Genomic DNA, 57,671 nt, shown 5'->3' with positions numbered 1-57,671 from the left:
TCATTGCGGCTTAACATCTGAAGTACAACATAACCATCCAGGATAGGAACCGACAAATCACATAGGATCAGGTCAGGACGCCAGGTCTCAGCCATTAACAAACCTTTTTTTCCATCTTCAGCGACAATGACATTATACCCTGCCAACTCAAGAATTTCAACTAAATTGCCTCTGACAGGTAAATCATCGTCAATTACAAGTATTGTAGACATACAAAAAGATATTATTGAGATTGATTAGTTACTTAATAATCATTAAATAGATTTCAATAGAAACATAAAAGCCTAACACAATCCCTGGGCTAAACACATTGAATTATCCTTTTTATAGGCACAAGCCTTTCCTATGTCATCCAATCGCTGTACGTGGATAGCAAATACGAATATGGGTTCCCATAGTCGAAACGGAGCGTTCTTATGTACGAAGAACGCTACCTACAATTGTTGGAAAAGGTTATGAATGATTATAAAACAATGTTATGTCATCACTAATTAAATAGTAGTAATTCGCAATTTACTTTTGTTTCATTAGAAATAAACTTTCTATTATCAAATGCAAGTAAGCGAATTGCATTTTTTACTGATTTGATGGGAGAAATCGCACATTTTTTCTATGAGAAGCAACATCGTTGGTCTTAATCTAATATATTGTTGCATTCATGACGTGGTACTAAATGTTGTGCTTCTTATTTGTGAAGACAAATATAACAAAAGCTGATGTAAAAATCCTCATTATATTACTAAAAAAATTAAATAACAAGCCTGATCATACCTCATCTTCCCCTGCCTTTATGACTAAAGCAGAACCAAATCCGGATAATACATTGACATGGGTACACCGCTAAAAGTGGATGGAATAATCCACCCGCATGTATTTTTCAAGTCGCTGTATATTATGGTCTTCCTGTACCTTTGCTTTCGCTGCTATATATTTATTTACTTCCTCCGAAGATCATGCCTGTCTGAATGATGTTTATTAACATTTCAGCTGATCCTTTCATTTATAAACAACCTGTATCATCATTTTTAAAAATTTGCCGGAATAATATCTTTAAGTGAGGTTATACCTAACAACAAACAATTCCCCAATAACAATTCAATTTAACACCATGAAACAGTTAATAAAAAGAAATGCCACAGGGAAAAAGAATCCTTATCCCTTCCTTCTACTGGTAGGTGTGATTCTCTTTATCATATTTATTATTTTCTATTTCATTTTAAGGAACTGGGCATATTAATAACAACTTTAATCGATATTTATCAAATTAAAATGCTTGTTGGTTTACGTCCGGAAAAAGAGATAAAGACGAAGAAATTAACGCTGTAAATTTCTGTATAATATTAGTCCTATAGGTATTGGCAACCAGAAAGTAAAAAATCTGTAGAGTAATGTAATTATAAGCGCTGCATGAACCTGCACCCCGAATAAAGTGTAAAAGTAGGTAAGTGAACTTTCGTAGGCAATAAGAGAACCTGGAGATATGGGAAGTGAACCAATTACCTGTGCCAGCAGTAACCCGGGTATAATACTGCTAAAGCCCAGACTAATATTGCTGTAATAGTGATAATGTCGCATAACAGAATGACCATTTGCAATAAAACTACCTGAAAAATGGCTATTCGGTTCGAAATAAGGCGTGAATAAGAGAATGGTTGTTTTTTCCACCCGCCATGTTAAATCTTTAATTACGCAATCTTCTCTTCCCCCATACCCAATTTTTTAAGCCTGTGGATATGTGAACGAAGCGCTGCAAAAAAAGATGGTTTTAAATTGTAAAATAAATTGAATTCATGGGCCGTCCACTCCACGATTGGCGCTATCTTTCTGTAATGTACATGACTGATATTTGGAAAAAGATGATGTTCGATTTGAAAATTCAATCCCCCAATATACCAATTCAGAAAAAGATTGTTCCTTGCAAAATCCGCTGTTGTCCGTAGTTCATGAACAGCCCAATCATGATGAATAATCCCATTCTCATCGGCGATGAACTGCTGGGCACCTTCAACCACATGCGCCATTTGAAAAACAGTACTAAGTATGGCTCCCGCAGTCCAGTGCATTATAAAAAATCCAAGAAGTACCTGCCACCAGGTATATCCGGTAAATAGGATAGGAACACCAATAAAAATAAACAGGTAAAGGACTTTTACTATAACCATCTTAATATACTCTCTCACCGGATTAATGTGGAATTTTTCGGTTATTCCTTCTTTGTTGTACCTGGAAAGCTGCGTAAAATCATTAAACAATTTCGCGATAGTCATAAGTCCATAAAAGAAAAATGCATGAATGTACTGATAACGATGAATTCTCTTTAATGGGGAATATTGAGAAAGTCTGATAGGACCTTTTTTCGCGATATCTTCATCGTACCCTTCAATATTAGTATATGCATGATGCATCATATTATGCTGCACTTTCCAGTTAAACACATTGCTACCCAGCAAATACATGGTACCTCCCATTATTTTATTAATCCATTCCTTCTCAGAGAATGAACCATGTACCGCATCATGCATTACACACATACCTATCCCTGCCATTCCTACCCCCATGGTGATCACCAGCAATAATGAGATCCAAATATTTATTGAAACGGTCAGCAATAGCACATATGGAGCGATATATAAAAACAACATGGCGATAGTCTGTGTCACCAATGTAAAATTTCCTTTGGTGGAAATACCTTTTTCTTTAAAATAACTGTTTACATTACTTCTAACAGTCGAAGAAAACTGTTTTTCCCATGCGTCGCTACTTATATACTTTATCGTTTTCATATCACGGGATTTCTAAGATGAGGGAGTTTACAATTGCTTTCAAGATAACTAATGTACAAATCCCTTCCGATCACAATGGTCAGGTAAAATACTGACCAAAATCACATTACATGAATGATGACAATCAATTATACTTTTCCGGGTTTCATCAAAAGAAAAATATATCCCAAAATCTTTAAATAGGAAGTATGCCCTTTGCCCCAAAGTAAAGGCTCACAAATGGGCGATAAATATGGGGAACCTGAATAAGGACATTGCCTTGCTGGCAAAGCTGGATCTGAATGCAGAAGATATACCGGAACGGCCAAATCCACCGGTTATCAGTATTGGAGAAGGAACCTTCATTATGTAATCTTCAAAAAGCGGCATCGTTTCCATTACAAGCTCCTGGAAGTTGGGATAATGCGCACGCAATAATAACTGAATAGCAGAAGAAGACGGCATAGACCTATTACTATTTACATGCAAAAGAATCGTAGGTTTCTTACATAATTCCGGGAACAGATAACAGAACATTTTAATGGCAAATACAGATGACGCAGTACCATCATAAGCCAGTACTATATTTTCAGGCTCGTTTTTATATTCGGGCACCACTATTACAGGGCATTCCGTATCATGAAGGGCATCACGCAAATTTTCTGCAGGTATGTTCAATGCCAGTTGTCCTAAAAACTCCTGCGACCCAATCAAGAGAAGATCAGCAAATCTACTCTCCTTCTTAAATATAGGATAGGCATCCAAAGATAAGTCTTTGTGTACCCTGTACTCGATATGATGATGTATACAATAATTTGTGAAGCGCTCAATATTCTGGTCCACTACTTCTTCGTCTGCCCGTATATGAACAGGAATATCCAGCGCACCAAAACCATACATTTCAGACATACCTGTAAAATCAATTCCGGGAAGAAAGCTCCCTACCAACAAGATGGGCTGGTTGTCATTTATATGCTGAGACAGCTCCATCACACCATTAGAATATTGTCCACCATCAAAAATCGCCAATACCTTTTTCATGATTAAAATAGTTTAGGTATAAAATTAACAACCCGTCATTTCCGGAAAGTCAGCAAGCAAATTTGTAGTTTCGGGAGGAGCAGTAAAAAGGGTAACAGCCGGAAAACAATAGACATTATCTGATAGTAACCGTTTCATAATACGCTACTTCAAGGTCATTGATAACAGCTGAAACTCCAGGTGTAGACCAGACTACATGTTCCACCTGTTCCAGCTCCCGCCAGGAGCGCACTGTTCCATTGAGGATGATCGTATTATCCAGGGTTAAAACCTGGATATTATGAGCGTCAATATTTGCCATCCGGTGCAATGCGTTCAAAATATTGTTCTTTACCAGGAAAGAAGATGGGATTGGTTTTACAACAATCAAATTAGCAATGCCTTTCACCCCCTGCAGGTCTTTAACAACATCTTTTGCAGCATTCCGCTGATATTGCCATTCCACTTCCCCTTCCAAAGTGATATATCCATTTTCTACTTCGATGCGGATGTGATCTTTTGGAACCAGGCTATTCCATGCCAATGCATCTAGAGCAGCCTTTGCAATCTCAGCGTCTGTTTTCCTGCTATTGCTGGGATAAACTACTTCTATAGCCATTGCTACGGCCTTAACATCCTTAATTCTTTTCACCGCACGTTCTGCTGAGTTCTTTTTACTAATACTATCCACTGTACCGCTTAAGGTTACAATTCCATTTTTAACTGACACCCCTATTTCTGCAGCTTCCAGGGATGGTTCCCACAAAAATTCATCCAGGACATTTTGTTGCAATATATAATCACTTCTCACTATCCGTTTTTTTTAGGGTTAAAGAATATCCAACTTTCATATTAAAGTTAAAATATGTGTGGCCCCCAAATATTAAGAAATATCATGCTGAATAATGACATCCATCACCCGAAAAACACCCGGTATGAGCAATGTGTGAAAAAACTATAGGAAGCATCATTTCCATCCACATAAATTGATATTACTTTAGCCATCTAAAACAGGAGATTGTCTGCTTAATTGCATTTATTTCCCTGAAACAAAGAAGGAAATGATATTTAAATTACCTTTCAATCGGATTACAAAAATTATTCAGTATGGTAATCATCGTCACAGGATTGCCCGGATCAGGAAAAAGCTACCTGGCAGTACGTTTGGCTGATGAACTGCAGGCTGTCTATGCCAGTAGCGACCGTATCAGGAAAAAGATGATACCTAACCGCAATTACTCTGCCAAAGAGAAAGAAAGCGTATATGACGAAATGTATAATAGAATGGTGGCAGCCATCCGGGCAAAAAAAGACATAGTGCTGGACGCTACATTTTACAGGGATAGCCTCCGGCAAAAGTTCATCCTGGAAGCCGGTCCGGGCAGCCAGATCCGCATTATCGAAGTAACTGCAGCAGAATCACTTATAAAAGAGAGACTGGGGCAAAAAAGAGCCGACAGTGAGGCCGACTTTCATGTGTATCAACAATTAAAAGCGCAATATGAACCCATACATGACCCTCACCTGACCCTCGTTTCGACAAACAATAATATAAGTGAACTGCTCGGTACAGCATTAAAATATATAAGATCAAACCATGACCAGGGAGCAGATCAATAAATTACTAGCTGATATAAGTATGCATGCACAAGAGCAGCCAAAACTGATAGAAACCCATATTTCATGGGTGATCGTAGCAGCTACTAATGTCTATAAAATCAAGAAACCCGTTCACTTTTCCTTCCTTGATTTTTCGACGTGTGAAAAAAGGAAATATTATTGTGAGCAGGAAATCACGCTCAATAATCGACTCACCGAAAATATATATCTTGATGTACAACCCATCCGCGTCAAATCCGGCTGCTATTATTGGGGCGGGGATGAAGGAGAAATAATTGATTATGCTGTAAAAATGATGAAGCTGGATGGAGATCTTCAAATGGATATTTTACTATCTAAAAATAAAGTTACTTCGGAACACATTCACAAACTGGCAGAGAAAATAGCATATTTCCATAAAAATACGACTAAGGTATATGGAATAGATCCCTTTGAATTGCAGGAACAATTTAATGATCTTAAAAATGAAAAGGAATTCTTAAGTGAAAACCTCGGGAAGACCGATTCCCTTATTATTGATAAAGCGATACAATTTTCTGATCTCTTTATCAGGGAAAATGCCTCCTATCTGACTGAAAGAATTAAGAATGGTTATTTCCGGGACTGCCATGGTGACCTCCATACAAGAAACATTTTTTTGTTGCCGGATCCACAGCCTTTTGATTGCATAGAATTTAATGATAGCTTCAGGCAGATAGATATACTAAATGAAATTGCATTTCTATGTATGGACCTGGATGCAGCTGGAAGACAGGATCTCTCTGAGCTGTTTGTCAGTAATTATAACGAATTCTTTCCCGCTGTTAAATCTGCTAAAGAACTAAAACTATTTAGATATTATAAAGGTTACCGTGCAAATGTAAGGGCAAAGGTGAACAGCCTCAGGGCGGGCAGTGCGGAAAATGAAACAACCAAAAATGATTATTTATCACAAACTGTCAGATATCTCAGGTTAATGGATAATTACTTTAAGGGTGATATTATGTAAACAAAACCGGATAATGAACAGCAGACTGGAATATTAAATTCATCTTCCGGCTCAGGGAAGAAGAAAGAATACGCTGCCAAAGCCTACCTGCAAATCATCGTCCATTCGCCTGTTCACAGAAAGCTTGAATAAGAAAGACTGAACATGGATATAGAAAACTTAAGAAATTATTAGAATCTGAAAATATCAACTTAAGCCGAATTTCAATTATAACAATATAACCTCCTTCCAGAACGCCGGAGGAATTTCCGCTTTCGTCATCATCAAATTCTTTGCAACCTGCTCTGGCCGGCTTGTATTCAATGCTATGCTCTTCACTCCGGGAGCAGACAAACCAAAACGGATGCAAGCTGTCGCAGGACTAAGCTCGTACTTTGAACAAACAGCAAAAAAACGTGCACGCCAGGTAAGCAATGCCTGCCCGTACTCATCCTCCTTATCTACGGGTTTATAATTGTAATAATCTCCTCCTGTCAAAAATCCTCCATTAAACACAGCAGAATTAATTACAAATATCCCACGGCTTTGAAGATCATGCATGAAAAGGGCCAGTTCAACAGGATGATCATATATCGTATAACTGTTTGCAAACATCACCCAATCCAATTGCACATCACCTGATAAACGCTTTATAAACCGCCAGTCCTTTGCCCCAACACCTACCGCCCTTACCTGGCCGCTCTTTTTCAAATCATTCAATGCTTTATAGGCTAATAAAATATCGTCATAAAGATTTTCTTCATGTGATTTGTCGATAGCTTTAGCCAAATACTCATCAGGATCATGAACGGAAACAAAATTGGCATTGTAATTTCCCAACAGTTGGTTGCCCTGCTCATAACACTCCATTATACCTTCATAACCTATCCGCTGTATGGCATCATATTGAAGGTTTTTCCATATACCTGGTTCAAAGGTAGGTTCAGCATGTTCCAATGGCACCCTTAACCACCCCAGTTTGTTGCTGATAATGACATCATCTGGCGAAACCGCTAATTCATGAAGTGCCTGACCAAGACATTCAAGTGCAAGCCCGGCACCATATTTCCCGGCAGAATCAAATGCAGGTGGAGCTGCTGAATGTGTGATAAATTCCTTTACAATTGCAGTCTTGGTTGGTTGGGACAATTCCTGGTATAAATTTCCAAGGCCACTGGTACCCATGATGACTTCTGAAAGTTGAAGCATGTACGGTTGATTTTAAATGTCTGATTTACATCCATTCAAATATGAATACATTCAGGCAAATTTCTGTTATACAAAAACGACATTTGTATATACAATTCCGGCCTGTTTAATAAATGTAATTAAAGAAATTTTATGTAGTTTTCCAATTCAAACCAACTTACAAATTGCTGCCGTTATGAGGAACCGATTTACATTCTCATTACTGAATACAGACTATGTACAATTGAATGAGAGTTGGAACTATCTCAATGTAATCAGTCCGTTTTACCGTTTATACCTGATTGATGATGGTGTTGGACATCTTTCAAATCCTGAAAAACAAATTACACTGGAAAAAGGGCACCTCTATCTCATACCGAGCTTTACTATGTTCAACCAGACCTGCCTTTCCAATCTCAGCCAATATTACATTCATTTTATAGAGGAATCGTCGGATGGAAGTTCCCTTTTTGCAGCAAGTAGAAAACTATTACAAACAGAAGCGACTGTTGCTGATATAGATCTATTCAAAAGGCTCATTACCATAAATCCGGGCAGAGATCTCCGGAAATCTGACAACCCTAAAGTCTATGAAAAAAGTAATATACTGAAAGGCTTCCAGGATGCCAATTCCCGGTTGAACTTATCGACTATACTGGAAACGCAGGGATTAATACAAATATTATTATCCAGGTTTCTAAACTGTACGGATTTTGCCAATGAAAACAAAAAACCGATTCCTTCCAGGATCATGGAAGCGATCAATCATATACAAACTAATTTATCCGGAAATATTTCTGTAGAAGAGCTGGCAGCCCGGGCCAACCTAAGCACAGATCACTTTTCCAGATCTTTTTATCAGCATACCGGCCAGCGTCCGCTTCAGTTTATTCAGCAAAAACGTATAGAACGTGCCCAGTTCTTAATGCTAACATCCAATTTTTCATTTGCGGAAATCGCTGAACAAACAGGATTTGAAACCTTAAGCTATTTTGCCCGGGTGTTTAAATGCACAACGGGGCAAACACCCGGGGTTTACAGGGATAGCCATGCTTATAACATATAATAAAAAATCCTGCCAGCTTTCGAAAAGCTTAGCAGGATGTACTTCCACTTAAACGTATCAGTTTATTTTCAGCGGCAGGGCATAAGACAGTAACCCAGATCGTGCTGGCAATTCTACTTCCAATCCGTTCGAACTGCGGCTGAATTTTAAAGGTGAACTATTTCCGGGTAATGATACTCTGCTGATGGTACCGGGGTAATGGGCACTGCCTGTAGCAAGCGCTTTAATCATTACCCTGCCATTTTCCGGCCATTCCATCACCGTTGCATACAGGGTATCACCCTTAGATACAAACCTGATATCCTTATCCGTATAGGGTCGCCCCTTCCCTTCATTAAAACCCTGCGCACTTAACGGTGCCACATTTTCTAATGCCGGTCCTTCGCCAAATACTTTCCAGGGTCTGGTGCCATAAATACTTTCACCATTTGCAGACATCCACTCTCCAATTTCCTCCACGATCTTCCGTTCCTCTTCATCGATGGTACCATTTCCCCTTACCGGAATATTCAATAACAGGTTCCCGTTTTTACTGACTATGTCAACCAACATCTGGATAACCATTTTGGAGCTTTTATAGCCCTTCCTTTCGAAGATCTCCTTGTCATAATGCCAATCCCCTATACAAGTGTCTGTTTGCCACGGTAAAGGTTCTATATTGTTACTTTGCCCCCGTTCAATATCCCACACCATACATTTGCGCTGCTGTTCATCCAGGATTTTCCCGTTTATAACCACTTCGAGTGACTTCCGCGTTTTCAGACTCCGGTTGTAAAAATGAGCTGCTATACGTAATCCAGCATCGCTCGCCGGCCATAGCGGCAGTGCTGTATCATCAAAATAAATCAGATCAGGATCATACTTGTCAATAAGATCCACAGTCCGGTTATAAAATTTTTCACAATATGCCGGTGAGGGAGGGCAAACCCCATTCCCCCAGCCCCACTGGCGATGAATCATGCCATTGTCGTAACTATTTTCACTCAAAGGATGATTCTGGGCATAGAGGTCCTGCGGATCCAATCCTTCCCACCAGGTGCCTTTCCCTTCCTTTTTACTGAGCTTCCCGTCATAAGGGATACCGGCATATGCCCCTTGTTTATCTGCCCTTTGTGCAGTTTCCATCCAGCTCCAGGTATGCGCAGCGTGTACGCTTACCCCAAAATGTAATCCCTGGTTTTTTGCTGCTTTTACCCATCCGCCAACCAGGTCCTTTTTAGGTCCAACCTTCAGACTGTTCCAGACCGGCTGATACTTACTGTCGTATAGGTCCAGGTTATCGTGATGGTTGGCGAGTGCAATAAAATATTTAGCTCCGGCCTTTTTATAAAGCGCAACAAGCGCATCGGGATTCCAGCTTTCGGCTTTCCATTCGTTGATTACATCCTTGAAACCAAATTTGGAAGGATGTCCGTATTTTTTCAAATGAATATTATACTGCCTGTGTCCTTCTATGTACATATGACGTGCATACCAATCTCCACTCTCAGCCTGGCATTGCGGTCCCCAATGTGCCCATATACCAAACTTTGCATCGCGAAACCACTCGGGCGTGCGGAACTTTTCCAGCGAGGACCATGTAGGCTGAAAAGGACCTTTTATCATCCCTTCTCTACTTTCAGAAAAAGCCTGTAACCTTCCGGGCAACAGCATAGCAGCGCCTGCTATGCCAATTTGTTTGATTAAATTTCTTCTATTCATTGGCTGATATTATTTAGATCATAAATTTTTTCCATCAACACCCACTTTGTTCCGGGAGTAGTTCCCGGTAATAACTGTTGATACTTATCCATTATTTCTTCCCATTTCCGCACTTTTTCATTTGCATGATCCATTTCTTTTTTACGCTCAAAACTAAAAGTATGATCTACTTCCATAATCATGAATAAGCGATTAAACACCCGATATATCTGCATACTGACGACACCTGCATCCATTATACTATCGGTAATTTCACGCCAGGAATTTGACGGCTTATGCCAGTCCTCATATTCACTCATCATTTGCGGATCGTCTTTCAGATCCAATGCAAGACAATATCTTTTAAATTGTGTCATGATTCTTTGAAATAAAACTAGGTAAATTTTGAGGATTTATATTACTGACATGACTTTCTTTTGCAGTTTCCGGTCTAATGTCAGCTTCACTCCATTTCTTCTCCGCCATCTGCAACCTACCTAAAATTGCCAGGGCCGCCCCTGCTGTCATAAGTCCATTTTCAGTAGGCCGGGGCGCAGATAGCACCGGATACGCCGCTTTCAGCTCAGTCTCCACAAAATTCCATACCTCCTCCTTTGTACCCTTTTCTTTAATAGTTTCCCCTGGCACAGGGCGATTTTCAGAAGTTAAAACTTTACCGATAATTGAATACAAATTTTGTCCGAATTCCACAAAATTCAGGAAGGTAAGGAATAGAAACAAAAAGGCAGGCCATGTAGTGGATGACAATCCACACATCAGTGTTTTTTTCATAACAGAAAATTCATTTAATACAGGTGATAAGAATTCCTGGATTATAAAGGAATATTAAGCTTTAGTACTTCGTAACAATCACTATAAATTCACGCTGTATCAAATTTGAGATTTTCTTTAATAACCAGTATTGTACAAAACTAGTTTTGTTTTATACTTTTCCGACATTCAGTAATAACCAGGATGGTATAACATATAAGGATGGACAATTTTGGAAACTATAGCCTATTTAAAAAATATTGAGGTCAAATATAGGTAATGAGATATGGCTGTTTAAGCCTTCTTAGGTGCAATAAGTATCTATTCGAGGTTTAATAATTTAAATACTTCGCGTGAAATATAGTGGCTATTCTCCTTCAATTCGGCCAATGTGCAGAACTGCGTGGCAAGTGTAACCGTTTTTATGCTGCTTTGCCATATTAAATTTATCTGGAAAGGGGCATCTCCATTAGCATTGACCGGAGCTCCTTTCATACATGCAAAGATTCTTTCTGCATCGTTGGGAATACTCCCTAATTGGTAATGGCAGAATGCGGTATAACCCCTAATGGTTTTTATACTTACCTCTATGATATAGGATGCTTTCATAATTGTCACGAAAATCGTTGGCACCCGCTTTTTAAGCAGGTGCCAACATGGGAAAAACAATTACCGGTTATTGAATTTCTATTAAACGAGGCGTTTTTTTCCTGGCCGATTCCGTTTTAGGAACAACGAGTTTTAGGAGCCCATTTTCATACTTTGCCTCAATGTGATTTTGATCCACCACATCTTTAGGTAGTTCAAAGTTGCGTTGAAACATCTGGTAGCTAAACTCCCTGTGGGTATAAGAATCATTCTCATGGGAATATTGATTTTCCCTGGAAGCTGAAATGGTAAGGGTATTACCCTCCAGCGTAATTTTGAAATCCTTTTTTTCCATACCGGGAGCAGCCACTTCAACTTCAAAACTGTGATCATTTTCCCGAATGTTCACTGCTGGAACTGTCATACTGGTAGAAGAAAAATTACTGTTGCTCCAGTTAAAAAGTTCCCGGCTAAAGAAATCATCAAAGAATGGTAATAAACTTCCATTGGATCTTTTAACGAGTGCCATAAAATCTTCTTTTTAATTGTTAAACAATAATATAAAGAGCTTATATAAAAGACGGCATCAAAGGCCGTACCAGCCAAAAAAATTCATCTTCATTCATTACAATTTGTCATTCAACAGGAAAAAATGACAGCATTCCGTGTCACTTTTTTCTTAGCATATTCAAGCCCACACAAATCACTTGTGGTAAATCGCATGACTCATATTATTTAAAATCGCCCGATAGATTAGTTTAGTTTAATTTGCATCATTTTTTCATGCTTTACATGTTAGGCCCGTCTCCGCCAGTAACTGACCATTCGTCTTAAACCCAATGAATTCTGTATTTGCAAATTGTAAGTACAGCATAATAAAATGGATGCAAATTAAGATCGAAGCCTTCTCATTTGTAGCTATTTCTACTGATAACAACAATTGGTTATATACTATAAATTTTTTGACAATCAAATTGCAATAACAGCCTTGCTGCAACACCGTATATTTCAGTCTTACACCAGCTTTTACATCCATTAATTCAGAATGGAGCTGTGAAGAATGATAAGCAGCCCAGTTGTGCTGGCTATACCTAAACCCGGCATTGTCTTTAGTATCATAGGTTGCATGGCCAATCTGGCCTATACATTTAATGCCTGACTCCATCAGCCAGTTCTTAAGAGGATGGGAATAATCTGCCTGCAGTGTGTATGCTCCTCCATCAGACTGTTATTGTACTGTGTATTAGCCGTCAGTTATTCATGGATATGGTGATATTGACACCCGATGGCAAACAGCTGCTTTTTGTGCCTCTTAAATCCTTTTTCCACACTGGCATTCAATCCATACGCGCCGGAATAAAGGTATCTCCTGTTATAAGTATATGTTGTAGTACAATCCTCAATATTCTTTTATAAGGTGCTCCTATCACTGGTATAATGATCTTTGATACTACAGCTAATCTCCTAACAGGAATTATGGCGTCTACAATATGTAAATAATCATCAATATAAAACTATCTGCACAGATATAATACCATTTACCGGTCAACCCGTTAATAAACCACCCATAATGCAACACGGTTGCATGCTTAATCTTGTACTATATTTGCAACATTATTGCAAAACCAACAATAATTAGAGGTGTCTCATGAAACAAAAGACATGGCTGGTAATCAAGATCCTGCTTTTAATGGTTACCAGCCGCACATCAGGACAAGTATGCAATTTTCATATTACTGGAAATATTCTGAACAACAACCAAAAACCCGTTGTTCATGCAAGCATTACGCTCAGTAATGGACAATCAGCTATCACAGATACAAACGGGTACTATAATATCGGTTCAGTCTGTAAAGGGACATATACCATTACCTGTGCTGCAGACTCAGTTATTTTTCTACAGAGGACTGTTTATATCAACAATAACACCACCCTCAATTTCACCTATCACCAGATGGAGGGTGATCTTAAAGAAGTGGTAATCAATGCCATTAAAATTCATGACTTAACTACCCTCAATCTGATTGAGCTTGACAAAAAGCAACTTTTTCAATCCGCTGGTAAAACGCTGGGTGAAAGTCTGAAAAGTATTCCCGGTTTAAATAGTATTCAAACAGGGCCGGGGATTTCCAAACCTGTTATTCATGGTCTCCATAGCAACAGGGTACTCATTCTCAATAATGGTATCAGACAGGAAGGACAGCAATGGGGAAGTGAGCATGCTCCGGAAATAGATCCGTTCATCGCCGCCAACATGACTATTATCGAAGGCGCAGCTAGTCTGAGATATGGTTCGGATGCCATTGCTGGTGTGATTTTATTGGATCCCCCTACGCTAGTTAATGACAGGTTGAAAGGCGAAGCAAACCTTGTGGGCGCATCTAATGGCCGAATGGTGGCCATCTCGGGGTTACTGAATGGTGCTGGGTACAATAAATGGGAAGGGATTCAGTGGCGTGTTCAGGGCACTTTGAAAAGGGCTGGTAATTTTAAAACTGCAACATATTATCTTGGCAATTCAGGAATTGATGAACATGATTATTCAGCGACCATCGGGTATCACAAGGCTAATTTTGGTATGTTTGCTTATTATAGCAGCTATCAAAGCAAAATGGGCATCTTTGACGGCTCTCATGTCGGCAACCTGGATGATCTTTACGCCGCATTTGCCCGCCCAAAACCAATTACCCCCTCCTATTTTTCATATAAAATAAACCGAAGCTATCAGCAGGTAACACATGACCTATTAAAACTAAACAGCTACTACAGGCTTAAAAACAATGGTCGTGCAGAATTAACTTTTGCCCGTCAGTCCGACCTCAGGAATGAATATGACGTTGACCTTCCTTACAGCGATGATCCGGCAGTATTAAACGCGCCACAGGTGAGCTTCAAAATCAAGACCCACACCCTTGACGTGACTTACCATACACCAGAGAAAAAACATTTTTCCGGTTCCTATGGTATAAGCGGAATCACACAGGGCAATGTATTTAAAGGCATCCGGTACCTGATTCCTAACTTCAGGAACTATGAAGGCGGTATATTTGGAATTGAAAAATATACCACAGACAAATGGACATTTGAAGGTGGCCTAAGATACGATTACCGCTGGCTGAGAGTATACAGACGTAATGACAACTCGCTTACTGTCTACACACAAACTCATACATATAATAACTTAACTGGGAGCGCCGGAGCTACCTTCCAGATTACCCCTGATCTTTCTGTCAGTGCAAATACAGGCACCGCCTGGAGAGCTCCCAGTGTAAGTGAATTATACATTAAAGGGATTCATTTAAGTGCAGCATCATACGAGATTGGTGATTCTACCTTGCAGTCGGAACGTTCTATCAATAACAGTGTAAGTTTTAAATACACTGGACAAAAGTTGTTTGTTCAACTCAACCTGTATGACAATGAAATTAATAACTATATCTATGCCAAACCTTCTCTCACTGGTATTACCCTTGTAAGCGGTACTTATCCGGTATTCCAGTACACACAAGCGAATGTCAGACTGAGAGGATTGGATGCAGAAATAAATTACCAGCTATTAGCGCCGCTGGCCATTATTTCAAAAACTGCCATTGTACGGGGGTACAATAAAACTATTCATGACTACCTCATTTTCATGCCTGCTGACAAATTCGATAACACCTTAAAATATCAAATACCCAACCTCAGCAAATTCAAACAGAATTTTATTACCCTACAATATGTTTACACCGCCAGGCAAACAAGGGTGCCACCCAATAGTGATTATGTAACACCACCAGCCGCGTATGGACTGTTCAATTATTCTATGAGCACTCAACTGCCACTTCACAAAAATTTGCTGGACATCAGTTTCTCTGTAGACAATCTTACCAACGTAGCTTACCGGGATTACCTGAACAGGTTCAGGTATTACGCCGACGATTTAGGTATCAGTTTTATACTGCGAACAAAACTTACATTTTAATTAAATCCAAATTCAATAAGTATGAAAAAAATCCTGATCACTGCATCATTGATGGTAGCATTTGCAACCCTCATGAATTCCTGTAAAAAAGATGAAACAGCCGTAGCACCACCTGTTCCCGGAAATGAGTTTCTGACTACTGTTGGCTTAAAAGTAACAAATGCGAATGATGCAACAGACGTTCAATATGCTTATTGGACAGACACTACGCTTATTTCAAATCCTCCTGACAGTATCAATACACCAGTACTGAACCTAAAAGCCGATAATAAATATAATGTTGAGGTATTATTTCAGGACCGTACGACTACTCCTATCGGAGACGTAACTGCAGAAATCAAAGAAAGGGAGAATTACCACCTGATATGCTTTACTTCTTCGCCCAGTCTTAACCTTACTGTAGTACGTACAGATAAGGATACAAACACCCCGGCATTAGAGGTAGGTCTCACTGACCTGTTTACTACCGGCGCTGCTGGAACAGGAGAACTGAATGTACAATTAAGACATCAGCCTAATGTAAAAGATGGTACATGCGAACCTGGTTCAACTGATGCAGATGTAAACTTCACTATTAATATTCAATGATTTCAAAATTTACTTGTAACTATGAAGAAAATAATTTACGGCTTTTCAATATTGAGCCTTTTAAGCATATCCATTTTGTCTGATGCACAGGATAAAAAACCTACTAAAACCGGGGGTAAAAGCTTTATTGCCGTTACAGGCGGGTTATCAACCGTAGGTGGCAATTATGGTAAAGGTGATTATTACAATAGTCAATCCGGCTTTGCAAAAACAGGTTTTAATTTAGGTATTACCGGTGCCTGTTTTTTCAAAAACTCTAACTGGGGAATTGGCGGTCATTTCTTTTACACACATTATGGATTTAACAATTCGCAGGGAATGGCAGAAGGTTATAAAGAAGATTTTGATATAGATAGCTCAACTGTATACATTAAAGGACAAAACCAGAATTTAAATTTTCTGATCGGCCCTTATTATAATTTCTCCTTTGGCAAATTAAGTCTGGATATTCACGCACTGGCTGGATTAACCCATGCCACCCTTCCGGGAAATGAAGTTTACCTGGAAGACGGCATAGGCAATCAACTCATTCAAAAAAAGTCTACTGCCAGTGCATTGGGCCTGGAAGGAGGTTTCAATCTGAAGTATGCTATTACCCAACATTTTGGTGTGTTGATTGGAGCTAACTACAACTATGCTAAACCAAACTTCAATGTAGTCAATGAAAACAGAAATGTAAATGCGGGAAGGAAAATTGATAAATACAACGAAGCAATAGCTGGTATACAAGGTAATATTGGGGTGTTTTACAGCCTTTAATGCCTGATCACGTAATAGAAGAAAAGATCAACTGATGAAAAATACGCTAAAGATCGTCTCGCATAAAAAAAGTAGTTGATCGCATCAATCAGATATAATATACGCAATAAAGCCGGGCAGTCCTGCCGGGCTTTTTTTTATAACATCTTAAAAACGCCACAGTTCCTCTGACAAGCGTACCTTTCCTGCACTCAGCTTACCGCCCATCTGGTATTGAAAAGTAAAGCTATTAACCTTGAATCTGATGCATTTCGATATTCATTTTTCGACCAACTTACTCAATGACTTACTGAACATCCGGTTTGTGTGAAACAAATCCGAAAATGAATCTTTCAAATCCAGTTTTCCCTGCAGAAGTGATTTCTTAAAACCTCCATCCAGTGAAAATTAGGAACAAGTTCTTTAAATACTGTATAACCCAGGTGATGAGTATTGGAAAGTTAACCTGGCAATAATTTGTCCCATGTAAATAGAAATACTGGTGTAAAATAAAGACTGATGACAATTGACTTGCCTGGACTCCACTTATCGGGTAAGACGTATAACTAATATTTGTGGAAGGTTCCATCCTCCATCCCCTGATGAGCTGAATGGGACTTATCAACAACAGATCCCAGCGATTTTTATAAGAAAAGATGGCATTCTGGGTGATTAGTTGTGATGAAACACTATCCATTTTCCCTGCACGCTGTTATTCTTTGTAATAATATTAATCAGGCCTGCATTACCCGCTGCATGTAATAATTATGCTTCAGGCTTATTGATTGTCTGTATGTGGCTTAAATAATCTGATGACTTGCCTTTCAAGAAATTCGATAACTGTTGCCAGCTCAGGTAGGTTATTTTTCTATCAATCATGATATGCCTCCCTTGCATAAGGAATTTCATATCAAACGTTTAATTGTTTTAAAAAACAGGGATAATAGTTCTACTCCATATTAAATCCATTGTTTTGCGGACATTCAATTAATTTATTGCAACTTAGTTGCGAATGCATAAAACAATCAGTACTTTTGCAACATTGTTGCACACAAATAATGCTGTCATGAGAAGAAGAGACTTTTTTAGAAATACTTCCATCACACTGCTCGGTAGTAGCTTATTCCCTATACATAAGTTGCAGGCGAATAATTACCCTCCTAAAACTGCCAGGAATATCATCTTTATGGTGAGCGATGGTATGAGTATAGGTACTCTGAATCTGGCCAGTCTGCTTTTACAACGTAAAGAAGGCAGGCAAAGCAATTGGCTGAGGCTATATGAAGAAGAAAAAGTATCAAGGGCATTAATGGATACCGCCTCTGCCAGCTCACTCATTACAGATTCTGCAGCCGCCAGTTCTGCCTGGGGAGGAGGTGTCAGAGTTAAAAATGGAAAACTGAATGTGAGTGAAGATGGTACCCATCATACCCCCATTTTACAAAAATTCAAAGCTGCCGGTAAAGCTGTTGGTTGTGTGACTACCGTTCCTATTACACATGCTACTCCCGCAGGTTTTAGCGTTACTAATGCAAGCCGGGGCGACATGCATGAGATAGCTGAACAATATCTTCCATTAAAATTTGATGTCATGATGGGTGGCGGACGTGAATATTTTCCGCCAGGTCTCTTAGCACGCTATGAAGCTACTGGGTATACAGTAGTGCAAAACCGTGATCAGATGCTGCAACTTAATAAGACACCTGCATTAGGTATATTCAATGAAAACGGTTTACCATATGCACTCGATCATATACAGGATAACACATTACAGCAAAACATACCCACTCTTGCAGAAATGTCCAAAACCGCAATTGAGTTACTTAACAAAAACAAACAAGGATTTGTCCTGCAAATAGAGGGCGGAAAAGTAGACTGGGCTGCACATGCCAACGATGCCGGTGCGCTTATCTATGATCAGATAGCATTTGACAATGCCATTAAGGCTGCCATTGATTTTGCATCTAAGGATGGAAATACCATGGTCATCATCACTACCGATCATGGCAATTCTAATCCAGGTCTATTCTATGGCGACAATGCCAATCAGCAGTTTGACAAATTGCAACATTATCGGCACACAAATGAATGGATATTAAATGGTGTAAACAAATCCTTTACATCGGCTCAACTAATTGAAAGGATTGAGGCCGCACAAGGAATCGCTATTACAAAAGAAGAAGCCGCATCAATATTGGTACATTACGAACAACTGGACGAGGCTGGACTGTACAACCCCCGCAAACTTCCTTTCAGGCAACTGGCCTCCATACAATCAGGCTATACGTCTATAAGCTGGGGCGCTATGGATCATTCTGCCGACTATGTAGAACTGGCTATTTATGGGCCCGGGCGGGACCTAATTAAACCATTTATTAAAAATACAGATCTGCACTACCTGATGCTGCAGGCTACCGGTATAAAGAACGGCTAAAAAACGGTAAATGCTTATGAATACTGATTACAGGAGCAGATGGGATACCATCGGCATTGCCGCATCCTTTGCATGTGCCATACATTGGGTGTTACTACCTGTTTTGTTTACGACACTAACATTGTTTGGTATCAAGTTCCTTGACAATATATATCTCGAAACTATTACGATCCTGATTTCTATGAGTGCCGGATCATTGGCATTATTTAACGGTTATAAAAAACATCATAATGCAGTATTAATAATATTATTTGTGACGGGGCTTATTCTTATGATTGCAGGGAATCTTGTTCCCTCCGAATATGCTGACATATTGTGCAAGCTGGAAGGCAGCCTTCTGGTAATCATTGCCCATCTTAAAAATGTCAAACAATGCCGGCACAAATAAGAAAATGGTTGCTCATCGGAATGGTCATTTACATCATATTAAACCTGCGTACAGCCTGTGGATGCAGGCCACCCTCTGCTCTAAGGAAAATGTTGTTTACACCGGGATCGGTAAAATTTAAAATAATATACAAAAATGCTTAGTGCCCTTCAGCTGCAATTCGCATATAACACAAAAACGGTATTCAATTACCCTGATATCACCTGTAATAAGGATACTCCCGTCCTTATCACAGGTAAATCGGGAACCGGTAAAACGACACTCCTCCATTTACTCGGCTGTCTACTAAGACCAGCAGGCGGTAAGCTAATAATTGATGGTACGGATACTACCTTATTACGCGATAAAAGACTGGACAAATTCAGAGGCCGGCATATTGGCATTGTTTATCAGTCTTCTCACTTTATGAGGGCATTGAATGTAATGGACAATATCCTGTTACCCAGGTTCTTTACACAAGCTACCACAGATAGCGGCAGAGCAGTTTTGCTGGCAGAAAGGCTACAGATAGACCACCTTCTGCACAAACGGCCTGCAGAACTAAGTAATGGAGAACAGCAGCGGGTATCAATTGCCAGGGCATTAATCAACAATCCGCAACTTTTACTGGCCGATGAACCTACCAGCAGCCTTGACGATGAAAATACCACCCGCGTCGTGCAATTATTAAAGGAACAGGCCGCAATTAGCCAGGCTATGCTCATCGTAGTCTCTCACGATGCAAGATTGAAACTACATTTTTCAAACCAGGTATATCTCGCCGGATGATTACAAAAATCATTTTCAGAAATCTTGTTCAGCATCCGCTGGCTACCCTGCTTAGTTTATTGCTGCTCACGTGTGGCACTGGTATCATCTCTATGTTGCTCGTTACCCAGCATCAGCTGGAAACAAAAATGGATAATGACCTGCAGGATATTGACATGGTGGTAGGAGCCAAAGGCAGTCCTTTGCAACTAGTGCTATCTGCTGTCTACCAGGTCGATGCTCCGGTAGGCAATATTTCACTTAAAGATGCGGATAAACTGTCAAATCTACCCCTCGTAAAACAGGCCATCCCACTGGCATATGGTGACTCCTATCAATCGTTCAGAATAGTAGGTACAGACAGCAATTACCTGAAGAAATACAACTGCCTGTTTCGGGAAGGACACATCTTTACTACTACCATGGAAGCTGTCATTGGCAATGAGGTGGCAGCACATACAGGGTTAAAAACCGGAGAGTGTTTTGTTGGGATGCATGGACTGGGCAATACAGGTCATGCTCATGCTGAATATAAATATAAAGTAACTGGGATCCTGACAGAAAACAATAGTGTGGTAGACAACCTGATCCTGACAAATATCGCTTCCGTCTGGAAAATTCATGAAAACCATGATGACGATGACGACCATGGCGAAAAACAGATTACAGCTTTATTGATAAAATACAGAAGTCCGCTTGCCATGATTTCACTGCCACGCATGGTAAATGAAACAACGCCCATGCAAGCAGCTATTCCACAGCTGGAAATAAAACGTTTGTTTACACTTATGGGCATTGGTATTAAAACATTACAAATCACCGCACTTGCGATTGTATTGCTATCCGGTATCAGTGTTTTTATTGCCCTTTATTCCAGGTTGAAAGAACGTAAATACGAACTTGCCCTTGCCCGGGCTATGGGTAGCAGTCGTTGGCTTATTAGCTGGCTCCTATTGTGTGAGGGACTAATTATGGTTATTATCGGATTTGTCACAGGCATTATACTAAGCCGTTTCAGCTTATGGATGCTAAATAAATATGCCGGGCCAAAATACCATATTAATGTATTTACAACAACGCTATTACCTGAAGAATGGTACCTACTGCTGGCAACTATCCTACTGGGAATTGTAGCGGCTGCATTACCAGCAGTAAAAGCATTTCAACTGAACATTTCAAAAACCCTTTCCCATGAATAAAATGTTGCTGACAATACTGCTTACCATCCATTCAGTTGCAGAGCAGGGAAAGCCCCTAAAGGCAAGCTGGTTCACCCTGCTTCATATTAAATATGAAGAGAGATATCTGAATGACATAAAAGGGTATATGCTTTTTCCAAAATTTCCCCAGAATGTAAAAAATCTGGATGGGAAACTGGTGGAAATCACAGGCTTTGTCATACCGGTAGATAAAACCGGGGCATCACTTGCACTATCTGCCAACCCATATGCCAGCTGTTACTTCTGTGGCGGAGGCAGCCCCGCATCTATCATTACCGTAAAACTAAAAAAAAGGAATACCGGTTATGACATAGATGACTACAAAAAATTTAGAGGCAAGCTGAGATTGAATGCCACTGACATCAATGAATTTTATTACGTTTTAGAATTATCAGAGGAGGTGAATTAAATTATGAAACAAATACAACCTAAACCGGTCACAATTATCACAGGATTTTTAGGTGCCGGGAAGACCACCTTTCTAAATGAATTGCTCATAGCTGAGAAAAGAGGTAAATACGCTATCATTGAAAACGAATTCGGAAAGGAATCTATAGATGGAGAACTTGTGATGGAGATATCAGATAATATCTTCGAGATGAGCAGCGGCTGCCTATGCTGTAATCTGAATGAAGATCTTGTGACTCTCTTAATTGATCTTTCTAAAAAAGCCGCCGCTTTTGAAGAACTGATCATTGAGACCACAGGAATAGCCGATCCCTCTTCTGTCGCCCTACCATTTCTCATTGATCCCATCGTAACTCGTTACTACCAGTTGCAACGGGTGATCTGCCTGGTAGACGCAAGAAATATTTCATACGAACTGGCTACTACCGAAGAAGCCCGGAAACAAATCAGCTTCAGTGATATCCTGCTTATTTCAAAAACAGACCTGGTGTCAGACGAAGAACTGGCAGGTATACATAACTTACTAAAGGAAATAAATCCATTTGCAATCATATTATCCGGAACAAAAGATCATTTTCCTCACAAGGAAATGATGGATTATATCAGGAAACAAAATGAACATTATAACGGGCAGGAAACCAAGACAGAAAAACATCACCATAGTTTATCCTCACTTACATTGACTTTTGACAAGCCTTTTGACATTCCTAAACTACAGCATACAATGATGGTATTCATGGCAGTACAGGCCAAAGATATTTATCGTGTAAAAGGCATTGTTTACGGGTTTGGCGAAAATGAAAAATATATCTTACAGTCGGTGGCAGAGTACCTGTCCATGGCCCCCGGTAATCAATGGCAGGATGGAGAAATAAGAAGAAGTAAAATAGTATTTATCGGGAAAAATCTTAAAATGAAAGGATTTGAACAATTGCTGTCTCACGCCCTCTACTAGCAACAGTTCTGACAAAGGCCCTTCACACTATAAAATACCTGTCTTACGATATTTCCATCCTGTATGGTATATGGAATCAGCACACCAGCATCAGAAACTGTAATAGTCCTGCATTTTTCGCACTGAAAATGCAGGATACTACTATTATGCAAAGCGATATAATATTGCAGACTTCTGCCACACAAAGGAGAAATACAAAGTACCTTCCGCTCTACAAACAGCTGCAAAGTACGGTAAATAATAGACCGGCTCATTTTATATTTCAATGAGCAGTTTATTTCCTTATTCGTCATGGAATATCCATTCCTCAGGATAATTTCGAGGATTGCCTTTCTTGTTGGCGTAACCTTTAAACCACCATCCGACAGGAGCATTTCAGCTAAAGTCGTATTTTTATGCCTCACCATAATTGCATCAAAGATGCAATTTACTGTTTTTTTTAATACGCTGTTCTTTGAATATCAAAATCGGGCCCGAAGGTGTCTTTAATAAATTGGAGTGGATGAATCTTTCTCTCATGAGCTATTTCAATTCAATCTATAACTAATCTGTTTAAATCAGACAACTTTCTGTTTAACGTATGGAAGGCCGTATCCCCCGGTTACCAGAATTTTCATCAGTCATATATTTTACATCCCCTTACCATTTGACAGGTCGTTGTTTCGAATGGTCGTTTTACTCTTTTTAATATTACCCGTCATCTTACCAAAATTGTAATTTACGGTCAACATTACAAGCCGGTAATAAACCCTGTTGTTGGATGTCTGATAAAAATTAGTGCCGGTAGTATATGTACGGCTGTCTCGATATTTATTAAATGGATTATTGATACCAGCATCAACTGTCAACTTACCATTCAATAAATCCTTGCTCAATCCAAATGAGGTAGCCAACAATCCATTAGATGTCCCCTGGAACCCGGTAGGATTTTTACTGAGCAGATTCCCATCTGCCCTTGCACGCCATCCATGCGTGAAACTATAAGACAAAGAAAGGTTAACTGCATAAGTTAGCAGTTCATTCTTTATGATGGTACCATTCTCGAGACCATCAATCCAAAAATAAATAACACTCCCATTTACATTCGTACTAAAATGCCCGGTAACATTGTAAGCCGCATATACAAATGCACTCAACCCTTTTATATTACCGGTATTTGCAAAAGTACTGGTGGTAATATTTGTCAATGAATCATAGGTAGTGATTGGGAGATCAACTTTACAAAGCCAGGTGTAATCTGCCACGCCTGTAAAGTTAATCTTCCCGGGGATGTTGTAACCCGCAGACACGGAATTGACTATAACTGGTTTTAACCCTGGATTGCCGGTAAAAACAAAACCAGGGTCCTGACGATCCACAAATGGATTTAGCCGGTTTATACCCGGACGTTTCATTCGCTGGGTAAAGCCGATATTCAGACTGTGGTTATTTTTAAATCCCTTATTAATACTTACACTCGGAAAGAAGTTGACATAATCCTGCTTTACCTTTTTTGTCTCCCCAAGGAAATTCGCAGCGATGCTCGTTTTCTCCATTCTAAGTCCTCCCTGGAAGTTCCAGCTCTTCAAATTATAAATGTAAGAATTGTAAGCTGCAAGTACCGTCTGATTGTAGTTGAACAGGTCTGACAGATCTGATTGCAACTCAAATCCCTTGCTGGAATCATCATACGCATAGTATTTATATTCGCTTTTATTATCCCTGAAAATCCCTTTCACACCCGCTTCTATTGTTAGGTTGTTCTTTGGATATTCATAATCGACCTGTGCCGTATGCTCCCTTGTCTGCTGATCATTCTTCTGCATATAATCAGCCATATTGAAGTTAAGCGTGTCACTTATATCTCCGCTATTTTCCATATAACCATTGGAGGTACTGTACTTGTAAGAAAAGGTCAACCTACGGCCGCTGTTTTTTCTACCAGTAATCTGGTAGTCAATACCAGCATCCATCCCATTACTGGAATTATTTACAGAATTGGCCAGGTTATATTCCTGTGAAGGAGTGCCTCCAGTCGTTTGTCTTGATTCAAAATACTTATTATTCTCCTGGTGATTATCATTGCTATTAAATTTACCAGTTACCAATTTCAAACTATCAATCTCGTAGCTCAATTCAACGCCTACGTAACCAGTCCGGCCATTCCCCTTTTCTTTGCTGCTTTGTGTCAGAATCTTAGGCGTTTCTTCCAGTGTAGTTCTTGCTGTTACATTATCTGTTGTAGGGTTATTAAAAAAGTTGCCACCCATAAATGTTGAAAAGCCAAATTGATTCTTCTTCAGGGTAAACGATCCACCAGCACCAGGCCCCCCTACAGGTCCATTTTCTGAAATACTGATTGTTCCCTTGTATTCATCTTTCACTTTAGGTATAGTAACGATATTAATTATACCACCGGCACCCTCCGCATCAAAACGTGCCGGAGGGATTGTATATACATCGATACGTGCAATGGAAGAAGCAGGCATCGTCTTCAATATATTCTTCAGATCATGCTCAAACATACCTGAAGACTTTCCATTGATCAATACCTTGAAATCAGCATTACCTTTCAACGTGATATTTTCATTCGCATCCAGCGAGAGATAAGGGATCTTCCTTACCATCATTAGCACGTTGCTGGATTTACTGTCAGGATCCGCCTGCATATCGTAGGAGATCATGCCCGCTTTTTGTTTTACAATCGGCTTGCCTGCTACGATACCCACTTCTTTTAACTGCACATGCTGGGGTTCCAAATAAACAGTATCCATCACGACCTCTGGCACGCTGCTATCTTTAAACTGGAAGTCAACAGACTTCGCCTGGTAGTTCATGGCAGAGAATGTAACCACATAATTACCAGTTTTATTTATCCCTTTAACCAGGAATTTTCCATCAGGCCCGGATACCCCTACTTTTACCACTGTGCCATCTGCCTCCCTTATTCTTATAGCAACAAATGCAGCCCCGGCGTGATTATTCGCATCCAAGACTATTCCCTTTACACTACCCTGCCCTGGCGCATTCTGCGCATTCATTGTTGCACATGGAAGTAATAAAAAAATTAACAACACAATCTGATGAACTGATTTTTGATTCATATGGGCAAAAAATAAGGGTCCGGGTCAGGCAATGACCCGCACAACTGTTTTTAAAAAAACAGGTCTACAATAAAATTATCATGGACAGGCTAAAAACCTGGAAAGAGTCAGGGTTTTCGCAAAAGGTGGAATGTGAAAAATATTAAGATTACTTCTTAGTGCTGGTAATTAGATGGTAAATCACTAAACTGATACCACTAAATAAAAATATCATTGAAATATAACTGGTGTTTCTCTCCACACCATTCATCTTCAAAATTGCACCGGCCACTGTACCTATTGCTATCCCAATTGCCATCATACCGTATTTCAGGGGTTGTTCCTCCTTTTGAAAAGATTTCGGATCTACTCCCCTTTCCAACATAGTAATACGTTCCCGGTGGCGGGAAACAAAGTATATGTAAGCTATTCCGAATATTGCGGCAAAGGCTGCTATAGAAACGAGGCAATCTCTTGTAATTTCGTCCATATTTTACTAGTTTTACTTCGCAAGTAAGAGTCGATTCAGTGAATATGAGTTACAAGATTTAAAGGTTTTTTTTAAAATCCTTCATCTCCCCTACCACAATCATTTGATATTCTATTGTTTACACCAAAAATAAACTTAAAAATATTTTAAGGACATTTTTTGTAACCACTGATGGGAAACTACGCTCTTATAAGAAAACCGCTATATCTGCATGACTCATATAGAAGAGCAGGAATATATCCGGAGAATACAAGATGGCGATTCTAAGGCATATGCTTTTCTCGTAGATAAGTATAAAAATATGGCTTATACCATTTCTCTAAAAATGATCCAGGATCCTGCCGGGGCAGAAGATGCCGCCCAGGAAAGCTTCATAAAAGCTTATGAAGCCATCAGATCATTCAAGGGAGGTGCCAAATTCTCCACCTGGCTTTATACAATTGTATATAGAACCTGTTTAGCCCACATCAAACAAAGAAAAGCAATCCCGGTTAGTAAACAGTCTCCTGATGAATATTACAACCGGTTTGATGATCAGCCGCATAAACTGGAAAAAATGCAACAGGAGGAAAAATCAAAATACATAACCAGGGCAATTAATGAACTTCCAGCTAATGAAGCGATACTGATCACACTGTATTATATGAACGAAAACTCCATCAAAGAGATTAACGAAATTACCGGACAGTCAACAGCCAATATCAAAGTACAGTTATTCCGTGCCAGGAAAAAACTAGAACAAAAATTATCCGGTTTAATTTAATCTACGCTTTATGAACAAAGAAGAACAGTTAAAACGACTCATACAATCCATCGGGCCTGATCAACCAGGTGCTGATTTTACAATAAAGGTAACGAAGGGTATTCAGGAGCTGGCCGCAGATACAGATCCTCTCCTCCACCTGCTTCATAACCTTCCAACGGAGAAAGTTACCATGCGTTTTACAGAAAAAACAATGGATAGTCTTCTTCCAAAGAAAATACAACCCATTATCAGCAAAAAAATCTGGTGGGCCATCGCCGCATGCCTCATTGGTGTAATCTTATTCGCTATCATCCAGGATAGATCCAATCACGACCCTATTAAAAAAACCAGCCACATCAGCGAAACATATGTCACGTTGTTCAATAACATACAAAGTGAATACTTTATTCTTTTACCCATACTTTTCGCCATCTATCTGTTCCTGGTCATCGACTTCCTGATAGGCCGTTCCAGGAACAGATTATTTCACCCCGGCAACCGACAGGCTGGCGGATGATGAATTTGCAGGATGGAATGCTGCGGGAATAAACCTGTCTGTAAGGTGGTTATATAATAAATTAGCAACCAGAGTATAGCCGGAGTCATTCGGGGGATTGTCCAGGGGATGCATATACTGCTGAAATCAATAAATACAAATAAAAAAGGACCGCACTAGTGCGGTCCTTTAACCAGAGGTATCGAGCGGATTCGAACCGCTGTAGGAGCTTTTGCAGAGCTCAGCCTAGCCGCTCGGCCACGATACCATTTTTTTTCGCCCATCAAATATTGGGATTGCAAAAGTAGTAAATTCCTGATATTTGCCAAATATTTTTCAAACTTAATATATTTTTTTCATGGAAAATAATAGAATTGCCGAATCAGAACTGATCCTCAATAGCCGTGGAGCCGTGTATCATCTGGACGTAAGACCAGAGGAATTAGCCGATACCATCATCACCGTGGGCGACCCGGACAGGGTCGAAGTCGTAAGCAAACACTTTGACAAAGTAGAGGTGAGCCGTCAACATCGGGAGTTTGTTACCCATACCGGTTATATCGGTAAAAAAAGAATTTCTGTGGTATCTACAGGTATCGGTACCGATAATATCGATATCGTACTGAATGAACTGGATGCCCTCGTAAATATAGATTTTGCTTCCAGAACGGTAAAAAGTGAGCTGACCGCCCTCAAAGTGATCCGGTTAGGTACCTCCGGGTCCCTGCAGGCAAGTGTGCCCGTGGATAGCTTTGTGGTATCTTCTCATGGGCTGGGTTTGGATAACCTCCTGCCCTGGTACCTGTTTGAGAATACTGCCGCGGAAAAGGCCCTTTTAGCCGCTTTTGGCAAACAAGTGGCCATATTGCCCGGAAGCGCCAATCCAACGCTTTTTAGCGCTTCTGAGGCCCTTGCATCTCAATTCAAAGATGGGTACCATGCCGGGATCACGATTACCTGCCCGGGATTTTATGCGCCACAGGGTCGTGCGTTAAGAGGTAAACTCTCCCACCCTGACCTGCTGGACCAGCTGACAGCCTTTAAAGAAGGACAATATTTCATTTCTAACTTCGAAATGGAAACATCCGGCATTTATGGAATGGGTAGAATCTTAGGACATGATTGCCTGTCTATCAGTGCAATCGTGGCCAACAGGGTGAAGAAAGAGTTTTCTAAAGATGGCGGTGCTGCTGTGGAAACGTTGATCCAAAAATCTTTGGGTATCATCGAAAAGTTATAAAAGACCTGTACCCAGGGGCAAACAATCCCTGGGTACAATTCAAACCCAATTCAAACCCAATTAAAATTCAATTCAAACCCTAAGTACAATCCATATCATCACTCCAACTTCATCATTTTTGCATTTATAAAGTTATTACCTGGGTACTTAGAGCAACTGGAATCAGCAATAGGGAAATAATCAATCGAAATATCCTCCCTTTACAATTGAGCCAAACCAATTTTTTCTATATAAACTTCCTGTTGCCTGATATCTCTGCCTGAAGCAATGCAACATTGATATTCGTCATGTATGGTAATTTTCTTCAGGTAGAATTTCTTATTCTCAATAATGGTTTGATCGTGCAATACCTCAAAGGATTGTAATGGAATGAACAATCCCTTGCCATGCGCTTTGATGACCGCTTCTTTTTCCACCCAATATGTAAAAAAACTACTGATCTTATCTTCCGAATGATGTATTCTGTCAAATTCGCCTTGCGTCATCTGTGACCTGAAATCTTTGTAATTTGTTGCAGGATCTAAATATTCTACATCAATACCCATAGGAAATTTATCAATACAACAAATTACCAGCCTACCAGCATGAGATATATTAAAACAGGTATCCTCATTTACCAAAAACGGCTTATGATTCGAAGTACGATCAATTTCAAATTCATGCAGATCGAAATAATGTTTCAATCCATATGTCAAAAGTACCCGTCCCAGCAAAGATAGCTGCGCATCCTGCCATCTCCTGTATTTCTGTATCCTTGTATTCAACTCTTCATTGAACCTTCCGGCATACTTATCTAATAAATAGGAGTGCCTTTCCTCCTCTATGAAAGCATATAAAACTACCATCAGAAATCGAAATCAATATCTACAGAATTTTTACCTGCAACTCAATAGCTGTCGATACATCAGCTTCTTTAATTGCTTATACTCCCAGTCAATCAACAATGAAACCTTTCCAAAATTACGGCCCACACTTCATATTCCACTTCGCACTTCAACCTTTTGATACTTTCAGAAATCCCGTCTGGCAGGCATTATACCTTAACTAAACGGTCAATGGTTTCCATGCTGAATTTACAATGGTTTTACGGGCTTTCTTCTATAAATATATTTATTTATCTGAAAAATCAGATCACGCTGCTATTCAGGCATCACTCCATCTTCAAACTCCGCACCGGATCCATCAATGCCGCTTTCATCGCCTGCCCTCCCACGGTCACCATCGCCACCACCATTGCCAATATCCCTGACAAGAGGAACACCCATACATCAATATCTACCCTATAAGCAAACCCATTCAGCCACCTGTTCATCGTCCACCATGCCAATGGCAACGAAAGCAATGTCGCAATCAATACCAGCCTCATAAAGTTGCCGGAAAGCAGCATGGTCACATTATAAACTGACGCGCCCAACACCTTTCGTACCCCCACTTCCTTAATCCGCAATTGTGATGCATATGCAGATACACCAAACAATCCCAAACAGGATACAAAGATCGCAAAGAAAGAAAATACCTTGAATAACTGCATCATCCGCTCCTCCGAAAAATACAACTGATTCAGCTTATCATCTACAAATGTATAAGTAAATACCGCCCCAGGCGACAACGTCCTTATTCTCGACTCCAAAAACCGTAACGTCTGCTGTGTCTGCCCCTGCCTTGTCTTTACGATCAGGTAATTATTACGGAGAGGCTTAAATGCTATCACCAACGGTTCTATTGCTGCATGTAGCGAAGCAAAGTTGAAATCCTTTATAATCCCCACTACATTACCAGTATCTCCATCCAGCACATAAGCTTTGCCAATAGGATCTTTAAATCCCAGGTTCTTCACAGCCGCTTCATTAAGAATAAACTCATGATTTTTACTATCTGAAAAATTCCGGCCAGCGGATAACGGTATATTCAGTGTCGCCAGCAACGTTTCATTTGCCCACATCGCACGGATAGAAGGTTGCTCTGCCTGCTCAGGTGCACTTAAAGGATAAAAAGTCTGTATCGAAAACCGCTCTCCCGGCAGCGTAGAAACCATTGCATAATCAGCAATACCTGAGTAATGCTGAACGTCCTGCACCAAAGCCTCTGCCTGTTCCCACATATTACCATACATTGTCACCGCTATTTGCTGCTCCTTATCAAAGCCCAGGTGCTTATTGTGAAATAGCTGCATCTGCCTGTACATCACCACGGCACTAAAAATCATGAACACTGAAATCGCAAACTGAAAAATAATCAACCCCTTCCTCACTGAATACACGGGCGAGGCGACATCACGCTTTCCCTTCAGTGCCGGCACTGGTTTAAAACCCGTTACAAACCACGCAGGATATGCACTGGCCAATAATCCTATCACCACTACCAACAACAATATAACCCCCATATTAGAAAGGGTAAATAGCTGCTCAATACGCAGTTGCTTCCCACTTAAGTTATTATAGAAAGGCAGGACAACAGCAAATAATAACACCGCCAATAAAGCAGCTGCCAGCGTCACAATAAATGATTCGCCAATAAACTGCCGCAGCAACTGTGACCGCGATGCCCCAATCACTTTCCGCAACCCAATTTCCTTCATCCGGTGAAAAGCCTGCGCCGTGGAGATATTTATAAAGTTCACCGCAGCTATCAACAATATAAACAGCGCAGCTATGGAAAAAATATAAACATAGGTAATACTGCCGTTGGGACTCAGCTCCTTCTCCATATTAGAGTACAGATGTATATCGGTAACAGGGAAGAGATGAAGCTTTCGGCCTGTCCGCACCTCCTGTTCCGTTTCACCACCCGCCATAAAATACCGCACCATAAAACTGGTCAGTTTTGCATTTACACTGCTCAGCGATTGACGATCTTTTAGCAATACATATGTATAAAAAGCATTCCAGGTGCGTCTTTCCAGCGAGTGCTGGTCTATGTAATGGTGAATCGTGTTCATTGACAACAGGTAGTCAAACCGTAAATGGGTAGGAAAAGCGGGTTTGCTTACCACCCCCGTTACCTTCAGCGGCAATTGCCCCACCTCGTCCATAATCACTTTGCCCAGCGGATCTTCCTGACCAAAATACCTGTGCGCCATTTCTTCGGTGATCACGATGGCATCTGTTGCTGTAAGCGCAGTAGCTGCATCCCCTTCTACAAAATGAAGGTCAAAGGTTTTTGTAACACTGGCGTCTGCAAAGAAACCACCTTTTTCCTCAAACCGTTTATTGTTTGCATTACTCAGGATCTGACTGGGATAAGGACGGTAAAAACGGGTAACTGTTTCTATCTCCGGAATAACCTCCGCCATCTGCAAACCAATGGTAGGCGCAGTAGCCGCCCACTGCCGGGTATCTTCTCCCAATCCCTCCATCGTTAACCTGAAAAGCCGGTCTGCTTTAGAATATCCTTTATCATAACGTAGCTCCTCCTTTACATGGAAAATGATCAACAAAGCACATAGTAAGCCCACAGCCAATCCCACGATGTTGATGACAGAGAAAAGCGTATTTTTCCGAAGATTGCGCCAGGCAATCCTGAGATAACTTGTAAGCATACCTGTTTTTTAATTCCGTCAATTGCTGGTTTACTCACCTATTCACTAAATAAGATGCCATTCTGTATCTAATCTGAAGGTCAGTTTATTAAAAGTAAAATATAATATAATGTGTCCGGTTTCGGCTAACTAAAATGTTCGGATTTGAACATTAATTCTTAAATTTAACCCTTCCAAATAAGAATAAATTTGCTTATTTGTAAAGCAGTAATGGTTTTTAACTAAATTACTGCTATGATCATCATGCGCAAACACCACTTTTTACTCTCCTGCATCATTGCTATCACGGCCTTTACAGATGGCTCGCAACAACACCGGAACACCGAAGATGTCAGTGACTATTTTGAGCAGATCCGTCATGATCCATCCTCATTGTCTGCATTTCTAACAGCCATGCCCAAAGGAGCAGACCTGCATCATCATTTCTCCGGGGCCATTTTCGGGGAAACTTACTGGAACGTATTAACGGAAAGTAATGGCTGGATGCAACCCTATACTATAGAAGTAGATACCGCAGGTGCCCTGCACAAAGCCCCCTGGATACACTTTGCCACCCTTAGTAGGGAATCCCGGTTTGACTCCCTCAAACAGGCATTTCTGCGCAAAGCATCTATCAAAGACTATGATCCATCTGCCGGCCCCAGTGACCAGCACTTTTTCTCTACCTTTTCCAGATTTGGTGCAGTGGCAAGATATGATATGAAAACAGGCATGCAGGAGTTCAAACAACGGGCGCTCGCCGAAAATGTAAGCTATATCGAAACTATGCTGGGTGCCCCGGACACCGCTATCCGCCTAGCCGCAGGACCGGCCTGGGAAAAGTCAATAACCGGCGCCTCGTTATCAGATAGTACTACCGTATTTAATACGCTCGATCAGGTATATGCCGCACTGCTGAAAGCAGGTATCGGCAATACTGCCAAAAAATTCTGTCACCACCAGGACCTTCTCCACCAGCAGGCCGCCATTGACGATAGCGTATTTATGCTGCGCTATCAGCTACATGGCAACCGGAACGAACAACCATTAACCGTATACCGAAAACTGCTGATCGCCTTTCAGGCCGCCAGTATGGATTCTCTGATTGTAGGGGTGAACCTGGTTTCTCCGGAGGATGGTGTGATTTCCATGCGGGATTATAGTCTGCATATGCTCATGTTTGCTCACCTGCACCGGCACTTTCCCCACATCAGGTATTCATTGCATGCCGGCGAACTGGCAGCGGGAATGGTGCGTCCGGAACTACTCCGTTATCACATCTCCCAGGCTGTTCTGATAGCAGGTGCACAACGCATTGGCCATGGTGTAGACATCGCTCATGAAGCTGCGTCTATTCCACTGCTGGAAGTGATGCGTGAGCGGAAAGTAGCAGTAGAGATCAACCTGAGTAGCAATGAATTTATCCTGCATGTAAAAAACGACCAACATCCTATCCTGTTTTATCATTCACACAAAGTACCCATTGTCATCAGCACAGACGATGCAGGTGTACTTCGTACTGACTTAACGGAACAATATATTTTGCTGGCCACCAGGTACCCTTCAATACATTATAATGATATCAAAGCAATAGTAAGAAACAGTATCGTATACAGCTTCTTGCAACCGGATTTAAAAGAGCGGAAACTCGGACAACTGGACAGCGCATTCATCAAATTTGAAAACCAGGTGATGTTTCATTAAGCATTACCTGCGTTCTGAATACTCGCCTCGGGTCACTCAGCACACCATTCTTTCGCAATTCCATCGTGCCGTTCATTCAAATAAGATACCGCCCGGTGAATTATCATATGAAAATTGTATAAGAGCAGCTTCACCCATGAGGATCAGGAAAAGGGCAACCTCTTCAGGAACCTGTTAATGTCACGCACCTTTTGATTATATTCGTCCTAAGAATCAATTCATATGAAACTAATGACCTTGTTGCTGGCAATGACCTTTGCAATTACAGCCCGTTCTCAAACCACCATCAATAATTACAAATACGTATTGGTGCCTGAACGCTTTGATATCTTTAAAACGGAGAATCAGTATGGAATAAACATACTTACCAAATCGTTGCTGGAAGGTATAGGATTCGAGGCTTACATGACCGATGATGCATTGCCTGCAGATATTGCCAACAATAAATGTAATGCACTGAAAGCAGACCTAATCGAAAAAAAGAAATTCTTAGCCACCGGCATCACCCTGGTATTAAAAGATTGTCAGGGCAATATTGTTTATAAAAGTGAAGAAGGAAAAAGCCGGGAAAAAGAGTGGCAGGCCGCCTATATGGAAGCAGTAAGAAATGCCTTTGTATCGCTGAATAATGCAAAATACAAATATGATAGCACCGCAGCACCAATAACCGCCAGCATAGCACCTGCGCCAACAGCTACCACTGCTACAACTGCTGCCACTGCTCCCGTGCTCACAGCCGCCACACCTGCTACCCTCGCTGAAAATAAAGACGTATTATATGCGCAGGCTAACGCCAACGGCTATCAATTAATCGATACCTCTCCTAAAAAAATAATGACGTTGCTCAAAACCTCACAACCGGATAATTTTATTGCCGATGATGGTGTAGCAAAAGGAATTGTATTTAGAAAAAACGGGGAATGGTTTTTTGAATATTATAAAGATGACAAACTCGTTTCGCAGAAACTAAATATTAAATTCTAACAGAGGGGGATGTATCATAAGTTGCCGGAAGGCTCTTGGAATTACATGTACGAAAATTCTCTCCATCAGGTACCCAAATTAACGGGGGCTGTCTCGAAGTTTTGAGACAGCCCCCGTTAATTTAGGTACCTGGTAATGGTAGGTAGTCTATTAAAATACCATGCGAAGAAACCAGGTCTGAGGAAACACGGATAAAATAACCTAGCTTACATAAAATTGTTCATCCCTTCTATATATAACATGGAACCTTCACTCATCTCCCCCCACTCCGGCAAAACGCTCTCCATCATGGGCGGTACCTACCGTATCGTTATCCCCAGCAAGGATACCAACCATGAATATGCAGTCATAGAAATGGTCGTTCCCCCTGGTGGAGGCCCTAACCCACATTCACATAAAGACTTCCATGAATCCTTCCATGTACTTGAAGGAGAAGTCGAATTTACCACTGCAGATGGCACTGTGACCGCTGCTACAGGAACCACAATCGTCATTCCCAAAGGCGGAGCAGTACATAACTTTAAAAACAAATCGGATAAATTAGCCCGCCTCTGGTGCACAGTCGTTCCCGGCAGATTGGATGAGTTTTTTGAAGAAGCGGAGGCCACCCACGGAGATATCAGCAAACTGGAAGCCATTTCGATTAAATATGGACAAGTCCTGCTGCCGCCGGATTATTGGGAAAAATAGGTCGTCCCCTTACTATAGCAGCACCTTTTTGGGGCTGAAAGCAAAATATAACCTGTCCATTTAACATTTTTCAAACAATACAGTATCTCTACAGAATACCCCTCTAAGTTTGCCCCAGCAAATTCAAAATGTGCATATGAAGTTATCGCTGGTCTTAGCAATCTTACTATTAGGATGGACTTATTCATCGGGGCAGAACAAAATAAAAGGCCTTGTCCTGAACAAAGACAATCACCAACCCGTAGCCTACGCCACCATTATTATAAACGACCCAACCACCGGTAAAACCGTCAATGGCTCCGTCGCCAACGACCAGGGAGCCTTTGAAGTCAGCAACCTGAAAAAAGGGAAATATAACCTGACCATAGATTTCATTGGCTACACCCGTCAGGAACTAAAAGGCATCAATGCGCCCCAGGATCTGGGCACTATATATATGGTCGCCGCCGGCAAATCGCTCAATGAGGTAGTGGTCACTTCCCGCGCCCCTGCTATTGAGAACAAAACCGACCGCGTCGTTTACAACGTAGCTACAGACATCACCTCACAGGGTGGCGTGGCTACCGATGTACTCAAAAAGATACCACAGGTCACTGTCGATATTGATGGCAATGTAGAACTACAGGGTAATTCAAATATCCGTTTCCTCATCAATGGAAAACCCTCTTCCATGTTTGGCAACAGTCTGGCGGACGCGCTGGCCGCCATTCCCGCCAGCCAGATCAAAAGCATTGAAGCCATCACCAGCCCTGGTGCAAAGTACGATGCACAGGGCACAGGCGGCATCATCAACATCATCCTGAAAGACAACCCTATGCAGGGTATGAATGGCAACGTCTCCCTCAGCGCAGGCACCCGGCTTGAAAACGGCGCTGTCAACCTGAACTTCAGGAAAAATAAATTCGGGATGAATGTATTCTTCAGCGGCAATGAACAACTCACGTCTCACACCCCGTCTACCCGCACCCGCTACACCTTCGATACTAAAACGAAGATGACGCAGGAAACCAATACCGACTTTAGCAGAAAAGCCTACCAGACAGGCTTTGGCTTTGACTATGGCAACCTGGCCGGTGGTTTTTCGTATAGCTACTTCGGTAACCGCTCCATTGCCAGCACCTACCAACAACCCGGTGATATCTATTTCACCTCCGATACCCGTAACCACACCGGCTCCCGGGACTGGAACCTCGGCTATCGCAAACAATTTAAAAAAGAAGGCAGAGAACTCTACTTTCTCTACAGTGGCAGTAGCGGTAGTCCATATACCAGTTTTGTTCAGGGCGAAACACATAGCTGGACACCCGGTCTTGACTTACAACATAACTTCTCCGTAGATTATTCGCACAAGGTGAATCAGCACTTATCCTTCGAAAGTGGCGCCAAAGTGATCCTCCATCATTTCAACAACACCGCCACTTCAATCCCGGATACAACGCAATCATATGTATTCGACTACAAAATGAACATCTACGCCGCTTATATTTCTGCTAAGTTCTCCCTCTTCCATAACTTTGATGTCGTAGCCGGTGGCCGGTATGAATACACCACTATCGTCATGGGCAATATCCCTTCTTATGGCGAATTCCTGCCTGCTGTAAATATCTCGCGTAAGATCGGCGAGGATCAAATCATCAAACTGGCCTTCACCCGCCGTATAGAAAGGCCTGACAAGGAACTGAACCCCTTTGTTAATCTCAGCGATCCTTACAATATTACCATGGGAAATCCTTACCTGAAACCAGAAATAGGCAATAATACGGAACTGGGTTATAGCCACGATTTCAAACCAGGGGGCAACATGTATGTAGGAATTATGGAAAGGATTAATACCAATGACCTGAAGACCTACACTGCCTACTACGCTACCTACGCTGTTGGTGATTCTATTTATAAAGATGTTACCGTCACCACCCGCCAAAACATAGGTGAAGAATACAGTACTGGCCTGATCCTCACCAGCTCTCTACCCCTTACTAAGCACCTGAATATCCGGGAGAACCTGATGGTGATCAACAAACATGTGGTGAATCACCTGGATAATGGTAATAAAACCGACGGTCTTAGCTGGCGCCTGAATGTAAACGCAGCCTATTCCTTGCCCAAAAACCTCGTAGCCGAAGCTTTTGGCGAATATCGTTCTGCCTGGAACAGCATTCAGGGACGTGTACCACAGGTGATCAATTATACAGTGGCTTTCAGAAAACTCTTCTGGCACAAGAACGCCAGCATTGGTCTGACAGCCACGAATCCTTTTAACCAGTATATCCGTCAGCACACAACGCTTAGTACATCGAACTACACGGGTACTTACCTGCGTATGGTGCCTTATCGTTCATTCGGTATCAGTATGTCGTACAAGTTTGGAAAGCTGCAATTCAGGAAAGAGAAGGAGCATGGGGAGGATTATTTAAATAACCCGCCTACCATGTAAGGATAATTGTTTTATAGCAAAGGATAGTTGCCATCATACCGGTAATTATCCTTTGCCAATACATAGCACTCCAGAAGGCGCTCCAAACCCTTAATTTTTGCAAATTGATAAATTTTAACATTTCTATATCAATTTTTCAAACCGCACTGTCCGATACCTCGTCCGGCCCAACCATGATCATGTTTGTCATGCCCTGCAAGCCATGCGCCGGTTTTTGCAGCAATGCGGATGGCCTTACCCAATTGGGGCTTACTGGACCCATCCATACTACCAATCCTGAAAATCCATTCTGTCGGACCATGCATTTTGTCTACAAAACCGGGCGGTACCCCGACCAATATACTGGCGAAGCACGGACATTTGTGGCCGCAAACCAGAGATTTCTTCCCGGGTTGAGGGCACCTATTGGTTAACTCTTCAATAAATTCTATCTTCGGCGTCTCAATCACCTGCTTGAGGCAAATACAATCGACTAATACTTAAACATGAAGAAAATCATCTTAGCATTTGGGTTACTCAGTATTTCATACACAACCTTCGCCCAAAGCACACTGAAGAGTGCTGTTGCGAAATCAACAGATTACCTGGTAATCCAGGCTGGTTATGTGAATATGAACGGTACCGGTGCCTCTTCCCTTCATATGGGCTTTAACAGAACCCTCAATGTCGCGCTCATGTATGATATTCCTTTGAGCGAAAGTAAATTCAGTCTCGGTGCCGGTTTAGGAGTAGGTTCTGATCATTACTACTTTAGTAAAGAAAAGATTGATATCACCAATACGACATCACCATCCAGAACAGCATCAGATAATTACAAGCATTCCAAGATGGCGACTACTTACCTTGAAATTCCGTTGGAACTGCGTTTCCATCAACGCAAGGACGATCTCAACAAAGGTTTCAAAGTGGGTGTGGGTGTAAAAACAGGTTATCTCCTGAATGCACATACACGTTTAGTCAATAACCAGACAGGCCACAACGTTACAGAAGTGGAAAGCAGCAAGTACTGGTTTAACACCATCCGGTTTGCAGGTACAGCGAGGATTGGTTGGGGCAACTATGCCATATTTGGTACTTATGCGCTGAACGATATATTCAAATCCAATAATACTTATGCTGTAAAGGCATATACAGTGGGAATTAGCTTCGGTGGTTTCTAATAAAAAGTTATTGTAAAAAAGAGGAACTCATTAATAAATGAAACTCCTGAGAAACGCATAAAAAAGAATCTGGCTCCATCAGGTATCCGAATTAAAAGAGGGTGTATCTAATTTAGATACATCCTCTTTTAATTTTTATTACATTCATACATCCGGTTACAATCTCCTTACATCCGGTTACCTCCATCTACTATCAGAACCTGACCTTTGTTATCAAATTTCATAATCATGAATGTAGAAAAAAACAAGGCCCTCATCTCGCATTTTGACACTGTCTGTATTGAACAAAATAACACCGTTGCGATGGATGAACTCGTATCCGACCAGGTGATTAACCATGCAGCCGAACCGGGCACGCCAAATGGGAAAGACAGCTTTCATCACTTTTTGCATGCATTGCATACGGGGTTATCAAACATTAAAGTGACTAAATTACGGCAGATTGCAGAAAATGACCTGGTAGTTACACATAAGTTGATCAGCGGTACCCATAGCGGGAATTTATTTGGGATCGCAGCAACAGGTGAGCCGATTACCTTTGAAGCAATTGAAATTATCAGGATAGAAGATGGAAAGTATGCAGAGCATTGGGTACAGAGCGATTTTGGGATGGCGTTAGGCAAGTTGAAAGGCCATTGATAGGTTTACAAAAATACATGCACCTTTCTGCCTGTAACAAATTTAAAAGCCGTTAAACTACGTAGCTTTAAATGATGAAAAACACATCACCTGTCCGCATCCGTTCCATCAGCGAACTACATCGACTCAGGAAATTCCCGCCACCCATGCACCCATCCATCAGTGTGCTGGAATTAACAGCTGTCAATGCTGAGTTTCTGGAAGTCTCCAAATCCATGGTATTTGACTTTTATGTGATCGCGCTCAAACGGAATTTCAATCTTAATCTGAAATACGGACAACATCGTTATGACTTTGACGAAGGCGTTCTCTATTTCATGTCTCCCGGACAGGTATTTGGCATGGGGCAGGATGCGGCAGGTGACACCAATGAAGTAAAGGGATGGATGCTCCTGATCCATCCTGACTTTCTCTGGCACACCCCACTGGCAAAGGATATCAAAAGATATGAATACTTCGGCTATTCAGTGAACGAAGCACTGTTCTTATCTGACAAGGAAGAAGCGACCATCGTAAGCATTCTTCAAAACATCCGGCAGGAATACCAGGCCAATATGGATCAGTTTAGTCAGCATATTATTATCAACCATGTGGAAGCTTTACTCAACTACGCCGACCGTTTTTATCACAGGCAATTCCTGACACGTAACATTGCGAATCATCAGGTATTGGAACGATTAGACGATCTGCTGAAAGAAGCATTTTCCAGTACAAACCTTCTCACTTCAGGCGTGCCCACAGTACAGCAGATCGCCGACCAATTGCATCTTTCACGCAATTATCTCAGTTCATTGTTGACTATAGCAACGGGGCGCAATACCCAGCAGCATATTCAGGATAAAATGATTGAGGTAGCAAGGGAACGGATATCAACAACAACATTGTCAGTTAGTGAGATCGCTTACGAACTGGGATTTGAGCATCCGCAATCATTTAGTAGAATTTTCAAAGCGAAAACGGGAATGTCACCGATGGCATTTCGGGAGTCGTTCAGTTAGTAATCACTAATGATAATATCCCACCAGGGTTCCTATTCTCTCTGTATATAAAAAGAATTTTCAGAATCTCTACAGAATCTCCCCTCACCTTTGTAAAATCCCAAGTGATTGTCAGCTATTTACAGCTTACAAAACAAGGCTTCATATGCCAAAAATAAATATCTTAAAATTATCTTAAAATCAACACTTTAACAACCTTTTCACACCATATCTATTTACTTCGTATCGCCATAAGATAAGGAAGCAAAATGGCACTAATAATATGAAAGTACTGTTAATTGCATTGTCATGCCTATGGACATTTACCACACCCGTGTGGGAAACAGATTTTGAAAAGGCCAGACAGACAGCGGTGAACAATCATCACCTGATTCTATTAAACTTTTCAGGATCTGACTGGTGTGGTCCTTGTATCCGGCTTAAAAATGAATTTTTTAATAATACTGCCTTTCTAACCTTTGCCGATCAGCAATTAGTACTACTTAACGCAGATTTCCCCCGTTCAAAAAAGAACCAGTTGAGTAAGGAACAACAAAAACGAAATGATACCCTGGCGGACAAATATAATCCCGAAGGTCATTTCCCTTACACACTGTTACTCGACGAAAATGGCAAGGTATTAAAGACCTGGGAAGGGGTTCCCAATACTACACCTGAAGGTTTTGTCGATCAGCTTAAAAACACCTTCCATGCAACAGGAAAATGATGTTGTATGCCTGACAGAACAGGTATACAGAAAGGTACTGAAACTCATGGGCAACCGTTTTGAGCTCACGGTTGTATGCGATAATGAGCAAAAAGCCTCGGCCCACATTCATGCTGCCATTGAAGAAATACGTCGTATTGAACGCCTGCTCACCACCTTTAATGAAGAAAGTCAGACGTCCCTGATCAACCGGAATGCCGGTATGCAGCCTGTAGTAGTAGATAGGGAAGTCTGCGAATTAATTTTGCGGGCAGCTAAAATATCCCGTATTACACAAGGCGCATTTGACCTGAGTTACGGATCTGTAGATAAAAGTCTGTGGAATTTCGATCAGCAAATGACTGCATTACCCGATCCGGATATTGCCCGGGAGATGGTAAAGCTGATCGATTACCGGAATATAATGGTCAACCCTGCCTCCAATGAAGTCATGCTCCTAAAGAAGGGCATGCGTATTGGTTTTGGGGGTATAGGAAAAGGGTATGCCGCAGAATGTGCGAAGCAACTGTTGCGCCAGAGAGGGGTACACAGCGGCATCGTCAATGCTGCAGGGGATCTGACTGCCTGGGGCACACAACCGGATGGTACGCCCTGGACCGTAGGTATTGCAGATCCCGATAGTACGCACCATCCCTTCTCTTATCTCAACATCTCTGATCAGGCAATTGCTACCTCCGGCAATTATGAGAAATATGTAATCATAAAAGGGAAAAAGTATTCACATACCATTGATCCGAAAACAGGACTACCTGTCACCGGTATCAAAAGTGTATCCATTATCAGCACCAATGCTGAAATAGCAGATGCCATGGCCACCCCCGTGATGATCATGGGCATCAGGGCCGGCCTGAATATGATTAACCAGATTAAACAGATTGCCTGCATCATCGTCGACAACCAGAATAAATTATTTACTTCAGATAATATCCAACTGCAATGATCAAAACAACCTGTACGCTAATAGTGCTGGGTAGCATCACCGCGATCCTACTGGCCTCCTGTACAACCGTGAAAGAATACCAGAAGAATCGCCTGAATGATGGTGAGATGACGCTGGGCAACCGCAAGGTGGAAAAAACAGAATTGAGTTTCGAATCTTACCGGGAAGGTGCCTCCGGGGCTAATGGAGCTAAAAGTGGCGGTGGATGTGGTTGTAACTAAACAAGCTATATGAAAAAACTGAACCTCGCTATACTGGCAATGTTCGCAGGTATATTGTATGCGCATGCTCAAACGCCTGCCGATTCCGGCACCTACAAAAACCGGAAATTACAACTGGAAGAAGTAAATATCATTTCCAGCTACTACCACCAGGATGGTGATCATGCAGCGGTGACAGGTGGTATTGGCACACAAAACCTAACAGATCTGTCCAATTCCATACAGGTCACACTTTCCAAATATGACAAACGTGATCGTAAGCATACCTGGAATGTAGAACTGGGAATTGATCACTACACTTCTGCTTCGTCTGACAAGATAGATCCTAAAACGATTTCTTCTGCCTCTTCTGCTGATACGCGGTTTTACCCGTCTGTATCCTGGGAAATGGAGAATAAAAATGGGACGACTGTAGGTGCAGGGGTTTCTTTCTCTCATGAATTTGACTATCAGTCCATCGGTGCAAGCCTGTTGTTTGCACAGAAGACACATAATAAAATGGGAGAATTTTCGCTTAAACTGCAAACCTACCAGGACAACCTGAAACTGATATATCCCATAGAATTGAGAACAGATGGAGGCGGAAATGGAGAACATGAAGACTACGCTACGGCAGGAAGGAAAACCTATAGCGGCAGCGTGTCCTGGTCCCAGATTGTCAACTCCCGGTTCCAGCTGATGTTTTTGATGGATGTCATCTATCAATCCGGATATCTTGGCTTACCATTTCATAGGGTGTATTTCAATGATAATAGTGTGCATGTGGAGAAATTACCAGATAGCAGGCTGAAGATACCGTTAGGGTTACGGGCAAATTATTTCCTGGGTGATAAAGTAGTACTGAGAGGATATTATCGGTATTACCATGATAACTGGAGCATCACCGCACATACTGCGAGTCTTGAGACCTCTGTGAAGTTGTCTCCTTTTTATTCGGTTACGCCTTTTTACAGGTATAATCATCAGGTGGGTACAAAATACTTTGCAGGCTACCAGGCGCATACCAGTGCGGATGAATATTATACCAGCAATTATGATTTGTCTGGTTTTGACAGTCATTTCTTTGGTGCAGGAATACGTATGATGCCTCCACATGGGGTGTTTGGCTGGCAGCATTTTAATATGCTGGAATTGAGGTATGGGCATTATACGCAAACTAATGGATTGCAGGCGAATATTGTTTCGCTGAATCTGAAGTTTAAATAATGTTTGCGGGTGGAGTTGTTCACCCGCAAACATTTATTGTTAGATATTTCCTGTAAATCAATTACGGCTTATAAGGAAGCTGTATTCCGGCGCAAACGTTCTCAGTTCCTGCATACCAACCGCCGGCCATTAGTTGCTCAGTCAATAACCAGGTTAAAAAGGCAAATTATACTGTCCATACAATGCTTTATTCTCAATACTCTTTGCAAAATTGGGGGTTTCTTCCCTATTATGCGCATCAGATGCCTCCTGCCTTGCCTGTGCCGCTGCGGCAAGACTAATTCCATGTTCTTTTATAAAAGCCATAAATTCAGGCGTAGCCGTAGCATGAATTGTATTTGTATACCGACAGGTCAGATCGTCAATGCGTTCTGCTCTAAGCTCCCACAACACCTGCACTTTTGATTTTCCACTGGCAGTGATCGTATCAGAAACAGACAACATACGGCAGTAATCCGGTTGAGCTACTGTAGCTACATAATGCTGTACTACCAGCGCATTCCCAATGGTCTCTACATTAATAGACATCGGAGTTCCGTCAAAAGTAGTAGTAACACCTGCTGCAATGTGATTGATTGAACAACGTTGATATTCCGCATCAGGTAAATTTAATAACCAGTCAGCAATATTTACTTTCTCAATAGGGGCATTGATAATGGCGCTTACTACAGAGGCAGACAATGCATTTTCAGGTGTTTGTGTGATTTCCATGATCATTCGTTTTTGTTGATACAAAGCTGCGAAGAATAAATGGTCCGGATAAACTCATTTTTTCTATTTTGTAAATCGTAACTTTCGATTATGGAACTGAGGCAATTAAAATACTTTATCCGGGCAGCAGAATTACAAAACTTTACAGATGCGGCCAATGAATTGTACATTACGCAAAGTACCCTTTCGCAGCAGATCAAGCAGCTGGAAAATACACTGGGGGTTTTGTTATTCGACAGACTGGGAAAACGGATACGATTAACCGAAGCGGGAAATCTTTTTTTGCCTCATGCATATAAGACCGTGATGCAGGCAACAGAAGGGCAGCAGGTTTTGAATGACCTGATAGACCTGAAAACCGGGGTACTGAATATAGGGAGCACTTATGGATTGTCTGCCTTGCTGGTAAAAGCATTACCAACTTTCAGGAGCATGTACCCCCAGATTGTAGTCAATATCATATTCGGATCCACTAACGAGTTGTTACAGAAACTGGACAAAGGGACAGTAGATTGTATGTTGTCATTTATGGAAACCAATGATGACGGGCAACTGGAAATACATCGGTTATTTATAGCCAATCTATCATTGATCACGCATGAAAGCCATCAGATGGCTGGTAATAAAAAAATCAAACTGACGGAGATCGGTGGACTAACACTGGCTTTGCCATCAGCAGGTTTCAGCATTCGCCAGTTATTTGACAAGGTAGTGGCAGAAACAGGGGTGCAATTGAATATAGATATGGAAGTGAATGATATCAATACGCTCCTGCAGTTGGCCGACACTAAAAACTGGTGTACGGTTTTAATGAATAGCTCATTATTTGGATTTCCTGCTTTACGGGCGATACCCATTCAGCATAGTGATTTTAAAAGACATGCGACTATTGTGTTTTCTGCGAAGTATTACAGAAAACATGCACTAATGGCATTTAATAAGATCCTGAAAGATGGCGCAAAGGAATTCAATCCAAAATAGGAGGTCAGATTATTCCAGTTTCACCTCCCTGACCGTCTCATTTCCGGGCAAATCGACCGCTACAACGACTACCTTACCTCCTGCCGGTAAACTGGCTGCCTTATAATACCAATCCACCCCATTCCTGCCCAAAATCGCCTTTCCTCTTTCCAGGATGTCACCCGCAGCATCAACCACCCGTACATCCACTTCTGCTACCCTGAATTCGTCTTTTGCCGGCACGACCACAGTTGTGTCTTCAAACCGGATATCCTGCACCTCAGGAGACTTATAAGCATCCTTTACAGCCATATTATAAGCATTCTGTCCGGGGCCGGCCAGCGACTTATAATACGCCTTTATTTCCGGGTCCTGGAGGATCACCCGCGCATACGCCGCTGCTACCTGCATTTTATACCTGGCTTCCAGCTGTTTCTTTGTTGGTTTTTTCTTTGACGGGCCGCGTTTTTTCGCCATAATAATCTGCCCGTTCCTTTCGTAAATCGTGATTTGATCGCCGAGTGTACCCCGAACAACCTGAAGAAGTATGTTGTCTTTAACAATCGCCATAACAAACAATTTTTAAGGTTACAGGAATAATATTACAACTTAGGTCGGAACTATAGCACAACTCCGTTACCAATTGAGTATTAATACGCCATTAAAAGTACACCTCAATATCGAATTGATATAGAAATGTACTTTTAATGTACTTATGGTAATGAGATGGTATTAAACCTTCACCGATATCACACCGGTTGGCAACACAAAAAAGCTGTTCCAACCCTAAGTCTGGAACAGCTTTATAAAAAAACGAGTGAACACACTGAATTACTTTTGATACAACTTTCGATTCATTACTGAATACCTATATGCATTGTACCATATGCCCTACGGGCCTCTTCTGTCTTAGGCAGGTATAATTTCAGGATACCATTATTGTATTTTGCTTCCACTCTATCTTTGACTACACTCGCTGGCAGTCTGAAGCTCCTGGAGAAGCTGCTGTAATTATACTCCTGTCTGGCAGGGGTTTCTTCCTTTTCTTCGGTATCTGCGCTGATTGTCAGCACATCACCTTCAATGCCAATCTTAAAGTCTTCTTTGTTCATTCCCGGTGCTGCAACGGTCAGTTTAAACTTATTTTTTTCTTCTGTAATATTTACAGCCGGAACGGTAGCAGTAATGATTCTGCCGCCATTAAAATCAAAGAAATCTATCCAGGGTTTAATGTATTCATTGAAGACGGCAGGCACGACAGGAGCTGCCTTGGTTAATTCCTTAGACATAGTTACCTCCTTGTTTTTAATATTATTGGGGATTGTAATTGGTTAGTTAACAATATGAATGTACATCTTGTTTAATAGTGAAAACAATGATCCCATATATGATAAATAATGATTTCCATCACCTTTCATATCACCCTGGAAAGTGATATTCATCATTGATTCCAATACCTTTATTGTGTTAACTTCAGCCAGATCATAAAATGGGTTCCACGTTTAATTTATAAAGTGCTTTTTTAATATATGATAACAGAAAGGTAGTGAGCGTAATTACTACCCTTCTCATCAATGACTTTAAAACTTTCACATCATGAAAAAGATGCTCGCCGTCATAGATGCTGTCAACTATACAGCAAAACAACTGGACGTTATCGCCACAGTTACTTCTTTACCCGAACATACCCTGACACTGCTGCTACTGGAAGACACCAAAAGTGCCGGCCAGTTGTTATCGGCCAGTAGTATTGAAGGATTGGCCGGTAAATATTATGAAACAATAAAGAAGAGTGAGATTGAAAAAAAGGAGATTATTGAAGACAATTACCTTGCCCTGAAAAAGGATTGTAAAGAAAGGGAACTATCCTGTACTATCAAAAAAATCAAAGGTATTGCAGAAGAGGAAGTCATAACTGAAAGCCGTTTTGCAGATCTGCTCATTATCGGGAAAGCGCTTTCCTTCCCATTCCTGTTTGATACGAATCCAACAGGGTTTGTAAAAAACATGCTTCTCCATGCGCAATGCCCGGTAATGGTGTTGCCTGAGGAACCACATGCTGCTAATGGCGTGGCATTTTGTTATAATGGAACGTACTCATCCATGTATGCGATCAGGGCATTTGCGGCGCTGTTTCCTGAGTTGGTAACCAGGCATTGTGAGATTGTATATGTCTGCGAAAAAGGAGAGAAAACGATACCGCTAAAAACACAATTGCAGGAGTACCTGAAAGCATATAATGCACATGTGACTTACAAAATTCTGACAGGCCAGGCAGATAAAGCTATACAGACCTACCTGGAAACAAAAACAGAGCTGATCAGTACATTTGGAGCATATGGCCGCAGCAGGGTATCAAGGTTTTTTAACAGCAGCAGTGCTGATAATATTATACGTAATTTAAAGGGGCCGGTATTTATTACTCATCCTACAGGTCATGTATGAGATTGGGGGGAAGGTGATTCCCCCTTATTTTAAATTTTGTAAGGAGGTTAAGGAATTCAGGTATGGAGATATTCTCTCCGCGGCTGGAAAATTGGAAGGTTATAATTTTTCTAACTAAAACAATTTCCTCCTTTACTTGTTTTTACCTTCATGCTACTGAACAAACGGATCTCCATCTCCTACTTTCTCGACCTCATCAAATGGGACATTCTTGCCATCGCCCTCTACGCGATCTTTGCCGGTTCTCTGGACCATTATGGTATCCTGCAACGCATCTCCATTCCTCTTGCCGTATCCTCTCTTATCGCCACTATCGTATCCCTCCTGCTCGCTTTCAGAACCTCCCAATCTTATGAACGCTGGTGGGAAGCAAGGCTCATCTGGGGGGCCATCGTCAATGACAGCCGGACCCTTATCCGACAGGTAAAAACATATCTTCCTGAAGAAGTAAATGAATTTGCACACCGCCAGATTATATGGTGCTATGCACTCTCAGAATCGTTAAGAGGATTATCTTTCTCTGAAAAGGTAAAGGTGTATCTTTCTGCATACAACACCGATAGCCGTAACTGGCCCAACCTTTTGCTCAATAAACATGCGGAAGTGCTTGCTGCAGCAAAGCAACTGAACCCTAACAGGCAGGTACAAATAGATGCCACGATTGCCAGGTTGTGCGATGCCATGGGGAAATGCGAACGCATTAAAAAAACTGTTTTTCCAAAATCGTATAGTCTGTTGATTCACTTCCTGATCTATGTATTAATGACAATTCTGCCATTTGGACTGGAAGACAGGACGCAATGGATGGAAATCATTATCGTATTTGTCGTGCCGGTTTTGTTTATTGCTATTGAGCGAACGGCTATTATCATGCAGGATCCATTTGAAAATAAGCCTACGGATACACCTATGACAGCCATTAGTCAGACGATTGAAGTGAATTTGCTGGAGATGATTGGGGAAGCGGTTCCTGAGCATGAAATGCAGGAAGATAGTTATTACCTGATGTAATAAACCATATTGATGGTCAACTCGTCTTCAAATATTGCTACTCCTTCAAATAAAAAAACCGGCCTGCTTCTTAGAAAAGTGCAGGCCGTTATGCTATTTAATGATTGGTTCTGTATATGTTTAATGAATTATTGATCCGCTCAGTCGGGGAATGGTACGGAATCCCGTAAAACTAACTGCCTCAGAAACATAATATGGCTGAGAAGGCTGAGGTTTCACCAGATCCGTACTCAGGTATTTTTTATTACTATCGCACAAGAGTGTCACCACGACAGCATCCTCTCCCATTTGCTCTTTCAGGCGGATCGCCCCGATTACGTTTGCCCCGGAAGAAATACCCACTGCCAGTCCCAGTTCTGCAGCCAGCTTTTGTGCTACAATGATCGCATCACCATCATTGGCCTGTACGATCTCATCTAACTGGTCCAACCGTACAATAGCAGGAATAAACTCATCCGAAATGCCCTGAATACGATGACTCCCCACTTTATGCCCTGTACTTAAAGTAGGTGATTCCGCTGGCTCTAAGGGGTGTACCCTGATACCCGGATCCTTACTTTTCAGGTATCTGCCCACTCCCATTACAGTTCCCCCGGTACCTACGCCTGCTACAAATGCATCGGGCTGTAACCCGGCCTGCATAAGCTGTTCCCATATTTCAGGACCGGTACTCAATGCATGTGCTGCTGTGTTATATTCATTCTCAAACTGACGGGGCAGGAAATATTGATCACTGCTCTCCTGTAATTCTTCTGCCAGCTTAATACTTCCCAGAAATCCACCTTCCTCTTTACTGACCAGCCGCACTGTGGCCCCGAAACTTCTGATAATGTCCTGCCGTTCTTTGCTGAGCCAATCCGGCATCATAATGATCACCTTATGCCCCAGTGCACGGCCAATAGCAGAAAATGCAATTCCTGTATTGCCACTTGTTGCCTCTACAATGGTATCACCAGGTTTGATCAACCCCTGTATATAGGCCTGCTTCATTATATAAAGGGTCATACGATCCTTGATACTACCTGTCAGATTATAGTGTTCACATTTTACGAATATATAGCCAGGACGGCCTTTATACAGATATTCGAGTTTTAGCATAGGCGTGTTACCCACCAGGTTCCACAGCTCACTAAATCGTTGATCAACCATTGACATTGCAGACACCATCATGGTGAATAATTTTTAACAAAGCTCTGAAATAACGGTAACCATGTCAATCGGTAGGCCATTATTCCATAAATTTTCTGGATTTTACCGAAAAAATTGCATTATTTTCCGGAAATTATTTCTTTCACCACCTTCCGGTCCGGATTTTATTAAATTTAAAATGGACAAAAACCAGTTAGACGATATCGATATTCAGATTTTGAGGTTGCTGCAGCAGAATGCAGAACTGACAAACAAGGAAATTGCTTCTCAGTTACATAAATCAGTCGCTACGATTCATGAGCGGATCCGGCAACTGAAAGAAAGCGGGTATATTACGAAAATCGTAGCGCTGCTGGACAGGAAGAAAATAAACAGGAAGCTGATTGCTTTCAGTCATGTATTATTACATGACCATGCGGCTTCTACGTTGAGCACTTTTGAGAAGGAGGTAGCGAAATTCCCGGAGGTGATGGAATGTTTTCAGATGACAGGGACTTTTGACTTTATCCTGCGGGTGGCAACGAGTGATATGGATGCGTATCATACTTTTTACAGGAACCTGGCGGCTTTGCCTAATATCAGTACGGTGCAGAGCTTTTTTGTATTGTCAGAGACAAAGAGTGAAACGGCATATCCATTGTAGGGAGTCTTTATTACACTTTTCCAACCACTCATTCCCTTCATTCAAGAAACTTCGGCGTCCCCATATCCAACAGCCCTTCCACTGGCCATGGACCTTCAGGAATCTGTAATGCTCTATGTGGCCATGCCTCCCAGCTATTTCGCGGCATGCCGGCAGCAGCCAACAGGTTGTGCAGCACGACTGACAGATCATCTATTCTCCAAACATCTTCATTCGGATCATCTTCCATACCGGTAGTCGCGGCAATCGCTTCCTGCCCTACACGGGACAATACGACTGTAGAACAGGGAGTGGCCCAGCATCCAAGGCCACCAAATACGGCTTGTAATCTTGCCGCTACTTCTATCCCTCCTACTGAATCCATGGTGACTACACAAGCCATTGGCTTACCAAAAAAAGCCGGGGTATTTTCAAAAGCAGTCGTTACTTCTATAAACCGCTGTAGCAGTGAGCTCCAGTTGTTCCAATACACACCGGAGATAACAAGAAAGCCGTCGCAGCTTTCCAATAGGTTATATACTTCGCGGATGGTGGGGAGTTTATCCGAAAGAGTTAGTGTGACCGATTGTTGGCCCAGCATATTTTCTGCATACTTTGCAATGGCTGCGGAGTTGCCCTTTGGGCCACGGAGAGAGCCGTTTATGATCAATAGTTTCATTTTCTTTTTTTGACGAATGTACAGAAAAGGAATGTATGGTATTGGGAGATCCTGATACGTTGTACCATTGTTTAGAGAGGGGATTCCGAAGTGAATGTTATAGGATTTGTTCTTACAACCTTTGGAATGAATGATAGACGTTAGGCTTTTGCGATATTAATTTGGCAAACGGCCTCACATCTCTATGAGGCCGTTTACCTTGGTTCTTATCAATATTGCTACTTAAATTTATTCAGTTTTCTAATTTCGCGCATCATGTTGCTATCCAAAGTACATTCGGTAATAGATAGAATATAGTCTCTGTCCTTCATGTATTTGGCTTTGATAAGGAAATGCCCTGAGTCATTTATCTTATACTCTACTTTATAATGTTTTAATACGTCGGGAAAATTTTTGATCATTTCATCAGTATATCCAACAATTATTGGTTCCCCTGTAGGCTTAGTCAGTACTGGTTTCAGCAAAACATATGAATTATCGTAAAACCAATAAGCAATAAATAATATTAGTATGATAAGAATGCCAATAACAAGACCTATACGTTTTTTCATGCCATTTCTATTAGATGAATAAGGATCTTTAAATAAACAATCTACCTTCCAACATCCTTATGGGTGAAATGAAAATTATTATAATATAACGATAGTGGAAGAAATATTATTGTTCCTGAAATGGTTGTATGCCAAAGTGCACGAAGCCCAAAATCACGGGCACTCCCATTTTCTTTTAAATATAATCCGTCCTCATCGAAAACATCTCTAAAACCTGGTATCCATGCACTCATTCCTTCATTCCAGTTATAATTGCCATACCATCTTTGTTTAACATCACCTGGAACAATTATCTGGTTTACCTTTCTTGTCATTGTGACGGTTCCTTTAGTAGAGATCTCTCTAAATCCACTTGCAAAATAAAGGCCTGATCCCCCACGGATCAACTACTGCAGCTCAAACAAGCCGGGCAGCAGCCAATATGTTACGACCTTACAACCTATTTTCCTTATTAAACCTTTGCACAGCCAACACATACGCTTCATTCGCTTTATATACATTTTGAAAATACGCCTGCTTATCTTTATATATTTCCAGCAAATCATGCTGCAACGAATCTTTATCCTGCTTTGTAGCAGTTGACAGCTTCTTCTGCCAGGTAATTTCTTTCTTTGGATAAAGATATAATTCCTTCAATGCCATATGATACTCAACAGCTGCCTGTTTCAGGTGATCGCCTCCTGAAAATTGATCCGCATTTACCCTCTTTAATTCCTGGATAATCTTATCAAATACGACCTGCTGACTATCTGTTATCGCCAGTGCCTGATCGAAATCCTCCGCTATCAGGTATTCCAGTTTACGGGATTCAAGGCCGTTCTTACTGATCAGCATATCTGATATATCGTGTTCCTTCTGAGTGATGGAGTCCCTAAATGCGATAGCGCCGTTCTTATTGCAGGAGAACAGGGGGAATACAATGATGATATAGATGATCAGGTTTTTCATAGTGATACTTATAATAACAAATACGCTGCCAAAAATTACAATATCTTCGTATAAATCCGTGCTATGGTAATCACCTTACAAAAAACAGCAATTACCGATTTAGACCATTTCTTTCTCTTCCAGTTGGATCAGGAAGCTAACTACTTAGCCGCGTTTACTTCAAAAGATCCGACAGACAAAACCGCCTACCTGCAGAAATACGGGAAATGCCTGAATGACCCCACAATCAATATGTATACCATCATCGTGGATGGCGTTATTGCAGGCAGTATCGCTCAGTTTGATGTGGCAGGACATGCGGAAATTACTTACTGGATAAATAAAAAGTACTGGGCACAAGGAATAGCGACAAAAGCACTGACCCAACTTTTATCCATTATAAAAACCAGACCGGTTTACGGACGCACAGCATTTGATAATATTGGTTCACAGCGGGTATTGGAAAAATGTGGGTTTGTTAAAACCGGCACCGATAAAGGATTTGCTAATGCACGGCAGGCGGAAATTGAAGAGTTTATTTACAAATTGATATAGTCTTATGTTTTTTGAATTTGTACCTAACCCACAATTCGACTTTCTTACTCACTTCGCTAAAAAGTTCAACGTTCCACTGGAAGGCGACCGGTTGATCCTCCCACCGGTGATGGGTACTGGTAGCATCAGAAGAATTTCTTTATCACCCGGCCTCAAACTCATCGTTCACAGATATAAACTCAACCAGGATATTATTCTGAGCAGGGTAGCCAGCGACGAGCCGAACGATTTGGTTAGCGTTATCTTTCATAGTAATGAAGCTACTGCCAGCGTAAATACTGATGGTACTCCAAATCCCCTTTCACGAAGCAGTGCTTATGCTATTCAAATTGCTTCCACCGACCTGCATTCTCAGATTCGTTTTCCTGCTAATACAGATATTCACTTTCTTGTTGTTGGGATTATGAAAAATGCTTTGAAGGAATTGCTCGGTATTAATAAGCCAAACAATGTGGTAGAAACTATATTGAATGCCGCCCCTGGTTTTTTGTATTATGAAAGCATGACTGTTGAAATTAATAAGCTCATCAGGCAGGTGACGGATGCCAGGGAAGATAATGAACTGGGAAATTTTTATTATCGGTTGAAAGTTCAGGAGCTGCTTTATCTTGTTTTTGAGAAGCTGCAAAATCGGGAGGTAGTTAACTATCACCTTGTTCATAAAGACGACGTAGAAAAGCTCCTAATGATCAGGACAGCTATTCTTGCCGACCTTTCCGTTCCACCCAGTCTACCGGAACTGGCAAAAATGGCAGGGTTTGGAGAAACAAAGATGAAAGACATCTTTAAACAGGTATTTGGAGATACGATATATAACTTTTACCAGCAGGCGCGTATGGAAGAAGCCGCATTCCTGCTCAAACATAGTGGGTTATCCGTTTCGGAAGCCGGCTACCAGCTGGGTTTTGCCAATCTTAGTCACTTTGGACGCCTTTTTGAAAAGTACCATGGTTTAAAGCCTAAAAAATACGCGACCGGCGGATAGGACTATTTTTCTATCAAAAGCAACTATTTTAACCTTTCAGGAGGAAGCAACTTTGTGTTATCAAAAACACGATAACAACATGAACAAATTGCTGATGCCTTACCATAAAGGCGCTTTACAACTGAAGAATCACCTGGTCATGGCTCCCATGACACGTAGCCGGGCTATCGATAATTTGCCCAACCAATTGATGGCGGATTATTATACACAAAGAAGTGGTGCCGGTTTGATCATTACCGAAGGTTTAGAAAAACGAATTGCTGCAAACGCACCTTTAAATCAACCCGGTTATAATACACTTTATACCCCCGGTCCTGTGGGTTACACGGATTATTTGAGCTTATGAAAAAGATAACATACCATCAATTTGGAGGAACAGAAGTACTCCAAATGACAGAGGCTCCAATGCCTGAGGGAGAGATCATTGTGAAGGTAAAAGCCGTCTCTATCAACCCGCTTGACTGGAAAATATGGCAGGGTGAGATGAAACTAATGAGCGGAAGTAAGTTTCCAAAATCAGTAGGGATCGACTTTTCAGGGATTGTGGAACAGGGTAATGGCATCTATAAAAAGGGAGAAGAAGTATTTGGCATCGCCAGTATATTTAAAGGAGGAGCGCTGGCGCAATACGTAGCTGTAAAGCCGAACGACATTGCGCGTAAGCCTTCAGGGCTCTCTTTTGAAGAAGCGGCAGCACTTCCGGTAGCCGGTGGTGCAGCATTGCAGATCTTTCATCAATTACTAAAATTACAACCGGGTATGGAGGTGCTCATTAACGGTGCCGGAGGCGGTATTGGTCCATTAGCGATTCAACTGGCTAAGAAGGCAGGTGCCATCGTGACTGCTGTGGTGGGGCCTTCTGGTGTTGAGCTGGTAACCAGGTTGGGAAGTGATGTCGTTATTAACTATCAGCATCAAAATATAGGTACCAAAACCTTTGACACAGTCATTGATTTTTCCGGGAAGATCAATTACAAGGCAGCGAAAAGGATACTGAAGAAAAAAGGTGTTTATGTCAATACATCTCCCGGTCCAAAGGAAATGATCGGGTCTCTTTTTTCAGGCGGGCGGTATAAATTGTTGCTTTTGAAACCTAATCCAGCGTTGTTGGCAGATAGTGGTTTACAGGTCCACATCAGCAAGACCTATGACTGGCATGATTTCAAAATGGCTTATGATGAAGTGAAAAAAGGAGGCATACCGGGGAAAGCGGTGTTGGTTGTCAGCTAAGCTTATACCTGGTACAGGCTAGATTTCACTCAAGGCGACCTAACCTGGTTTATGGGAGGCTATAAAAATATTTATATACAAAAGGCTTGGTAACCATTGATTACCAAGCCTTCATTATTTTATAGCGCCCTTATTTGATCAATGCCATCTCATCTACCTCAGCGGTATAATCTACCCCAGGCACATTGAATCCAAACAGGTTCAGGAAATCTTCTTTATAACCAGCCAGGTCACCGATCTGGGAGATGGTCTCAGTAGATACTTCTTTCCACAGCTCAGCTACTTCGGCCTGTACATCAGGACGGAGTTCCCAGTCATCGATACGGATACGACCCTGGTTGTCGAGGGCAACCGGGTTCGCTGCGTACAGGTGATCTTTGAACAGGCGGGCCATTTGTTCGATGGTTCCTTCGTGAATACCTTTTTCCTTCATGAGTTTATACAGGAGGGAAATATACAGTGGTACTACAGGAATTGCAGAACTGGACTGGGTCACCAGGGCTTTGTTTACAGATACAACTGCACTACCATTAAGGGGTTTCAACAGTTCTGTAATTTTTACGGCTGTTGCTTCCAGGTGGTCCTTGGCTCTACCGATGGTACCATGACGGTATACCGGGTTAGTGAGTTCAGGTCCGATATAGGAGTAGGCAACGGTCTTAACATCAGGCGCCAACGCACCTGCAGCCTGCAAAGCTTCTAACCACAACTGCCAGTCTTCACCACCCATTACGGAGATGGTATTGGTAATATCGTCGCCAGTTGCAGGTTCAATAGACACATTTGTAACAATACCGGTGTGGAAATCAACGGTTTTGTTCTGGTAACTCTGATTTATAGGTTTTAATACGGAACGATGTAATACTTCTGTTTCCGGATGCTTGCGCACGGGGGAAGCCAGGCTATAGATAACCAGGTCGACTGTTCCCAGATCCTTTTTAATCAAGTCAATGGTCTGTTGCTTAATTTCATTTGAGAAAGCATCGCCATTGATACTTTTGGCATATATGCCTGCACGGTTGGCTTCCTCATGAAAAGCCACTGAATTATAATATCCGGCAGTAGCAGTTTTACCTTCCTGAGGTTCTTTTTCAAAGAAAACACCGATTGTGGAGGCCCCGCAGCCGAAAGCAGCAGTAATTCTGGACGAAAGCCCGAAACCGGTAGAGGCGCCTATTACCAGTACCTTTTGGGGCCCTTCTGGGAGTTTTTCAGATTTAACATAGCTTATTTGTCTCCTTACATTTTCAGCACAACCAACAGGGTGGGCTGTCAGGCAAATAAAGCCACGCATTTTAGGTTCAATGATCATAAAATTTGATATCAGGTTCAGTTCCTGGTGCAAATGTAGGCTCTTCGGGGAGAAGTTACAAGGGGTGAGGGGGATTTGGAGGGGGAAAGGGGGGAATTTCTTCGGGGGATGGGCGGTGGCGGGAGATTTTGGGGGGCGTTATTAGGATTCAGCCCTAAAAACTCCAGATTACATTCACAAACACATTACGCCCCATTC

61 protein-coding genes and 1 tRNA gene (2 of these 62 running past the window's edge) are annotated in these 57,671 nt (G+C 41.5%); 34 read left to right on the top strand and 28 right to left on the bottom strand.

Features of this window, described 5'->3' with window-relative positions; translation table 11 throughout:
* From SIO70_RS19010 to SIO70_RS18995, 5 genes are all read right to left on the bottom strand, one after another.
* Positions 1-212 carry the beginning of a response regulator gene (locus SIO70_RS19010; protein ID WP_320573303.1) on the bottom strand. The gene continues 853 nt to the left of window position 1, outside the view, so 212 of the gene's 1,065 nt are visible here — the first part of the coding sequence; the start codon lies at positions 210-212; the stop codon falls past the left edge of the window.
* 1,102 nt (positions 213-1,314) lie between these two features.
* Positions 1,315-1,575 carry a lysylphosphatidylglycerol synthase domain-containing protein gene (locus tag SIO70_RS33440; RefSeq protein ID WP_414017933.1) on the bottom strand — a complete coding sequence of 87 codons (261 nt, stop codon included), beginning with the start codon at positions 1,573-1,575 and terminating at the stop codon, positions 1,315-1,317.
* A 110-nt stretch (positions 1,576-1,685) separates the two neighbouring features.
* Entirely contained in the window at positions 1,686-2,783 is a 1,098-nt protein-coding gene (locus tag SIO70_RS19005) for an acyl-CoA desaturase (RefSeq protein ID WP_320573301.1), read from the bottom strand.
* Positions 2,784-2,996: 213 nt separating this feature from the next.
* Positions 2,997-3,803, bottom strand: a complete 807-nt coding sequence (locus SIO70_RS19000) for a hypothetical protein (RefSeq protein ID WP_320573299.1) — start codon at positions 3,801-3,803, stop codon at positions 2,997-2,999.
* A gap of 115 nt (positions 3,804-3,918) precedes the next feature.
* On the bottom strand, positions 3,919-4,593 hold the full coding sequence (locus SIO70_RS18995; RefSeq protein WP_320573297.1) for a BON domain-containing protein: 675 nt from the start codon (positions 4,591-4,593) through the stop codon (positions 3,919-3,921).
* Between the two features lie 296 nt (positions 4,594-4,889).
* On the opposite strand from SIO70_RS18995, the gene SIO70_RS18990 reads away from it, so the two are divergent.
* Together SIO70_RS18990 and SIO70_RS18985 are read left to right on the top strand one after the other, a co-directional pair.
* Positions 4,890-5,402, top strand: coding sequence for an ATP-binding protein (locus SIO70_RS18990; protein WP_320573295.1), 513 nt, complete (start codon positions 4,890-4,892; stop codon positions 5,400-5,402).
* Entirely contained in the window at positions 5,380-6,390 is a 1,011-nt protein-coding gene (locus SIO70_RS18985) for a hypothetical protein (RefSeq protein ID WP_320573294.1), read from the top strand. Before SIO70_RS18990 ends, SIO70_RS18985 begins: the two co-directional genes overlap by 23 nt.
* Positions 6,391-6,597: 207 nt before the next feature.
* On the opposite strand, the gene SIO70_RS18980 is transcribed toward SIO70_RS18985, so the two are convergent.
* A complete protein-coding gene (locus tag SIO70_RS18980) occupies positions 6,598-7,578 on the bottom strand; it encodes an aldo/keto reductase (protein ID WP_320573293.1) in 981 nt (326 codons plus the stop codon).
* A 175-nt stretch (positions 7,579-7,753) separates the two neighbouring features.
* Between SIO70_RS18980 and SIO70_RS18975 the strand changes: the two genes are divergently transcribed.
* A complete protein-coding gene (locus tag SIO70_RS18975; RefSeq protein WP_320573292.1) occupies positions 7,754-8,623 on the top strand; it encodes an AraC family transcriptional regulator in 870 nt (289 codons plus the stop codon).
* A 57-nt stretch (positions 8,624-8,680) separates the two neighbouring features.
* On the opposite strand, the gene SIO70_RS18970 is transcribed toward SIO70_RS18975, so the two are convergent.
* The 6 genes from SIO70_RS18970 to SIO70_RS18945 all read right to left on the bottom strand — a co-directional run bounded on the left by SIO70_RS18970 (position 8,681) and on the right by SIO70_RS18945 (position 12,827).
* Complete coding sequence (locus SIO70_RS18970) at positions 8,681-10,324, bottom strand: alpha-L-fucosidase (RefSeq protein WP_320573291.1); 1,644 nt, start codon at positions 10,322-10,324, stop codon at positions 8,681-8,683.
* Positions 10,321-10,680 carry an L-rhamnose mutarotase gene (locus tag SIO70_RS18965; protein ID WP_083730012.1) on the bottom strand — a complete coding sequence of 120 codons (360 nt, stop codon included), beginning with the start codon at positions 10,678-10,680 and terminating at the stop codon, positions 10,321-10,323. The genes SIO70_RS18970 and SIO70_RS18965 overlap by 4 nt, the downstream gene beginning before the upstream one ends.
* Entirely contained in the window at positions 10,667-11,095 is a 429-nt protein-coding gene (locus SIO70_RS18960; RefSeq protein ID WP_320573288.1) for a hypothetical protein, read from the bottom strand. The genes SIO70_RS18965 and SIO70_RS18960 overlap by 14 nt, the downstream gene beginning before the upstream one ends.
* A gap of 300 nt (positions 11,096-11,395) precedes the next feature.
* Positions 11,396-11,683, bottom strand: coding sequence for a hypothetical protein (locus SIO70_RS18955; protein WP_083730010.1), 288 nt, complete (start codon positions 11,681-11,683; stop codon positions 11,396-11,398).
* A 67-nt stretch (positions 11,684-11,750) separates the two neighbouring features.
* A complete protein-coding gene (locus SIO70_RS18950) occupies positions 11,751-12,191 on the bottom strand; it encodes an Hsp20/alpha crystallin family protein (protein ID WP_320573284.1) in 441 nt (146 codons plus the stop codon).
* Between the two features lie 252 nt (positions 12,192-12,443).
* Positions 12,444-12,827 carry a hypothetical protein gene (locus SIO70_RS18945; RefSeq protein WP_320573282.1) on the bottom strand — a complete coding sequence of 128 codons (384 nt, stop codon included), beginning with the start codon at positions 12,825-12,827 and terminating at the stop codon, positions 12,444-12,446.
* Between the two features lie 483 nt (positions 12,828-13,310).
* On the opposite strand from SIO70_RS18945, the gene SIO70_RS18940 reads away from it, so the two are divergent.
* The 9 genes from SIO70_RS18940 to SIO70_RS18900 all read left to right on the top strand — a co-directional run bounded on the left by SIO70_RS18940 (position 13,311) and on the right by SIO70_RS18900 (position 23,104).
* Positions 13,311-15,626, top strand: a complete 2,316-nt coding sequence (locus SIO70_RS18940) for a TonB-dependent receptor (protein ID WP_320573279.1) — start codon at positions 13,311-13,313, stop codon at positions 15,624-15,626.
* Between the two features lie 21 nt (positions 15,627-15,647).
* A complete protein-coding gene (locus SIO70_RS18935) occupies positions 15,648-16,214 on the top strand; it encodes a hypothetical protein (RefSeq protein WP_320573278.1) in 567 nt (188 codons plus the stop codon).
* A 21-nt stretch (positions 16,215-16,235) separates the two neighbouring features.
* Positions 16,236-16,973 (top strand): hypothetical protein, encoded by a 738-nt coding sequence (locus SIO70_RS18930; RefSeq protein WP_320573276.1) that lies wholly within the window; start codon positions 16,236-16,238, stop codon positions 16,971-16,973.
* A gap of 1,045 nt (positions 16,974-18,018) precedes the next feature.
* Positions 18,019-19,386 (top strand): alkaline phosphatase, encoded by a 1,368-nt coding sequence (locus SIO70_RS18925; RefSeq protein WP_320573275.1) that lies wholly within the window; start codon positions 18,019-18,021, stop codon positions 19,384-19,386.
* 10 nt (positions 19,387-19,396) lie between these two features.
* Positions 19,397-19,774 (top strand): MerC domain-containing protein, encoded by a 378-nt coding sequence (locus tag SIO70_RS18920; protein ID WP_320573273.1) that lies wholly within the window; start codon positions 19,397-19,399, stop codon positions 19,772-19,774.
* Positions 19,775-19,909: 135 nt separating this feature from the next.
* The gene (locus SIO70_RS18915) at positions 19,910-20,542 is read left to right on the top strand and encodes an ATP-binding cassette domain-containing protein (protein WP_320573272.1); all 633 of its coding nucleotides are present in this window, start codon (positions 19,910-19,912) and stop codon (positions 20,540-20,542) included.
* The gene (locus tag SIO70_RS18910) at positions 20,539-21,720 is read left to right on the top strand and encodes an ABC transporter permease (protein WP_320573270.1); all 1,182 of its coding nucleotides are present in this window, start codon (positions 20,539-20,541) and stop codon (positions 21,718-21,720) included. The genes SIO70_RS18915 and SIO70_RS18910 overlap by 4 nt, the downstream gene beginning before the upstream one ends.
* Entirely contained in the window at positions 21,713-22,150 is a 438-nt protein-coding gene (locus SIO70_RS18905) for a hypothetical protein (protein WP_320573268.1), read from the top strand. Before SIO70_RS18910 ends, SIO70_RS18905 begins: the two co-directional genes overlap by 8 nt.
* Before the next feature lie 3 nt (positions 22,151-22,153).
* On the top strand, positions 22,154-23,104 hold the full coding sequence (locus tag SIO70_RS18900) for a GTP-binding protein (protein WP_320573266.1): 951 nt from the start codon (positions 22,154-22,156) through the stop codon (positions 23,102-23,104).
* Here the strand turns inward: SIO70_RS18900 and SIO70_RS18895 are convergent.
* The 3 genes from SIO70_RS18895 to SIO70_RS18885 all read right to left on the bottom strand — a co-directional run bounded on the left by SIO70_RS18895 (position 23,101) and on the right by SIO70_RS18885 (position 26,656).
* Positions 23,101-23,511 carry a Fur family transcriptional regulator gene (locus tag SIO70_RS18895; RefSeq protein WP_320573265.1) on the bottom strand — a complete coding sequence of 137 codons (411 nt, stop codon included), beginning with the start codon at positions 23,509-23,511 and terminating at the stop codon, positions 23,101-23,103. The two genes, SIO70_RS18900 and SIO70_RS18895, sit on opposite strands and share 4 nt — an antisense overlap.
* Before the next feature lie 222 nt (positions 23,512-23,733).
* Positions 23,734-26,124 (bottom strand): outer membrane beta-barrel family protein, encoded by a 2,391-nt coding sequence (locus SIO70_RS18890; protein ID WP_320573263.1) that lies wholly within the window; start codon positions 26,122-26,124, stop codon positions 23,734-23,736.
* Positions 26,125-26,335: 211 nt separating this feature from the next.
* Positions 26,336-26,656, bottom strand: coding sequence for a DUF6249 domain-containing protein (locus SIO70_RS18885; RefSeq protein WP_320573256.1), 321 nt, complete (start codon positions 26,654-26,656; stop codon positions 26,336-26,338).
* 211 nt (positions 26,657-26,867) lie between these two features.
* On the opposite strand from SIO70_RS18885, the gene SIO70_RS18880 reads away from it, so the two are divergent.
* A complete protein-coding gene (locus SIO70_RS18880; protein WP_320573251.1) occupies positions 26,868-27,419 on the top strand; it encodes an RNA polymerase sigma factor in 552 nt (183 codons plus the stop codon).
* 10 nt (positions 27,420-27,429) lie between these two features.
* A complete protein-coding gene (locus SIO70_RS18875; protein ID WP_320573249.1) occupies positions 27,430-27,918 on the top strand; it encodes a hypothetical protein in 489 nt (162 codons plus the stop codon).
* Positions 27,919-28,094: 176 nt separating this feature from the next.
* Here SIO70_RS18875 and SIO70_RS18870 read toward each other — a convergent pair.
* A tRNA-Cys gene (locus SIO70_RS18870) sits at positions 28,095-28,165 on the bottom strand.
* Positions 28,166-28,255: 90 nt separating this feature from the next.
* Between SIO70_RS18870 and SIO70_RS18865 the strand changes: the two genes are divergently transcribed.
* Positions 28,256-29,137: a nucleoside phosphorylase gene (locus SIO70_RS18865; RefSeq protein ID WP_320573247.1), complete on the top strand. Its 882-nt coding sequence runs from the start codon at positions 28,256-28,258 to the stop codon at positions 29,135-29,137.
* A gap of 200 nt (positions 29,138-29,337) precedes the next feature.
* Here the strand turns inward: SIO70_RS18865 and SIO70_RS18860 are convergent, their stop codons facing one another.
* Both SIO70_RS18860 and SIO70_RS18855 read right to left on the bottom strand, forming a co-directional pair.
* Positions 29,338-29,982, bottom strand: coding sequence for a 4'-phosphopantetheinyl transferase family protein (locus SIO70_RS18860; RefSeq protein ID WP_320573246.1), 645 nt, complete (start codon positions 29,980-29,982; stop codon positions 29,338-29,340).
* A 305-nt stretch (positions 29,983-30,287) separates the two neighbouring features.
* Positions 30,288-32,675: an ABC transporter permease gene (locus SIO70_RS18855; RefSeq protein WP_320573244.1), complete on the bottom strand. Its 2,388-nt coding sequence runs from the start codon at positions 32,673-32,675 to the stop codon at positions 30,288-30,290.
* Positions 32,676-32,909: 234 nt separating this feature from the next.
* Between SIO70_RS18855 and SIO70_RS18850 the strand changes: the two genes are divergently transcribed.
* The 11 genes from SIO70_RS18850 (at position 32,910) to SIO70_RS18800 (ending at position 44,336) form a co-directional block, all read left to right on the top strand.
* Positions 32,910-34,358, top strand: a complete 1,449-nt coding sequence (locus tag SIO70_RS18850) for a hypothetical protein (RefSeq protein ID WP_320573242.1) — start codon at positions 32,910-32,912, stop codon at positions 34,356-34,358.
* Between the two features lie 222 nt (positions 34,359-34,580).
* Positions 34,581-35,342, top strand: coding sequence for a hypothetical protein (locus tag SIO70_RS18845; RefSeq protein WP_320573241.1), 762 nt, complete (start codon positions 34,581-34,583; stop codon positions 35,340-35,342).
* Positions 35,343-35,582: 240 nt separating this feature from the next.
* Positions 35,583-36,032: a cupin domain-containing protein gene (locus tag SIO70_RS18840; RefSeq protein ID WP_320573239.1), complete on the top strand. Its 450-nt coding sequence runs from the start codon at positions 35,583-35,585 to the stop codon at positions 36,030-36,032.
* 136 nt (positions 36,033-36,168) lie between these two features.
* Positions 36,169-38,466 (top strand): TonB-dependent receptor domain-containing protein, encoded by a 2,298-nt coding sequence (locus SIO70_RS18835; RefSeq protein WP_320573237.1) that lies wholly within the window; start codon positions 36,169-36,171, stop codon positions 38,464-38,466.
* A gap of 485 nt (positions 38,467-38,951) precedes the next feature.
* On the top strand, positions 38,952-39,626 hold the full coding sequence (locus SIO70_RS18830) for a porin family protein (RefSeq protein ID WP_320573235.1): 675 nt from the start codon (positions 38,952-38,954) through the stop codon (positions 39,624-39,626).
* A 228-nt stretch (positions 39,627-39,854) separates the two neighbouring features.
* A complete protein-coding gene (locus SIO70_RS18825) occupies positions 39,855-40,265 on the top strand; it encodes an ester cyclase (protein ID WP_320573233.1) in 411 nt (136 codons plus the stop codon).
* A 71-nt stretch (positions 40,266-40,336) separates the two neighbouring features.
* Complete coding sequence (locus tag SIO70_RS18820) at positions 40,337-41,263, top strand: helix-turn-helix transcriptional regulator (protein WP_320573231.1); 927 nt, start codon at positions 40,337-40,339, stop codon at positions 41,261-41,263.
* A 262-nt stretch (positions 41,264-41,525) separates the two neighbouring features.
* A complete protein-coding gene (locus SIO70_RS18815; protein ID WP_320573229.1) occupies positions 41,526-41,969 on the top strand; it encodes a thioredoxin family protein in 444 nt (147 codons plus the stop codon).
* Complete coding sequence (locus SIO70_RS18810) at positions 41,953-42,909, top strand: FAD:protein FMN transferase (RefSeq protein WP_320573227.1); 957 nt, start codon at positions 41,953-41,955, stop codon at positions 42,907-42,909. Before SIO70_RS18815 ends, SIO70_RS18810 begins: the two co-directional genes overlap by 17 nt.
* Positions 42,906-43,130, top strand: a complete 225-nt coding sequence (locus SIO70_RS18805) for a DUF4266 domain-containing protein (RefSeq protein ID WP_320573226.1) — start codon at positions 42,906-42,908, stop codon at positions 43,128-43,130. Before SIO70_RS18810 ends, SIO70_RS18805 begins: the two co-directional genes overlap by 4 nt.
* 9 nt (positions 43,131-43,139) lie before the next feature.
* Positions 43,140-44,336: a DUF3570 domain-containing protein gene (locus SIO70_RS18800; RefSeq protein ID WP_320573224.1), complete on the top strand. Its 1,197-nt coding sequence runs from the start codon at positions 43,140-43,142 to the stop codon at positions 44,334-44,336.
* 153 nt (positions 44,337-44,489) lie between these two features.
* On the opposite strand, the gene SIO70_RS18795 is transcribed toward SIO70_RS18800, so the two are convergent.
* On the bottom strand, positions 44,490-45,047 hold the full coding sequence (locus SIO70_RS18795; protein WP_320573222.1) for a hypothetical protein: 558 nt from the start codon (positions 45,045-45,047) through the stop codon (positions 44,490-44,492).
* Between the two features lie 90 nt (positions 45,048-45,137).
* Here SIO70_RS18795 and SIO70_RS18790 point away from each other — a divergent pair, with 90 nt between their 5' ends.
* A complete protein-coding gene (locus tag SIO70_RS18790) occupies positions 45,138-46,028 on the top strand; it encodes a LysR substrate-binding domain-containing protein (protein WP_320573220.1) in 891 nt (296 codons plus the stop codon).
* A gap of 9 nt (positions 46,029-46,037) precedes the next feature.
* Here the strand turns inward: SIO70_RS18790 and SIO70_RS18785 are convergent, their stop codons facing one another.
* Both SIO70_RS18785 and SIO70_RS18780 read right to left on the bottom strand, forming a co-directional pair.
* Positions 46,038-46,577, bottom strand: coding sequence for a hypothetical protein (locus tag SIO70_RS18785; protein WP_320573218.1), 540 nt, complete (start codon positions 46,575-46,577; stop codon positions 46,038-46,040).
* Positions 46,578-46,864: 287 nt separating this feature from the next.
* Positions 46,865-47,296 (bottom strand): Hsp20/alpha crystallin family protein, encoded by a 432-nt coding sequence (locus tag SIO70_RS18780; RefSeq protein ID WP_320573217.1) that lies wholly within the window; start codon positions 47,294-47,296, stop codon positions 46,865-46,867.
* Between the two features lie 307 nt (positions 47,297-47,603).
* On the opposite strand from SIO70_RS18780, the gene SIO70_RS18775 reads away from it, so the two are divergent.
* Together SIO70_RS18775 and SIO70_RS18770 are read left to right on the top strand one after the other, a co-directional pair.
* The gene (locus SIO70_RS18775; protein WP_320573215.1) at positions 47,604-48,452 is read left to right on the top strand and encodes a universal stress protein; all 849 of its coding nucleotides are present in this window, start codon (positions 47,604-47,606) and stop codon (positions 48,450-48,452) included.
* A 150-nt stretch (positions 48,453-48,602) separates the two neighbouring features.
* Positions 48,603-49,463 (top strand): bestrophin family protein, encoded by an 861-nt coding sequence (locus SIO70_RS18770; RefSeq protein ID WP_320573213.1) that lies wholly within the window; start codon positions 48,603-48,605, stop codon positions 49,461-49,463.
* Between the two features lie 120 nt (positions 49,464-49,583).
* Here SIO70_RS18770 and SIO70_RS18765 read toward each other — a convergent pair whose 3' ends face one another.
* Positions 49,584-50,633 (bottom strand): cysteine synthase family protein, encoded by a 1,050-nt coding sequence (locus SIO70_RS18765; protein ID WP_320573212.1) that lies wholly within the window; start codon positions 50,631-50,633, stop codon positions 49,584-49,586.
* A 157-nt stretch (positions 50,634-50,790) separates the two neighbouring features.
* Here SIO70_RS18765 and SIO70_RS18760 point away from each other — a divergent pair, with 157 nt between their 5' ends.
* Positions 50,791-51,255 carry an Lrp/AsnC family transcriptional regulator gene (locus tag SIO70_RS18760; protein WP_320573210.1) on the top strand — a complete coding sequence of 155 codons (465 nt, stop codon included), beginning with the start codon at positions 50,791-50,793 and terminating at the stop codon, positions 51,253-51,255.
* A gap of 37 nt (positions 51,256-51,292) precedes the next feature.
* Here the strand turns inward: SIO70_RS18760 and SIO70_RS18755 are convergent, their stop codons facing one another.
* The 4 genes from SIO70_RS18755 to SIO70_RS18740 all read right to left on the bottom strand — a co-directional run bounded on the left by SIO70_RS18755 (position 51,293) and on the right by SIO70_RS18740 (position 53,412).
* Positions 51,293-51,913: an NAD(P)H-dependent oxidoreductase gene (locus SIO70_RS18755; protein ID WP_320573208.1), complete on the bottom strand. Its 621-nt coding sequence runs from the start codon at positions 51,911-51,913 to the stop codon at positions 51,293-51,295.
* A gap of 218 nt (positions 51,914-52,131) precedes the next feature.
* Positions 52,132-52,464, bottom strand: coding sequence for a hypothetical protein (locus SIO70_RS18750; RefSeq protein ID WP_320573206.1), 333 nt, complete (start codon positions 52,462-52,464; stop codon positions 52,132-52,134).
* 41 nt (positions 52,465-52,505) lie between these two features.
* Positions 52,506-52,778 (bottom strand): hypothetical protein, encoded by a 273-nt coding sequence (locus SIO70_RS18745; protein WP_320573204.1) that lies wholly within the window; start codon positions 52,776-52,778, stop codon positions 52,506-52,508.
* A gap of 118 nt (positions 52,779-52,896) precedes the next feature.
* Complete coding sequence (locus SIO70_RS18740) at positions 52,897-53,412, bottom strand: hypothetical protein (protein ID WP_320573202.1); 516 nt, start codon at positions 53,410-53,412, stop codon at positions 52,897-52,899.
* 63 nt (positions 53,413-53,475) lie between these two features.
* On the opposite strand from SIO70_RS18740, the gene SIO70_RS18735 reads away from it, so the two are divergent.
* From SIO70_RS18735 to SIO70_RS18720, 4 genes are all read left to right on the top strand, one after another.
* Positions 53,476-53,946 carry a GNAT family N-acetyltransferase gene (locus tag SIO70_RS18735; protein ID WP_320573201.1) on the top strand — a complete coding sequence of 157 codons (471 nt, stop codon included), beginning with the start codon at positions 53,476-53,478 and terminating at the stop codon, positions 53,944-53,946.
* A gap of 4 nt (positions 53,947-53,950) precedes the next feature.
* Positions 53,951-54,931 carry an AraC family transcriptional regulator gene (locus SIO70_RS18730; RefSeq protein WP_320573199.1) on the top strand — a complete coding sequence of 327 codons (981 nt, stop codon included), beginning with the start codon at positions 53,951-53,953 and terminating at the stop codon, positions 54,929-54,931.
* Positions 54,932-55,010: 79 nt separating this feature from the next.
* Entirely contained in the window at positions 55,011-55,277 is a 267-nt protein-coding gene (locus SIO70_RS18725; protein WP_320573197.1) for a hypothetical protein, read from the top strand.
* A complete protein-coding gene (locus SIO70_RS18720) occupies positions 55,274-56,161 on the top strand; it encodes an NADP-dependent oxidoreductase (RefSeq protein WP_320573196.1) in 888 nt (295 codons plus the stop codon). Before SIO70_RS18725 ends, SIO70_RS18720 begins: the two co-directional genes overlap by 4 nt.
* A gap of 130 nt (positions 56,162-56,291) precedes the next feature.
* On the opposite strand, the gene fabV is transcribed toward SIO70_RS18720, so the two are convergent.
* Together fabV and SIO70_RS18710 are read right to left on the bottom strand one after the other, a co-directional pair.
* Complete coding sequence (gene fabV, locus SIO70_RS18715) at positions 56,292-57,473, bottom strand: enoyl-ACP reductase FabV (protein WP_320573195.1); 1,182 nt, start codon at positions 57,471-57,473, stop codon at positions 56,292-56,294.
* Positions 57,474-57,627: 154 nt separating this feature from the next.
* On the bottom strand, positions 57,628-57,671 hold the end of the coding sequence (locus SIO70_RS18710) for a TonB-dependent receptor plug domain-containing protein (RefSeq protein ID WP_320573194.1). 1,891 nt of this gene lie beyond the right edge of the window; only the last 44 of its 1,935 coding nucleotides appear in the window; the start codon falls outside the window, past its right edge — the gene reads right to left on this strand; it ends in the stop codon at positions 57,628-57,630.

The organism is Chitinophaga sancti, assembly GCF_034087045.1.
Lineage (GTDB): Bacteria > Bacteroidota > Bacteroidia > Chitinophagales > Chitinophagaceae > Chitinophaga > Chitinophaga sancti_B.
This window is presented reverse-complemented; position numbering and strand designations above follow the sequence as displayed.

Bases quoted from the DNA above. Each gene is read 5' to 3' on its own strand.
- SIO70_RS33440 (WP_414017933.1), bottom strand. From the start codon at position 1,575: ATGCGACATTATCACTATTACAGCAATATTAGTCTGGGCTTTAGCAGT.
- SIO70_RS19005 (WP_320573301.1), bottom strand. From the start codon at position 2,783: ATGAAAACGATAAAGTATATAAGTAGCGACGCATGGGAAAAACAGTTT.
- SIO70_RS19000 (WP_320573299.1), bottom strand. From the start codon at position 3,803: ATGAAAAAGGTATTGGCGATTTTTGATGGTGGACAATATTCTAATGGT.
- SIO70_RS18990 (WP_320573295.1), top strand. From the start codon at position 4,890: ATGGTAATCATCGTCACAGGATTGCCCGGATCAGGAAAAAGCTACCTG.
- SIO70_RS18985 (WP_320573294.1), top strand. From the start codon at position 5,380: ATGACCAGGGAGCAGATCAATAAATTACTAGCTGATATAAGTATGCAT.
- SIO70_RS18980 (WP_320573293.1), bottom strand. From the start codon at position 7,578: ATGCTTCAACTTTCAGAAGTCATCATGGGTACCAGTGGCCTTGGAAAT.
- SIO70_RS18975 (WP_320573292.1), top strand. From the start codon at position 7,754: ATGAGGAACCGATTTACATTCTCATTACTGAATACAGACTATGTACAA.
- SIO70_RS18970 (WP_320573291.1), bottom strand. From the start codon at position 10,324: ATGAATAGAAGAAATTTAATCAAACAAATTGGCATAGCAGGCGCTGCT.
- SIO70_RS18965 (WP_083730012.1), bottom strand. From the start codon at position 10,680: ATGACACAATTTAAAAGATATTGTCTTGCATTGGATCTGAAAGACGAT.
- SIO70_RS18960 (WP_320573288.1), bottom strand. From the start codon at position 11,095: ATGAAAAAAACACTGATGTGTGGATTGTCATCCACTACATGGCCTGCC.
- SIO70_RS18955 (WP_083730010.1), bottom strand. From the start codon at position 11,683: ATGAAAGCATCCTATATCATAGAGGTAAGTATAAAAACCATTAGGGGT.
- SIO70_RS18950 (WP_320573284.1), bottom strand. From the start codon at position 12,191: ATGGCACTCGTTAAAAGATCCAATGGAAGTTTATTACCATTCTTTGAT.
- SIO70_RS18945 (WP_320573282.1), bottom strand. From the start codon at position 12,827: ATGGAGTCAGGCATTAAATGTATAGGCCAGATTGGCCATGCAACCTAT.
- SIO70_RS18940 (WP_320573279.1), top strand. From the start codon at position 13,311: ATGAAACAAAAGACATGGCTGGTAATCAAGATCCTGCTTTTAATGGTT.
- SIO70_RS18935 (WP_320573278.1), top strand. From the start codon at position 15,648: ATGAAAAAAATCCTGATCACTGCATCATTGATGGTAGCATTTGCAACC.
- SIO70_RS18930 (WP_320573276.1), top strand. From the start codon at position 16,236: ATGAAGAAAATAATTTACGGCTTTTCAATATTGAGCCTTTTAAGCATA.
- SIO70_RS18925 (WP_320573275.1), top strand. From the start codon at position 18,019: ATGAGAAGAAGAGACTTTTTTAGAAATACTTCCATCACACTGCTCGGT.
- SIO70_RS18920 (WP_320573273.1), top strand. From the start codon at position 19,397: ATGCTTATGAATACTGATTACAGGAGCAGATGGGATACCATCGGCATT.
- SIO70_RS18915 (WP_320573272.1), top strand. From the start codon at position 19,910: ATGCTTAGTGCCCTTCAGCTGCAATTCGCATATAACACAAAAACGGTA.
- SIO70_RS18910 (WP_320573270.1), top strand. From the start codon at position 20,539: ATGATTACAAAAATCATTTTCAGAAATCTTGTTCAGCATCCGCTGGCT.
- SIO70_RS18905 (WP_320573268.1), top strand. From the start codon at position 21,713: ATGAATAAAATGTTGCTGACAATACTGCTTACCATCCATTCAGTTGCA.
- SIO70_RS18900 (WP_320573266.1), top strand. From the start codon at position 22,154: ATGAAACAAATACAACCTAAACCGGTCACAATTATCACAGGATTTTTA.
- SIO70_RS18895 (WP_320573265.1), bottom strand. From the start codon at position 23,511: ATGGTGAGGCATAAAAATACGACTTTAGCTGAAATGCTCCTGTCGGAT.
- SIO70_RS18890 (WP_320573263.1), bottom strand. From the start codon at position 26,124: ATGAATGCGCAGAATGCGCCAGGGCAGGGTAGTGTAAAGGGAATAGTC.
- SIO70_RS18885 (WP_320573256.1), bottom strand. From the start codon at position 26,656: ATGGACGAAATTACAAGAGATTGCCTCGTTTCTATAGCAGCCTTTGCC.
- SIO70_RS18880 (WP_320573251.1), top strand. From the start codon at position 26,868: ATGACTCATATAGAAGAGCAGGAATATATCCGGAGAATACAAGATGGC.
- SIO70_RS18875 (WP_320573249.1), top strand. From the start codon at position 27,430: ATGAACAAAGAAGAACAGTTAAAACGACTCATACAATCCATCGGGCCT.
- SIO70_RS18865 (WP_320573247.1), top strand. From the start codon at position 28,256: ATGGAAAATAATAGAATTGCCGAATCAGAACTGATCCTCAATAGCCGT.
- SIO70_RS18860 (WP_320573246.1), bottom strand. From the start codon at position 29,982: ATGGTAGTTTTATATGCTTTCATAGAGGAGGAAAGGCACTCCTATTTA.
- SIO70_RS18855 (WP_320573244.1), bottom strand. From the start codon at position 32,675: ATGCTTACAAGTTATCTCAGGATTGCCTGGCGCAATCTTCGGAAAAAT.
- SIO70_RS18850 (WP_320573242.1), top strand. From the start codon at position 32,910: ATGATCATCATGCGCAAACACCACTTTTTACTCTCCTGCATCATTGCT.
- SIO70_RS18845 (WP_320573241.1), top strand. From the start codon at position 34,581: ATGAAACTAATGACCTTGTTGCTGGCAATGACCTTTGCAATTACAGCC.
- SIO70_RS18840 (WP_320573239.1), top strand. From the start codon at position 35,583: ATGGAACCTTCACTCATCTCCCCCCACTCCGGCAAAACGCTCTCCATC.
- SIO70_RS18835 (WP_320573237.1), top strand. From the start codon at position 36,169: ATGAAGTTATCGCTGGTCTTAGCAATCTTACTATTAGGATGGACTTAT.
- SIO70_RS18830 (WP_320573235.1), top strand. From the start codon at position 38,952: ATGAAGAAAATCATCTTAGCATTTGGGTTACTCAGTATTTCATACACA.
- SIO70_RS18825 (WP_320573233.1), top strand. From the start codon at position 39,855: ATGAATGTAGAAAAAAACAAGGCCCTCATCTCGCATTTTGACACTGTC.
- SIO70_RS18820 (WP_320573231.1), top strand. From the start codon at position 40,337: ATGATGAAAAACACATCACCTGTCCGCATCCGTTCCATCAGCGAACTA.
- SIO70_RS18815 (WP_320573229.1), top strand. From the start codon at position 41,526: ATGAAAGTACTGTTAATTGCATTGTCATGCCTATGGACATTTACCACA.
- SIO70_RS18810 (WP_320573227.1), top strand. From the start codon at position 41,953: ATGCAACAGGAAAATGATGTTGTATGCCTGACAGAACAGGTATACAGA.
- SIO70_RS18805 (WP_320573226.1), top strand. From the start codon at position 42,906: ATGATCAAAACAACCTGTACGCTAATAGTGCTGGGTAGCATCACCGCG.
- SIO70_RS18800 (WP_320573224.1), top strand. From the start codon at position 43,140: ATGAAAAAACTGAACCTCGCTATACTGGCAATGTTCGCAGGTATATTG.
- SIO70_RS18795 (WP_320573222.1), bottom strand. From the start codon at position 45,047: ATGGAAATCACACAAACACCTGAAAATGCATTGTCTGCCTCTGTAGTA.
- SIO70_RS18790 (WP_320573220.1), top strand. From the start codon at position 45,138: ATGGAACTGAGGCAATTAAAATACTTTATCCGGGCAGCAGAATTACAA.
- SIO70_RS18785 (WP_320573218.1), bottom strand. From the start codon at position 46,577: ATGGCGATTGTTAAAGACAACATACTTCTTCAGGTTGTTCGGGGTACA.
- SIO70_RS18780 (WP_320573217.1), bottom strand. From the start codon at position 47,296: ATGTCTAAGGAATTAACCAAGGCAGCTCCTGTCGTGCCTGCCGTCTTC.
- SIO70_RS18775 (WP_320573215.1), top strand. From the start codon at position 47,604: ATGAAAAAGATGCTCGCCGTCATAGATGCTGTCAACTATACAGCAAAA.
- SIO70_RS18770 (WP_320573213.1), top strand. From the start codon at position 48,603: ATGCTACTGAACAAACGGATCTCCATCTCCTACTTTCTCGACCTCATC.
- SIO70_RS18765 (WP_320573212.1), bottom strand. From the start codon at position 50,633: ATGATGGTGTCTGCAATGTCAATGGTTGATCAACGATTTAGTGAGCTG.
- SIO70_RS18760 (WP_320573210.1), top strand. From the start codon at position 50,791: ATGGACAAAAACCAGTTAGACGATATCGATATTCAGATTTTGAGGTTG.
- SIO70_RS18755 (WP_320573208.1), bottom strand. From the start codon at position 51,913: ATGAAACTATTGATCATAAACGGCTCTCTCCGTGGCCCAAAGGGCAAC.
- SIO70_RS18750 (WP_320573206.1), bottom strand. From the start codon at position 52,464: ATGAAAAAACGTATAGGTCTTGTTATTGGCATTCTTATCATACTAATA.
- SIO70_RS18745 (WP_320573204.1), bottom strand. From the start codon at position 52,778: ATGACAAGAAAGGTAAACCAGATAATTGTTCCAGGTGATGTTAAACAA.
- SIO70_RS18740 (WP_320573202.1), bottom strand. From the start codon at position 53,412: ATGAAAAACCTGATCATCTATATCATCATTGTATTCCCCCTGTTCTCC.
- SIO70_RS18735 (WP_320573201.1), top strand. From the start codon at position 53,476: ATGGTAATCACCTTACAAAAAACAGCAATTACCGATTTAGACCATTTC.
- SIO70_RS18730 (WP_320573199.1), top strand. From the start codon at position 53,951: ATGTTTTTTGAATTTGTACCTAACCCACAATTCGACTTTCTTACTCAC.
- SIO70_RS18725 (WP_320573197.1), top strand. From the start codon at position 55,011: ATGAACAAATTGCTGATGCCTTACCATAAAGGCGCTTTACAACTGAAG.
- SIO70_RS18720 (WP_320573196.1), top strand. From the start codon at position 55,274: ATGAAAAAGATAACATACCATCAATTTGGAGGAACAGAAGTACTCCAA.
- fabV (WP_320573195.1), bottom strand. From the start codon at position 57,473: ATGATCATTGAACCTAAAATGCGTGGCTTTATTTGCCTGACAGCCCAC.